The sequence below is a fragment of the Aeromonas sp. s5 genome, assembly GCF_040907865.1.
Lineage (GTDB): Bacteria > Pseudomonadota > Gammaproteobacteria > Enterobacterales > Aeromonadaceae > Aeromonas > Aeromonas dhakensis.
Genome location: NZ_JBFOCO010000007.1, coordinates 1 through 56,439 on the forward strand (window position 1 = coordinate 1; position 56,439 = coordinate 56,439).

Below are 56,439 nucleotides of genomic sequence, written 5' to 3' on the forward strand. Positions count from 1 at the left end.
TTGTTAAAGAGCGTGGCGCTTGTCGCGCTGAGGTGGCGTATAATACCTTCCTCACTTCGAAAGTCAAGCGCTTGTTTTCGCTTTTCTTTCGGCGCTGGCTTCACGAGGAAGCGAGCTCATCAGGTTGGCGTGTTCTGCCGTGCTGGTGAGGGCGCATTATAGGGAGGCGCGTCGCGATGACAAGGCTTTTTTTGAAGAAAGTCACGGAAATCTCAAATTATCCAATTAGAAACAGCTTACTCAGTGTATATATACAATGTTATCCACAACCCAATGATTTCAGACCCCTTTTATCATCATTTAAGTGGGTCTTCCTCCCGCAAGGGATGCCATACTGGAACGGATAATGTGTCCCGAATGGTCCATGGTAGCGCCCGGCTGGAAAGCTGGTTACCATGGAGGTGAATAGAGTGTTGCACCTTTTTTGCTTTCATTTACAAAAGGTCTTTAAAGATGAATTTATCCAAGTTTCCCGTTTATGTGCAGGCAGCCATCCTTGCCCTGGTGTTGGCACTGGTTGGTTATCTGGTTGCCCAGGCACTGCAATTTTCTTTGAAAGCCGAAGTGATTTTTGCTGTGGGTCTGGCCATCGGCGGTTTCGTGGTACCGCTGTTCCTCAACAACCGTGCGCCCGCCGGCGCCACTGAACAGGCCTCCAATCAGGAGACCTGCACCTTATATGTAGGCAACCTGCCATACCGTGCCAATGAGATAGCCGTGCGTGAACTGTTTGCCGAACAGGGCCAGGTTATCTCTGTTCGTCTGATGAAGGACAAGGCCACCGGCAAGCGCCGGGGATTTGGTTTCGTAGAGATGCCTGCTGCGGACGCCGCCAAGGCGATCGCCGCGCTCAACGACAAGGAGTATCAGCAGCGCACTCTCAAGGTGCGCGAAGCCAATGACAAGCGGGATAAAGATGAACGAGAAGGCAACGAGGTTGACGCCTGATCGGCAACCGATCGTTTGTTAGAACCTGACCTCTTCGAGTGATGACAACCCCCAAGCTTGCAAGGGGGTTGTCAGTTTCTGGGTCTGGGCATCCAGCCGGGTACAGTAGGCCTTCCCCCCGACATCTTCCATCCGCGTCGGTGTCGTGACCAAACCAGTCAACAGGTGAGCCACCCGTTTGGCAACCGCACTGCCGGAATCCACCAGTTGGCACGCAGGCATCAGCTGCCGTATCTCTTCATCCAGCAACGGGAAATGGGTACAACCCAACACCAGGGTATCCGGGTGTTCTTCCCCTTCCAGCCAGTCCGCCAGCACTTCCCGCAACAGCGCCATATTGACCGGCAGACCCGCCAGCTTGCGTTCGGCCTCGATGACCAGCTCGGTCGCCCCCTTGAGCAGCACCCGCTTGCCCGGCGCAAACTGGGCGATGAGTTCGTGGGTATATTCACGGCTGACGGTACCCGGTGTCGCCAGCAGACCGATGCAACCGTTGCGGGTGAGCGCGGCCGCGGGCTTGATGGCAGGCACCACCCCTACCACGGGAATAGCCAGAGCCTCGCGCAGGGCAGGCAGCGCTATGGTGCTGGCGGTGTTGCAGGCGATCACCACCAGATCGATATGATGACGAGCCACCATGGTAGTGACCAGTCGGGTGCAGGCTGCAATCAGGGCAGGCTCGCTCAGCTCACCATAGGGGAAGTTGGCGTTGTCGAAGCAATAGAGATAGTTGTGTGCCGGCAATGCGCGGCGGATCTCGCGGTAGATGGTCAGCCCACCCATACCGGAGTCGAACACGAGAATATTGGCCACTTGAGCTCCCCTTTGGTGCAAGGCGGCGATCATACTCCCGCCAACCGCCAATAGAAAAGGCCCCACCAATGGCGGGGCCCCTCATTTATACAATCACGGTCGGGATCAGAGTGAGTAGTCGACCGTCACGTAATAGGCACGCTCGTCGGCCGGGTAACCCACCGCAGTCTGGTACTCCTTGTCCAACAGGTTGTTGATCTTGCCGGAGACCTTCCAGGAAGGAGCGACCTGATAACCCACTGCCAGGTTCCAGACACTGTAGCCACCCAGCTGGGTCGTGTTGGCCGCATCGCCATAGCGCTCGCCCTGATAGATCCAGCTCAGGGAGCCATCGAACTGCTGCCACTGTGCCTGGGTCACCCACTTGGCCCCCTTGCGGGAGATCAGCTGCAGCTGTTTGTCGGTCACCTTGTCCTTGGGATCCTTGTACTCGGCAGAGACCCGGTGGCTCAGCCAGCCGGTGTCAAATTCCCCTTCCAGCTCGATACCTTCGATCCGCGCCTTGCCAACGTTCTGAGGGCTCCAGAAACTGTTGGGATCACTCGGATTAGTGGGCGCCCACTGGATCATCTGCTCGAAGTCGTTGCGATAACCGGTCACACGCCACTCGACGCCGGCAGTCTGGCCATCGAGCATCAGCTCGCGGCTCTTCGACTCTTCCGGCTTCAGGTCAGGGTTGCCTGAGCTCGGGTAGTAGAGGTCATTAAAGGAGGGGGCGCGGAAGCCGGTGCCGTAACGGGCACTGAGGCGATAATCCTCCGCGAAGCGCCAACCAGCCCCGGTCTGCCAGGTGTTGTGACGACCAAACTGCTTGTTATCGTCACTGCGACCGCTTAGCTCGGCCTGCCACGTCTGGTTGTCAAACTGGGCCAGAGCATAGAGCCCGGTGTTGTCGCGCTCGTCGGCATCGCTCGGAAAGGCGGTGCCGGAGGAGCGGGAACTGGCATCCAGCATGTCGCGCTGCCAGTCGGCGCCGCCACCCAGGGTCCAGTTCTCGTCCAGCTTGACGTTGTTGACCCAGTTCAGGGTGTACTGACGGGTATAGAGCCGGTCAGTGGCCTGATCGCGGCCGCTGCTGTCCGGGTAGTCGTAGGCATCCTGTTTGGAGAAGGCACCGCGCAGTTCGCTCAGGTAACGCTCGTCATGATAACGGGCCCCCAGCTGGTAGCTCTGGTTCTCGGTCCAGGTTTCGTTGCGCTGATGGTAGGCCGGGCCCCAGGCAGAAGCGGCGGACGATCGGTCGTACTGGGCAATGTTGCGGAACCAGCGGGTCGTGCCGAACAGATCCCAGTTGCCGGTCAGCGCATGCTGATAGTCCAGCATGGCGTTATAGCCCCGGTGACCGTGCTTGTCGCCATCGTTCACCCCTGCGATGGGGTGGACGTTGTAGCCGGTCTCGTCATCGAAGCCCCCGGCAACCTTGAGCTGGCCAGCTTCACCGATCTGGCTGGCGCTGCTGAAGGCGGCCTGGCGCTGTTTGTGGGAGCCGGCACCGACATTGAATTTGTGCTTGTTGGTCGCGGGATCGGGACGGGTGATGATGTTGATCACCCCGCCGATGGCATCCGAACCATAGATAGTGGCACGCGCGCCGCGGATATATTCGATGCGCTCCACCTGATTGAGCGGCAGGTTGTTGAGCTCCGTCATCCCGGCGGTCAGGGAGGCGCTACGCACCCCGTCCACCAGCACCAGGGTCTGGGAAGAGGTGCCGCCACGCACCCGCAGCGAGCTCAGTTGGCCACGGCCGCCATTGCTCACCACTTCCACGCCGGGCAGGGTCTTGACCACATCGGTCACGGTCTGGGCTTGCAGACGGTCGATCTCGTCACGGGTCACCACGTTGACGGGAGCCAGCACGCTGGAGGCAGGTTGGGCGACACGGGTGGCGGTCACCACCATGGTGGGGTTGACGGGGATGGTCAGTGGCTGGGCAAAGGCCGCCGTTGGCAACAGGGCAGCCGCCAATAATTTCTTGGACATGAGAGATCCTTAAGTTCGCGTAAGCATCTACTTCGTGGCCGGTTTCTCTCGGCCCGAAATACGAACTTTGGCAGGTCTTCGGGCTGGGGGGCTGATGGCCTACGGCGACGGCTTCCCACCCGATGGCAGTGCCCTGATGTCGCTTCGTTCCCCCTTACCGCTGCGCGCCAGCTCCGGATTTTCACCGGATTCCCTATTAAGCATGATGCGCCAAAGCGCAGGGATTATAGGCAGAGCAGAGGTGGATGTATAGCCATCCAGATTTCTATTTCTTGCCACCCAATGCCGCCAATCGCTGCTTCGCCCCTGCCATTACCGCCTGCACACCGGGATGGGAGAGATGACGACCGGCCGACACCAGATAGTAGGAAAGCGTCACTTCGGTCAGGGTTGCAATCCGTTCGACACCATAGAGCCGCGCTATCTCCTCGGCCATGGCCAGCGGCGCCGGGAAGATCCCCATCCCCGCCTTGCCGAACGACTTCATCAGAGTCGAATCATCGAACTGGCCGACCAGATGAGGATGAATGCCCTGCTGACGATACCAGGCCAGCAGGCTGTCATGGGTCGCCGACTTCTCTCCGGGGATCAACAGGGGCAAGCCTTCGAGGGAAGCAGGAAAACCCTGCCGTGCCCGGGCAGCCAGCTCGGGGCTAGCAAACAGCGCCAGAGGGCTGCGTCCCAGCTCGTGGTTGTAGCCGCGCACCCCGCTGTCGGGAGGAAGCGGGCGATCGATCAGCACCATGTCGAGCTTGTGGCTGGCCAGCTCACTGAACAGCTGTTCCGCCCGCTCTTCATGGCACACCAGGCGCAGCGGGGTGGCCAGCGCCATGGCAGGCGCCAGCAGCTCGAACGCCAGGGTACGGGGGACTGAGTCGGCGATCCCCACCTGCATGGTCAGCTCCTGGCTGGCGTGGCGCAGGGTATGCTCGAGATCGGCGCCGAGCGAGAAGATGGCGCCAGCCTGTTCGAGTGCCTGGCGACCGGCAGCGGTCAGGGCAAGCCGCCGCCCCACCCGGTTGAACAGCGCCACCCCGAGGGAGAGCTCCAGCTCGGCCACCTGACCACTGACGGTCTGCGGCGTGAGGTGCAACTGTTCGGCGGCCCGCGTCACACTCCCGCTGCGCGCCACGTGCCAGAAGTAATAGAGCTGTTTATAGTTGAGCATCGGGTCCCTTATCAGTTTCTACCGAACAATCATCAATCAAAATCTGATTTTATCGAAACATCTTGCACTCTAGCATGCAACCACCCTGTGAATTGCCTCCTGCGAACTCCCATGCTGGATGTTGTTGTACTCTTTTTCCTGTTTGGCCTGCTGGCCGGTCTGGTGCGCTCCGAGCTCAAGCTGCCGCCCGCGCTCTACGATACTCTCTCCCTCTTTCTGTTGCTGGCCATCGGCCTCAAGGGCGGCGTCGGCCTGGCGCAACAATCCCTGCAACCCTTATTACCGCAACTGGCGCTGGTGATCCTGCTCGGCATGCTGCAGACCCTGGCCGGGTTCGCCGTGCTGCGCCTCAAGATGAACCGGGTCGATGCCGCCGCCACCGCCGCCCACTACGGCTCGGTCAGCGTGGCAACCTTTGCGGTCGGGGTGAACTGGCTCACCGAGCGCGGCATCAGCTTCGAATCCCAGCTCTCCATCTTCCTGGCGGTGATGGAGATCCCCGCCATCCTGGTCGGCATCGTGCTGGCCCAGGGGATAAGTCGGCAAACCCGCTGGCGCCGGCTGGCCCATGAAACCTTCCTCGGCAAGGGGGTCACCCTGCTGCTGGGCGGCATGGCCATCGGCTATCTGGCCGGTCCCGACGGGATTGCCCCGCTCAAACCCCTGTTCGTCGACCTGTTCAAGGGGGCGCTGGCGTTGTTCCTGCTGGAGATGGGCCTCATCGTCGCCGGCCAGTGCCAGGACCTGCGCCGCCATGGCCTATTCCTGCTCGGCTTCGCCCTGTTGATGCCGCTCGCCTCGGCGGGCCTGGGCCTGGTGATCGGCCAACTGATGGGGCTCTCCCAGGGTGGCCTGACCCTGCTGGCCACCCTGGCAGCCAGCGCCTCCTATATCGCCGTGCCGGCCACCATGCGCATCGCCGTCCCTCAGGCCAATCCGGGCCTGTCGCTCAGCGCCGTATTGGGGGTCACCTTCCCGTTCAACATCATGCTGGGGATCCCGCTCTACCACAGCTGGGCCCGCCACTTCATGGAGTAGCCACATGCAGACCGAGATCCGCACCCTGCTCACCGTCATCACGGAAGCGAACCTGGAACCCACCCTGCTGCGCACCCTCACCCGCGAGGGGCTGCGCGGCTACACCATCACAGATGCCAGAGGGCGCGGCGATCACGGGGAGCGCAACGCCAGCTGGAGCGAGAGCGGCAACATCCGGCTGGAAGCGATCTGCAGCCGCGAACAGGCGGAACGCCTGCTCGCCCACCTGCAGAGTCGCTACTACCCCGACTATGCCATGGTCGCCTTTTTACAACCGGTCGAAATCGTGCGACCCGAAAAATTCTGAGCCGGCTTGCCGGCTCTTTTTGCCACCCAGAGACAAACGTTTGACTACAAGGAGTCATAGCCATGAATACCCCTCCCCTGATCGGCCTGGTAATGGGATCCGACTCCGACTGGCCCGTGATGCAGGCCGCCGCCCGCATCCTCAAGGAGCATGGCGTCCCTTACGAGGCGCGCGTGGTCTCGGCCCACCGTACCCCGGATCTGCTGTTCGAATATGCCGCCAGCGCCCGTGAGCGTGGCCTGCGCGCCATCATCGCCGGGGCCGGCGGCGCCGCCCACCTGCCGGGTATGGTGGCCGCCAAGACCACCCTTCCGGTGCTGGGTGTGCCCATCCCGACCCGCCAGCTCAAGGGGATGGACTCCCTGCTCTCCATCGTGCAGATGCCCAAGGGGGTGCCGGTCGCCACCTTCGCCATCGGCGAGGCGGGCGCCGCCAACGCCGGCCTGTTCGCGGTCTCCCTGCTCTCCGTCGCCCAGGATGGCGATGCCCCCCGCTATCAGCAGCAGCTCGACGGTTTTCGCGCCAACGAGCGCGACCGGGTGCTGGCCCTCACCCTGGAGGACCCGGCATGATACTGCCACCCGCCACCCTCGGTATGCTGGGGGGCGGCCAGCTCGGCCGCTACTTCGTGATGGCCGCCCACCGCCTCGGCTACAAGGTGGTGGTGCTGGATCCCGATCCCGCCAGCATCGCCGGTGCGGCTGCCGATCACCATATTGTCGCCGCCTATGACGACCCGGCGGCGCTGCACGATCTGGCCAGCCGCTGCGCCGCCGTCACCTGCGAGTTCGAGAACGTGCCGGCCACCGCCCTGGCCCTGCTGGAGCAGTACCAGCCGGTACGCCCGGCCGCCGGCGCCGTGCGCATCTGTCAGGATCGCCGCGAAGAGAAGGCCTTCCTGAGCAGAGCCGGCATCCCGGTCGCCCCCAACCAGACCCTGCAGCCGGGTGAGCCGCTGCCCGAACTGCCGGATCACCTCTTCCCCGCCATCCTCAAGACCGCCCGCGAGGGGTACGACGGCAAAGGCCAGTGGACCATTCAGGCCGCCGACCAGCTGCCGGCCGCGCTGGCCGCAAGCGGCGTCCCCTGCGTGCTGGAAAAGCGCCTGCCGCTGGAAGGTGAGTTTTCCCTGACCCTGGCCCGCAGCCCGAGCGGTGCCATCGGTGCCCTGCCGCTGGTGCAGAACTGGCACAGCGGCGGCATTCTGGACCAAACCCGCTCCCCGGCCAACATGCCGGCGCTGGAGGCCGACGCCAGACACATCGCCGAACAGCTGATCGCCGCCCTCGACTACGTCGGCGTGCTGACGGTGGAGTTCTTCCTGGTGGCAGGGAAACTGCTGGTCAACGAGCTGGCACCCCGCCCCCACAACTCGGGCCACCCCAGCCTCGACAACGCCGAGTGCAGCCAGTTCGAGCTGCAGGTGCGCGCCCTGTGCGATCTGCCGCTACCCGCCCGGATCGCCGTGCGCCCCGCCATGTTGCTCAACCTGCTGGGGGATCTCTGGCAAAACGGCACGCCAGACTGGGCCGCCCTGCTGGCACTGCCCGGTGTGCATCTGCACCTCTACGGCAAGGGGGAACCCCGCCCCGGCCGCAAGATGGGTCATGTCACCATCACGGCCGCCGACTGGCCGACGGTGGAAGAGACCTGCCAGCGGGTGCGCCAGCTGCTGGGGCTGCCACCGCGCTGACCCCTGAGCCGCACACAAAAAAAACCCGGGCCAGGCCCGGGTCTTTTCATTGCTTGCTGCGACAGGCGGGTGATCAGGCCTGCTCCACCGATACCGGCGCTGGCAGGCGGATGGTGAGGGAGAGCACCAGCGCCACCACCAGCAACACCAGGATCAGGTTGAAGGTCGCCATGAAGCCGCCGAACAGGGAGGCCACGATGGAGCCGATGATGCTGCCCAGACCAAAGCCCAGATAGATGACGCCGTAGTTCTTGGTCAGGTTGTTGAGACCGAAGAAGTCACTCACCAGCGAGGGGTAGACGGTGATGGTGCCGCCGAAGCTGAACGCCACGCAGGCCACCGCCACGAAGAACAGGTTGGCGTTGAGCGGCACGAACAGCAGCAGCGCCATGCCGGCCAGGGTAATCAGCTGGGCGATGGTGATGACCCGGATACGGGACATCTTGTCGGAGAGGATGCCCAGCACCAGCCGGCCGCCCAGGTTGGCCATGGCGATGATGGCGACGGCGTTGGCGGCGACCACGGCCGGCAGACCCACCATGTTCTCGCCGATGTCCTTGGCCACGCCGATGACGTAGAGACCGCTCATGCAGGCGGTGAGGAACATCAGCGCCAGCATCCAGTACTGCGGCTTGCGCATCGCCTCGGCCAGGGTGAAGTCGCGGCTCTCGCTCTGCTGCACGGCGGCGGCCTGCTTGGGCGCATCCTTCATCAGCATGCCACCCACCAGCACCATGGACATGGCGATCAGCCCCCACAGCTGGAAGGTGGTCTCCAGGCCGTTGCTGGAGAGCAGCAGCAGGTTGATGTACTTGAAGCCCAGGCTACCGAGGCCATAAGCACCGATGGAACAGGCGGAGATCAGTCCCTTGCGCTCCGGGAACCACTTCACGCAGTTGGAGAGGGTCATCAGGTAGCCGGTACCGTCGGCAAAACCGACCAGGATGCCGGCGCAGAGGTAGAGCATCGCCAGGTTGCTGGCGTGGGCGGTGAGGAAGAAGCCGATGCCGAGCAGCACGCCGGCACCCAGGGTGACGTTGCGCACCCCGAACCGCTCCTGCAGCTTGCCCGCCAGGGAGGAGGCCACCGCCAGCGAGAGGCTGAGCAGGCCGAAGGCGAAGGCGACCTGGCTGACCGGCTCGTCCAGCTTGTCGGAGAGCTGGGCGTTGAACAGGCTCCAGGTGTAAACGGATCCCAGCGCGAACTGGGTGATGATGGTCCCCAACAGGGTGAGATAGCGGGTGCGATTCAGATCGATGGTCATGATGCGTCTCGGTCAATGGCCTTAAGGAAACTGGGGCCACTATAGGCAAGACGCCACTCCCGCCGACCGATTAAGGCATGAAATGCAGATCGGCGGGAATGAATGACAATCAGAGCCGCATCAGCTGACGGAACGCCTTGATGTTGCTGCGGCTGACCGGCACCTCAAACGGCAGGTCATGGAGCCGGATGAGATAGGTGCTGTTGAACCAGGGCACTATCTCGCGGATCTTGTTGATGTTGACGCAGTAGGAGCGGTGGCAACGGAAGAACCCCTCGGCGGGCAGCCGGCTGACGAACTCGCTGAGGGTCATGGTCATCACGTAGCGATCATCGCGGGTGTAGACATGAGTCAGCTTCTCGTCGGCTTCCGCGTAATAGATCTGCTCGCAGGGGGTGACGATGATGCGCTCCCCCTTCACCAGGTTGACGGTGCGATTGTGCGGCGTGCCCGGCTCGCTCCCCTGCCCCGCCTGCGACTTGCCCGCCAGCTCGAGCTTTTGCAGCAGGCTGATGAGGCGCGGCTCGTTGTAGGGTTTGAGGATGTAGTCGAACGCCTCCAGCTCGAACGCCTCCACCGCAAACTCCTTGTAGGCGGTGACGAAGACGATGTGGGGCGGGTGGCTGGACTTGTGCAGGTTCTTGGCCAGCAGCAGGCCGTCGATGGAGGGGATCTGGATATCCAGAAACACCACGTCCACCTCGTGATCCTGCAGGTATTTGAACGCCTCCAGCCCGTCCTCGAAGCTCGCCACTATCTCGATCTGGCTGTGCTGATTCACCAGATAGATGAGCTCCTCGCGGGCGAGGTATTCGTCTTCCACTATGATGGCTTTCAGCATGGCATCGACTCCTGATCCGGCAGATAGAAACTCACTTCGGTACCCGGCTCCAGCCGCTTGAGGTGCAGGCCGTCGCCATAGAGCAGCTTTACCCGCTGATGCACGTTCATCAGGCCGATGCTGCGGCTCTCCACCCGCCCGGCGGCGACCCCGTCGATCACCTCCTGGCTGATGCCGTAACCGGTATCGCGCACCGCGACCCGAATGCCGCCCGCCAGCTGTTTCACCTCGATGGTGACCCTGCCCGGCGCACTGCGGGGCTGGATGCCGTGCAGGATGGCGTTTTCCACCAGCGGCTGCAACAGCAGGCTCGGCACCTGAATGTGCACGTCATCCACCTCGAACACCACCTCCAGCTTGTCGCCGAAGCGGGCCTGCTCGATGGCCACGTAGTCGCGCACCTGCTGCAACTCCTCCTGGATGTCGATGAGGGTGTCCCCCTTGTTGAGGTTGTAGCGCAGGTAGTCCGCCAGATTGGCGATGAGCTGGCGCGCCTGCTGGGGCCTAATGCGGATCAGCGACGAGATGGCATTGAGGGCGTTGAACAGGAAGTGCGGGTTGATCTTGCTCTGCAGCGCGGTGAACTCCGCCTTGCGGGTCATCTCTTTCAGTTGCTCGATGCGCGACACCTCCATCTGGGTGGAGATGAGCTGGGAGAGGCCCACCGCCATCTCCTTGAGGGAACTGGTGATGCTGTGGGTGCGGCGGTAGTAGATCTTGAGGGTGCCGCTGACGGCGCCGTTCTCCCGCAGCGGAATAATGATGACCGAGTGGAAATCGGCCAGGTGGTACTGGCGCAGATCGTTGTTGATGATGATCTGATCCAGCAGCACCGCCCGCTGGGTCATGGCGCTGATGGCGTGGTGCTCGTCCAGCTCGTAGTAATCCTTGCCCACCCCCACATAGGCCAGCACGTCGCGAGTGTCGGTGATGGCCACCGCATCGGCGCTGATCTCGCTGCGAATGATGCCGCACACCTGGCTCAGGGAGTGACGATCGATGTTCTGGAAAAACGGCAGCGTCTTGTTGGCGATGTCCAGCGCCAGCTTGGCCTGCTTGGCGGCGATCAGCTCCTTCTCGTCATCCAGGTCCTGCACCAGCTTGATGATGAGACCGATGCAGAGCGCCCCGGCGATCATCGGATAGGCGATGTGGCTGACGATCTCCACCCCCACTGCATGGGGCTCGGTCAGCTGCCAGATAAGCAGCATGGTCAACCCCTCGCAGGCCATCCCCGCCAAGATGCCGTACAGCCAGAGCCGCGACTTGCGGCAGCGCAGGTGCAGCCAGGTCGCCAGCAGGCCGGCGATGATGCTGGCGATGAGACACGGGATCGAGGTGTGGCCATCCATGTCGATGAGGTAGCGGTGCAGGCCGGAGATAACCCCGGCCGGAATGCCGACCCAGGGGCCGAACAGGATGCCGCCCGAGATGATGGCGATGATCCGCACGTTGATGAGGGCCCCCTCCACCGGAATGCCGGTATAGGTGCTGAACACCGCGAACAGGCAGAAGATGGCGGCCACCAGCACCAGTTCGGCCGGGGTGTGGTCCCGCTTCTGGAACAACCGCTGGAACGGCCGGGTACGGGTCAGGAAGAACAGGGTCATCAGCATCAGCGCCGCCCGTTCGAACACCGCCAACAACATCATCTGATTTTCGAGCATGAGACCATCCGACCGATTGCAACCAGGGAACACAACTGAATTATCTCTCGCCATGACACGTGGAAGGCAAGCATGAGGGACTGATCCCCTCATGATAAAGCGCAGTAGTTTACCCCAGCCGACCGGATAGGGAAGGCCGCGACTTCCCCTTGTCGGGGTTCAGGATGACAACGTGGCCAGCCGGGCGGCGAAGCCCATGAAGAAGAGGCCGATGAGGCCGTTGCCGAGTCTGGCGAGGCGTACCTTGCGTGCAAAGAAGCGGGCCATCAGGGTGCCGCCGAAGATCAGCAGGGTCAGATAGACGAAGCTCATGGCCTCCAGCATGCTCGCCAGCACCAGGTAGGAGAGCCAGGTGTGGGCATAGTTGAAGTCGACGAACTGCACGAAGAAGGAGACGTAGAACAGGATCGCCTTGGGGTTGGTGAGGCTTAAGGTAAGCGCCTTGGAGAAGTAGCGCTCGCCGTGCTCGACCACGGACGCCTGCCCTTCCCGCCTGGCGATAAAGTTGGCGTGCAGGATCTTCACCCCGAGATAGAGCAGGTAGATGGCCCCCAGGTAGCGCACCAGGGTAAACAGCAAGGGGGTGGTACGAATGAGGGAGGCGATGCCCAGATAGGCGCAGAAGATCAGGATGGCATCGCCGACGAAGACCCCGAGGGCCGCCTGGTAGCCCGGGCCGACGCCGCGGCTCGCCCCGGTGCGCAGCACATAAATCGAGTTGGGCCCCGGCGCTATGATGATGAAGAAGAGCCCCACCAGATAGGTCCAGACATTGATGACTCCCAGGCTCTCGAACATGATCTCTCCATGGCGGGTGGCGACCCACATAATGCGACGACGAGGTTTCTATACTAATCCTCCGCCCGCCGAGCACAAGCACCGAGCAATGATCCGTTCATATCTGGACTGCACATCCCCGCACTAACCACTTTGTGGTGTCCAGACGCATCGGGATCAGGCATGTTAAGCCATATCCAGATTCACAGAACCCGCCCTCATGGAAAAGAGCCTCAGTACCGATCAACCACTCGCCGCTGCTGCCGCGCACGACGCCCTGAATCGCACCAGCTATCCGGTGATCGCCGCCATCAGTTTCTCGCACCTGCTGAACGACATGATGCAGTCGGTGCTGCTGGCCATCTACCCGCTGCTCAAGCTCGGCCTCAACCTGTCGTTCGCCCAGATCGGCCTCATCACCCTCACCTACCAGTTCACGGGTTCGCTGTTGCAGCCGCTGATCGGCCTCTACACCGACCGCCGGCCCATGCCCTATTCATTGCCGTTCGGCATGGGTTTTACGATGATCGGCTTGCTGTCGTTGTCGCAGGCGGCCAGCTTCGGCGCCGTGCTGTTGTCGGCCATGCTGATCGGTATCGGCTCGTCGGTGTTCCACCCGGAATCGTCCCGGGTCGCCCGTATGGCAGCCGGCAGTCAGCCCGGGCTGGCCCAGTCGCTGTTCCAGATCGGCGGCAATCTGGGGTCGGCCATAGGCCCGCTGCTCGCCGCGCTGATCATAGTGCCACGGGGCCAGGGCAGCGCGGCCTGGTTCTCGCTGTTCGCCCTGGTCGGCGTCATCGTGCTCAGCCTGGTCGGGCGCTGGTCCAGCCACCACGCCGCCAACTTCCATAAACGGATGAAGGCGCACCTCGGTCACGGCCTGAGCCGCCGCCAGATCGGCTGGTCGCTGGCCATCCTCGGCCTGCTGATGTTCTCCAAATTCTTCTACATGGCCAGCCTGAGCAGCTATTACACCTTCTACCTGATGGACAAGTTCAGCCTGTCGCTGGACAGCGCCCAGCTCTATCTGTTCGCCTTCCTGTTTGCGGTCGCGGCGGGTACCGTGCTCGGCGGGCCAATTGGCGATCGCATCGGCCGCAAGCGGGTGATCTGGATCTCCATCCTCGGCGTCGCCCCCTTCACCCTGCTGCTGCCCCATGTCGACCTGTTCTGGACCTCGGTGCTCTCGGTCATCATCGGCCTGATCCTGGCCTCTGCCTTCTCTGCCATCCTGGTCTACGCCCAGGAGCTGGTCCCCGGCAAGGTCGGCACCATCTCAGGCCTGTTCTTCGGTATCGCCTTCGGCATGGGGGGCATAGGGGCGGCTCTGCTCGGTCAGCTCGCCGATGCCACCAGCATCGAGACTGTGTACCAGGTCTGCGCCTATCTGCCGCTCATCGGCCTGCTGACCGTGTTCTTGCCAACCCTTAGAAAGGGATAGCGGGCCACCCCGCGAGGAATGCAACCCATAAAAAACGCGGCCTGAGAGGCCGCGTTTGACGTGGATGAGAGCAAGGGGTGGTCAGCAGTACTGCCCGGCTACCCAGCCGCCGGGGCTACAGCCCCACTGGAAGTTGCCATCGCGAAGGCCGCTATCGCGCTCATCGACGATACAGAAGCAGCCTCTATCAGCAGTACTGGCCGGCTACCCAACCGGAGGACCAGGCCCACTGGAAGTTGTAGCCACCGAGCCAGCCGGTCACGTCCACCACCTCGCCGATGAAGTAGAGGCCGGCCACCTTGCGCGCCTCCATGGTCTTGGAGGAGAGCTCGTTGGTATCAACCCCCCCCAGGGTCACTTCGGCGGTGCGATAACCCTCGGTGCCGTTCGGCAGGATCTGCCAATCCCCCAGCAGGGTGGCCACTGCCTCCAGCTCCCGCTCGTTGTACTGGCGCATCGGCTTGTTGACCAGCTGGCCCAACTCCACCAGCTTGTCGACGAAGCGCTTGGGCAGCTCGCGCCCCAGCACGGTTTTCAGCTCCTGCGCCGGATGGGCCTGGGCCCACTCCCTGAGGGTGGCGACGATGTCGAGCTCCGGCAGCAGGTTGATGTGGATCTTCTCCCCCGCCAGCCAGAAGGAGGAGATCTGCAGGATGGCTGGGCCGGAGAGACCACGATGGGTGAACAGCATGGCCTCCTTGAAGCAGGTGCCATCCTCGGCGGTCACCGCCACCGGCAGGCTGACCCCGGCCAGATCGGCGAAGGCCTCTTTCTCGGCCTGATGCAGGGTGAAGGGCACCAGCCCGGCACGGGTCGGCAGCACCTTGAGGCCGAACTGCTCCGCCAGCTTGAAGCCGTAGGGGGTAGCGCCGAGCTTCGGCATGGAGAGGCCGCCGGTTGCCACCACCAGCGAGTGGCAGGTTATCTCACCCTGACTGGTGGTCAGCACGAAGCCCTCTTCGCCCTTGCTGACAGTGAGGATCTCGGTCTGGAACTGCAGGGCCACGCCCGCCCAGTCGCACTCGGTCAGCAGGATGTCGACGATCTCCTTGGCGCTCTCGTCACAAAAGAGCTGGCCCAGGGTCTTCTCGTGATAGTTCAGGCCGTGCCGGTCCACCAGCTCGATGAAATCCTGCTGGGTGTAGCGCGCCAGCGCCGACTTGCAGAAGTGGGGGTTGGCCGAGAGAAAGGCGTGGGGGCCGGCCTGATGGTTGGTGAAGTTGCAGCGGCCGCCGCCACTGATGAGGATCTTGCGGCCCGGCTTCTTGGCATTGTCGAGCACCAGCACGGAGCGGCCCCGATAACCGGCCTGGGCCGCACACATCAAACCGGCCGCCCCGGCGCCGATCACCACCACATCAAACTGCTTCATCATCACTCACTCATCCAAAGAAAAACGGCCCCTGTTCAAACGAGAGACCGTCATTGTACCCGGCAGACACCAGCCCAGCGGTTGCAGGAGATTTGCAACAGAAAACGGCCCCAGTTAAGAGGGGCCGTCATTGTACTGGCTGAACACTAAGTGTCCACGACTATCAGGCGTTGCCATCCATGATGCTGGCCGGGGCGCCCTTGGCCAGCTCGGCCAGCTCCTTGTCGATGAAGTAGAGGCCTTTGCCGTCTTCACCCACCAGGCTCAGACGATCGACGATGCTCTTGAACAGCTTCTCCTCTTCATGCTGCTCGGCCACGTACCACTGCAGGAAGTTGAAGGTGGAGTAGTCCTGGGTGGTGAACGCCACGTGAGCCAGGCCGTTGATGCACTTGGTGATGTGGTATTCATGCTCGAGGGTGGTGCGGAAGATGTCGCCCAGCGACTTGAACTCGTGGGGAGGGGCATCGATGGCACCCAGCAGTGGCATGGCACCGGTCTCGCTCACGTAGGTGAACAGGCGCTCCATGTGCTGACGCTCCTCAACGGCGTGCTGGCGCAGGAAGGTGGCCGCCCCCTCGAAGCCCTTGTCCTCGCACCAGGCGCTCATCTGCAGGTAGAGGTTGGAGGAATAGAATTCAAGATTAATCTGCTCGTTCAACTTCTCGATCATGGCTTTGGCCAACATGATGATTCTCCACTGTGATTTGGTCACGATTGTCGCCACAGTTGCTGCCCGACGCAACCAGATAGCGCAGCCGAAGATCCCAGTTGTGACAGCTTTTCGCCTCATCCTATCCCCCATACGGTTATAGAGAAGCAAAGAAACATGGTGTAAGCGGATTCAGCCATTATGATGGCGCCAGTGGTCGGGGAAAGGATTCAATGAGATTCATAATGGCACTGGCACTGCTCTGGATGACCCAGTTGCAGGCAGCTCCCTCCTTGCTGAAAGAGGCTGAATTGCAGGCGGCGCGCGATCCCGTCGGCTATCTGCAGCGCCTCGACGCCAGTCACCAGCAGGATATGGGACTGTTCTACGCCAGGTCCCTGGCCCAGGCCGCGCTGGGGCGCTATCCACAAGCCCTGCTCGACAACGCCCGGGCCCGCGGGCTGGCCAGCGCCCAGCAGGAGACCCTGCGCCTGCTCGACTTCCGCTTGCAGCAGATCGCCCTCACCCTGGACACCGAGGCGCCGGATCAGGCGCTCACCCTGCTGGAGCAGCTCAGACCCGCCGTTGCCGGCCATCCGCAACAGACCTCGGAGTGGCACGCCCTGAACGGGCTCGCGCTCTACCGCACCCAGCAACTGAGCCCGGCCATCGCCGAACTCAAGACCGCCTTTCGCCTCAAACAATCGGTACCGGACTCCCCCATCGCCAGCCTGCAGTGTGCCCGCCTGCTGATGACCCTCGGCAACCTCTATGCCGATCTGAACCTGGCGCGGGAAGCCGAAGGCTACTATCTGGAGGCGCTGCAACGCATGGTGCAGCTGGGCGAGCCCAACAGCCAGATCATCATCCGCGCCAACATGGCGCGGCTCTATATCGATACCGATCGCCCCGCCCAGGCCAGGCGGCTGCTGGACAACCTGCTCAGCAACCCGGTGCTGGCGCCGGATTACCGTGCCATCATCCTCGGCTATCAGGCCATGGCGCTCAACGCCCAGCACGACTGGGCCGGCGCCCTGCGTACCCTGGACGAGGCACAGGCGTTGTATCGGCAGCTGGGCTACCCGGAAGCCGGCATGCGCCTGCAGGAGACCCGGGCCCGAGCGCTGCAGGGTAGCGGCGAGAAACAGCTGGCGCTGCAGGTGCTGACCAGCCAGGGGAGTACGGGGGCCGCCAGCAAGGCGCTGCAGGCCAGTCTGCTGGCGGACCAGGGGCGCTACCCGGAGGCCTACCAGGCACTCAGCGAATACGTGAGCGACTACAAGCAGCACTTCAACCAGACCCTGAGCCAGCATGCCGCCGCCTTCCAGGCCGAGATGGATCTGGCCCGCAGCGAGGCCAGCAACCGGGTGCTGCAGCAGGAGAACGAGAACAAGCGCCAGCAGCTGCTGCATCAGCAGAGTGCCCGCCACTACCAGCTGATGCTGGTCGGCCTGCTGGCCGGAGCCCTGCTGCTGCTCGGGCTCACCACCCATCGGCTGCACCGCAGCTCACGCCACCTCTACAAGCTGGCCACCTTCGATCAGCTGACCGAGTTGCCCAATCGCCGTGCCCTGCTGGAGCGGCTGGCCAGCCGCTGGCAGCAGGAGGGGCCGCTCACCCTGATCATCATCGACATCGATCACTTCAAGCAGATCAACGACCGTCACGGCCATCAGGCGGGGGACAGGGCTATTCAGCGGCTGGCGCGGGAGCTGAGATCCTGGGCACCCGACCTGCAGCTGGTGGGGCGCTGGGGTGGCGAGGAGTTTCTGGTAGCGGTGCCGCTGCCGGCGGCGGATTGCTGGTATCTGGCAGAGCAACTGCGCCAACGCATCGGCCAGATCGAACAGCCGCGCATGACCATCAGCATCGGGGTGGCTGGCCGCTCGGCCGCCGATGACGGGCTGGGCCAGCTCATCCACCGGGCCGACATGGCCATGTATCAGGCCAAGCGCCAAGGCCGCAATCAGACCATACAGGCCGCGGAGCCTGGCAGCCCCGAAGAACCGGAGGCACTGGCCAGCAGCGTGGCCTGAGCCGCAGCCTCCCCTGACTCAGGGCTGCAGCTCGGTGAGGGAGGCGACATCCACCGGCTCGCCATAGTCCACCCCCGCCAGCTCGAAGCCGTTGAGCTGCATGAAGTCCTGCCGCAGCCCGGCAAAATCCCCCAGCGCGTGGAAGTTGTCCGGCGTCACCTTGGACCAGAGCGCCGAGACGGCGGCCTGCACGGCCGGGTCGAGCTCGTGGTCATCCATCCGGATCAGCCGGTTGCCGTCAGCCACCACCCCTTGCGGGCCGTACATCTTGCTGGCGAACAGCCGCTGCATCTGCTCGATGCAGCCTTCGTGTACCCCGCGCTCCTTCATCACTCCCATCAGCAAACCCAGATAGACAGGCAGCACCGGAATATAGGCGCTCGCCTTGGTGACCAGCGCCTTGCAGACCGACACCCAGGCGTGGCCGCCAATCTCCGCCAGTTGCAGGTTGATGGTCTCGGCGGTGGCGTGCAGGTGCTCCTTGGCATAGCCGATGGTGCCGTCCCGATAGAGGGGATAGGTCGATTCGGGGCCGATATAGGAGTAGGCCACCGTCTGGGCGCCGGGCGCCAAGCAATCCGCCTGCTGCAGCGCCTGCAACCAGAGCTGCCAATCCTCGCCCCCCATCACGCTGACGGTGTCGCGGATCTCCTCCGGGGTGGCCGGATCCAGCGACTGCTGCACCAGGGTGTCGTGTTCCAGATCCAGCCCCCAGCCGCTGAATGGCAGGCCGGTGGTCTTGAGCACGGAGCGCACTTGCGTGCCGTCCGGCAGCACCCGGATGCCGCTCGCTAGCGAGTAGATCACCAGATCCACCTGTCCGAGCTGCTGGCGGATGACGTCGATGGCCTGCTGACGCATCTGGTCTGAGAAAGCGTCACCGATCAGGTTGATGGCCACGCGGCCAGCCTGTTCCGCCTCCGTGCGAAACCAGATGTTGTTGTACCAGCCGGCGCTGCCCAGCCCCTTGTCGGAGGGGCCGCGCTCGAACGACACGCCAATGGTGTCGGCGCCGGCCCCGAAGGCCAGGGCGATGCGCGACGCCAGCCCGAAGCCGGACGAAGCGCCCAGCACCAGCACCCGTTTCGGCCCGTTGAACGGGCCCGCCGCCCGGATCCGCGCGATCTGCTGCAGCACGGCGGCGCGGCAGCCGATGGGGTGACAGTTGCGGGCGACGCAGCCCTGGATTTGTGGATGAATGATCATCAAGGAGTCTCCGGGAAAGGAACACGACAGCAGGAACGGCCGTGGAACGCAGCGGCGCGCCACGGTTTGCCAAGGGAACTGGCTACAGCATAACCAAGCGGGGCGGGATTACCTTGATGTCGGGCGGAATATCGGCGGGAAGAGGGCAGAAAAACAAAAGGGAGCACGAGGCTCCCCAAAGCGGTATTCAGATGCTTTTTGTTGTTTTGTGTTCATTGCGAAACACGGGCACATCCTATGCCTGTCACCGGCTACGGGCAAGCCGGCGGGTGTGACCTGCTTCAAACTCCTGTTCGATTTATCGCCAGTTTATTGCCCATCATCGACAGCAAGCTCCATAGGAAACTCTTTTAAATCCCAAAACTGTGCCGGGGACACCATTTTAGTTTCAGCAGACATTGGTATAGTGGACTCAGGATCAGTGAGGAGAACTCCCATGAATGGAACCTATTACAAACACATACTGGCCGCGATCGACCTGTCGGAAGACAACCGCAAGGTGATCGAGAAGGCGGTCGACCGGGCCCGCTCCAACGGCGCCAAGCTGTCGGTGATCCATGTCGATGTGGACCTCAAGGATCTCTACACCGAGATGATCGATATCGACATCGACAACGTGCAGGACCAGGTGATCGCCGAGGCGAAAGAGAAGCTGGAAGCCTTCCTGGCGTCGGTGGACTACCCCATCGAGAAGAAGCTGGTGATCTGCGGCGATTTGAGCGAGCGGGTCAACCAGGCGGTCAGGGATTATCAGATAGACCTGCTGGTGTGCGGCCACCGTCAGAGCTTCTGGAGCCTGCTCACGTCGAGCGCGCGTCAGCTGATGAATACCGTGCCCTGCGATCTGCTGGTCGTCCCCTTGCAGAAGTGATCAAACAGACGTAGTTTCATTTGCCATGAATATGACCTCATTCAATCACAACTACTGGTGGTGCTGCTCTTAAACAGGCGGCACTGCTTTTCTATGTAAAATTTCCCAAAGAAAACACCGTGACCGCCGAGAGGCGGTCATTGTTTTCATCCCTTTGTCGCCTCCCGGCTCACCCAACTGGAGAGAGTGACATGCACAACCCCGTTATCCTGACCGGCGACCGCCCCACCGGCAAACTGCACATCGGCCACTACGTCGGCTCGCTGCGCCAGCGCGTGGCCGCCCAGCACCATTACCGCCAGTTCGTGATGATCGCCGATCTGCAGGCGCTCACCGACAACGGCCACAACCCGGCCAAGGTGACCGATCACGTGCTGGAGGTGATGGCCGACTACCTGGCCGCCGGCCTCGACCCGGCCAAGACCACCTTCTGCCTGCAGAGCGCCCTGCCCGCCCTCGCCGAGCTCACGACCTATTACCTCAACCTGGTCAGCGTCGCCCGGCTGGAGCGAAACCCCACCGTCAAGGCGGAGATCCAGCAGAAAGGGTTCGAGCGCAGCCTGCCGGCCGGCTTCCTGATCTATCCAGTCAGCCAGGCCGCCGACATCACCGCCTTTCGTGCCACCCACGTGCCGGTGGGCGAGGATCAGCTGCCGATGCTGGAGCAGACCAACGAGATAGTGCGCCGCTTCAACTCTCTGGTTGGCAAGGAGGTGCTGACCGAGTGCCAGCCCATTCTGAGCGACACCGGCCGCCTGCCCGGCATCGACGGCAAAGCCAAGATGTCCAAGTCCCTCGGCAACACCATAGAGCTCGGCATGTCGAGCGACGAGATCAAGCAGGCGGTGTTCGCCATGTATACCGACCCCAACCACCTCAAGGTGAGCGATCCGGGTCAGGTGGAGGGCAATACGGTGTTCGCCTATCTGGATGCCTTCCACCCCGACAAGGCGCTGGTGGCCGAGATGAAGGCCCACTACCAGCGCGGCGGGCTGGGGGACATGCGCTGCAAGCAGATGCTCAACGACTGCCTGCAGGCCCTGCTCGCCCCGATGCGGGAACGGCGCGAGGCGGCCATCGCCGACAAGCGCCAGCTGCTGCGCCTGTTGCAGCAGGGCACCGAGCAGGCGCGCGCCCTGACCGACGAGGTGCTGGCCGAGGTGAAGGGGGCGATGGGGCTCGACTACTTCGCCGGATTGAACTGATCCGCCCCGCGCTGCGCCGGGCTGCCGAGCGCATCCGCCCCGTAGCGCTCGAACGCCAGCCGGTGCAACAGCCCCTTGAACCAGCCGATCGCCTCGTCATGGGCGGTGAGCGGGTGGCCCGCCATCAGATAGACGATGGGGATGGCGGGGTCCAGCTGGTGCAGGCGCAGCGGGTAGTAACGACAGAAGTGGCGCCCGATCATCTCGGGCACCACCACCAGATAGCGGCCGGTGGCCATCAGCGGCGGCACCGCCATAAAGCTCGGCAGGCGGACACCCAATTCCCGCTCCACCCCGAAGCGGGCCAGCCAGAGATCCACCATGGCCTGGCTGTGACCCCAGCTGGAGGTGTGGATGTGGGGCCGGCTGACCAGATCGTCCGGCCCCAGCACGTCCGGCAGCTCGCTGCCAAGGGGCGACAGACAGACCAGCGGGTTGTTGAACCAGGGTTCGCGCCACAGCCGGGGCGAGAGGTGGTTGGCATCGGCGAAACCGATCACCAGATCCAGCTCCCCCTTCTCCAGCTCCCGCTCGTAGTCGCTGTCCGCCAGCTCGCACACCTCCAGCCGGCAGTGCGGGGCATGCCGGTGTAACCGCTCCACCAGCGCCGGCACCAGGCCGTGTTCCACTGAACCCGGGGTGGCGATGCGAAAGATCCGCCGCGCACTGGCGGGGTCGAACCCCTTGGCCTGCCGCAACCCCTGCTCCAGCATGGCCAGCGCCTGGCGCACCGGGCCGGCCAGCGCCTTGGCGCGCTCGGTCGGCATCATCTCGCGCCGGCTCATCACGAACAGGGGGTCGTCAAGCGCCGTTCGCAGCCGCCCCAGCGCATGACTGACGGTGGACTGGGAGAGGTGCAGCCGCTCGGCGGCACGGGTGACGTTGCGCTCCTGCATCAGCATGTCGAACACGGTGAGCAGGTTGAGGTCGAGGCGGGAAAGGGGCAGTTCCATCGATATTGGCCATGGTTGGATGACGACAATTCATTTTTGGCATAGTAGCAGATTGCATAGAATGCGCAGGCGAATTACATCGGAGATTAAAATGCGTAGCTATCTGTTGTTGCTGGCGATTGGCCTGTTGTGGGGCTCCCAGTTCATTTTCATGCATCAGGCCGTCACCGAATTGCCCCCCATCATGGTGGCAGCGGGTCGCGCCTTGTGTGGCAGCCTGACCCTGGGTCTGCTCTGCCTGTTCATGCGTCTCAAGAGCGAGCACACCCCGTGGCGTACCTACATGTTGATCGCCCTGCTGGATGCCACCCTGCCCTTCATCATGGTGGCCTGGGGTCAACAGTATGTGGATAGCGCCATCGCCGCCGTGGTAATGGGTTGTATCCCGTTTGTCACCATCCTGATGGCACCCTTGTTGGTTTCCGGTGAAAAAATCACCAAGGGTGGTCTCGTCTCCGTGGTCATCGGCTTCGTCGGCGTACTGGTGCTGTTCTGGCCGAAACTGGCCAGCGGCATGAATGCCGGCCTGCTCGGCGCCATGGCCATCCTGTTCGGTGCTAGCTGCTTCGCCATCGGCCTGCTGATGATCAAGCGCTTCGCCAAGGACCATCCGGTGGTCGTGGCACGCAACATCCTGATCTCCTCGGCTATCCAGCTGCTGCTGGCCGCACCGTTCGTCACCGATCTGAGCGCGCTCACCCTGCCGAGCCAGCAGGCCATCGGCGCCGTCGCGGTGCTGGGGGTGTTCTGTACCGGTCTGGTCTACTTCCTCTACATGGCGCTGATCCAGAAGGCGGGCCCGACCTTCGCCTCCTTCAGCAACTACCTGGTGCCGCTGTTCGGCGTCATGCTGGGTGCCATGTTCCTCGGCGAGCAGATCCAGTCCACCACAGGTGTGGCACTGGCCCTGATCTTGGGCTCGGTCGCCCTCAACCAATGGGCCCAGCAGCGCCGCGTCCAGCGGGAGGCTGCCCTATGTCAGGCATCCTGACCACGCTCTGCGGCGGCCTGGTGGTGATCGCCGGCTGGCAGTATCGCCGGCGGCTGGTGGGTCTGCTCGGGCTGTTGATGGTGCTGCTGCCCTGGTTCTTCGACAGCAAGCTGCAAGCCATGCTGAGCTATGCGTTGAGCGCCTGACCTCTGTTTCTGAATGTGTGACGAGAGTGTATCTCTCCTGTTTTTGGGACCGTTTTAAAAAAACCTCCGATTTGTCCCCTCTACCGGCGCTCTGCGCCGGTTTTTTTATGCCCGCCTGGCGGCCTTGCCGTCCCATCACGCCAGATAGCGATAACTGAGCCGCTCGTTCTTGCGCGGACCTGTGATCTGCCAGCCGAGCAGAAAACCGCCCTCGGCCGGCGTCAGCTCGGCGCTGTAGTGATCCTGGCCACACAGATGGGGTTCGGCAGTAAGCCAGCGACCATCGGCCTGGGGCAACAGCTCAAACAGCACCACCGGCTGTTCATAGCGCAGATGAGAGAGGCGGATCCCCTGCTCGCCGCGCTGCCACCAGAAACGGTTGTGCATGGTCAGCACCCGGCCATGGGGCGTGTTGTAGCGACCCGTCTCGACAAACAACCAGCCGCCCTGGTGATCGGTCACCACCACCTCCCCCTCGCCGCTGCCACTCCAGTCGGTGGCGGATCCTGCCCCGTTGCTCGCGCTAAAGGCAAATGCTCCGATCTGTGGCAACTGGCGCCATAAACGCTGGATCACGGCTTCCTTCTCGGCCATCATAGCCCCCTTCAAAATTGACAACTGACGACAAATCAACCACATGAACTACTTGATAGGGGTTACCCTGCTCTGGTCATTCTCCTTCAGCCTGATCGGGGTCTATCTCGCCGGCCAGGTGGATGCCTACTTTTCGGTGCTGACCCGCATCGTGCTCGCCAGCCTGGTGTTCCTGCCCTTCCTGCGCCGCCGCTGGCTGCGGCCCGACCTGGTGGCCAAGCTGATGGCCCTCGGTGCCACCCAGCTCGGCATCATGTATCTGTTCTATTACCACTCCTTCCTGCTGCTGACGGTGCCGGAAGTGCTGGTGTTCACCATCTTCACCCCCATCTACGTCACCCTGATCCACGATCTGCTGGAGCGGCGCTTCAAGCCGATCTATCTGTGGGGAGCACTGCTGGCGGTGGTGGGGGCGGCCGTCATCCGCTTCGACGGGCTGACCGAAAGCTACGTGCTGGGCTTCCTGGTGGTGCAGGGTGCCAACGTCTGCTTCGCCCTGGGTCAGGTGGGCTACAAGGTACTGCTGGCACGGGAGGAACAGCAACCGCCGCAACTGGCGGTGTTCGGCTGCTTCTATCTGGGTGCCCTGGCTGTGGCCCTACCCGCCTGGTGGCTGCTCGGCACGCCGCAATACCCCACCAGCGCCCTGCAGTGGGGCATATTGCTGTGGCTGGGGATCGGTGCCTCTGGCCTTGGTTACTTCCTGTGGAACAAGGGGGCGACCCAGGTCAGCAGCGGCGTGCTGGCGATCATGAACAACGCTCTGATCCCGGCGGGCCTGCTGGTCAACCTAGTGCTATGGGGCAAGGATACCGACCTGCTCAGGCTCAGCCTGGGCGGCCTGCTGATGCTGGCCTCCCTCTGGGTGTGCCAGCGTCATGGGGTAAGTGAGCGCTGACTAAAAATCAGCCAACGACTGTGTTGTGCTCCCGTCTGGCCTGACCGTGACAGGTGGCCAGCCGGGCCAGCAGGTGATCGATCTGCTCGCCGGCCTGACTCTGCACCAGCCCGATGCTGACGGTCACCGGCCGCTGCGGCAACAGGCTGGCATCGGCGATCTCCATCCGCAGCCGCTCGGCAATCTCGAGGCCGCTCAGTCGGTCGGTCTGGGAGAGCATCAGGATGAAGCCGTCTTCGTCCCAGCGGGCGAAGGGGTCTTCCCGCCGCAGTTCATGGCGCACGATGCGGGCCAGCTTGGCCAGCATGGCGTCGCAGGCCGCCTCGCCAAACAGCTGCTGGATCTTGGCCCTGTGATCGACGGTGAATTGCAGCAGGCTGAAGCTGCCGCTGGCGCTGGCCAGCCGCTCATCGAGCAGCTGTTCGAAGCGGCTGCGGCTCTCCAACCCAGTGAGGGGATCGGTACCGTGCCGCTCCTCCACCTGCACCGCCTGCGGTTCGAGCAGACGCACCACCCCCAGCACCTGGCCGTGGACATCGCGCCTGGCCCGCTCTTCCAGCCGAACATAGTGGCCATCGTGATGCAGGATCCGGTATTCGAGCCGGATCTGGGCCACCCGCCCGCTCTGGCAGGCCAGCTGCGCCTCCTGCAAGCTCCCCAGGTCGTCGGGGTGCACCCGCTCCAGCCAGCCGAGATCATCCAGACCGGCTTCGTTCAATCCCAGCAGCCGCAGACAGGAGAGATCCCGCTGCACGCCCTGCTGCGGACTCCAGCTCCAGAGCCCTGCCTCCAGCAAGGCGATGGCATCCGCCATCAGCGCCAGATCAAACCGGGTAATTGCCTCCCTGAGGGGAGCCTTGAGCATGTCCATCGAGCGCCTCGACACCGAATCTGAAGACCTTCTCAATAAGTAACATTGGCTCTCGCGCCGAGCAACAGGGTCAGCTCGCTTTTCCTTGATAGCCGTTCATCAGGGCCTGCCAGTTCTCCGGTACGAAGTGAAAACTGGTATGCAGCTGGGACTCCTTGTTGAAGGAGCGCAGCAAGCGTTCCAGGTTGGCCTGTTGCCAGTTGCCGGGCGAGCGGATGGCCCCTTTGTCGAAGTCGATCACCCACACCTTGCCCTCCTTGTCGAGCAACAGGTTGTGGCTGTTGAGATCGGCGTGATAGACCCCGGCGTCGTGCAACTGGCGCACCGTCTGGCCCACCTTGTGCCACACCTCGCCGGCGATCGGCCCCTGCTTGAGCAGGGCGACCAGATCCTTGGCGCCGCGGATGCGCTCGATCAGGATGTCGGCCCGGTAGAAGGGGCCCTGTTTGGCCATGCGGGCGGCAAACGGGCGCGGCACCGGCAACCCCTGGGCGCTCAACTTGGCCAGCAGGCTGTATTCGGCCATGGCCCGGCTAGACTCCACTCCCTCGAACCAGAAGCGATCCCGCACCACCTTGCCCACCATGCCGCCGCGATAGTAGTGACGCAGCACCAGGTGGCGGGATTCATCCTTCACGAACCAGGTCACACCGCGGCCGATGGAGGTACCCACCACCTGCCGGTTGTTCTGCCACCAGGCCGGATCAAACAGCTCGGGAGAAGGGTCGCGAAACGCCCCTTCGGCATACCAGCAGATCTGGTTGTGTTCGGTCTGAATTTGCATCTTGGTCATTCCGGTCGGTCATCGCTACGGGTTGGCGCTCAGGGCCAGGGCAACAGGGGCCCGGTGGGGCCGGCTGCCAGTCGTGCGCAATTTTACAATCCACAGGGGAGTTTGCATAATGCCATCCATCCATTTTGCCATCGTTGCGCCACATCATGCCGCTGTTCCAAACGCCGCCCTCCTCCATCTGCATCCTGCGGCTCTCCGCCATCGGCGACTGCTGCCACGCGCTGGCGCTGGTGCGCGTCATCCAGCGGGCCTGGCCCCAGACCCGCATCACCTGGATCACCGGCAAGATTGAGGCGACCCTGTTTGCCGATCTGCCCGGGGTCGAGGTCATCCCCTTCGACAAGAGCAAGGGCTGGCGCGGCTATCGCGAGCTCTGGCAGGCACTCAAGGGGCGCAGGTTCGATGCCCTGTTGCACCTGCAGGCGGCCATGCGGGCCAGCATCGCCACCCTCGGCATCAAGGCCAAGGTCAAGCTCGGGTTTGATCGGGAACGGGCCAGCGACGGCCAGTGGTTGTTCACCAATCACAAGGTGCCATCCCCCGCCTCGCCTCACGTGCTGGACGGTTTCCTCGCCTTCGCCAAAGAGCTTGGCATCCAGGATCTGACCCCTGACTGGCAACTGCCCATCAGCGCCGAGCACCAGGCCTGGGCGAAGGAGAAGATCGGCGGCAAGCCGACCCTTCTCATCTGTGCCGCCGCCAGCAAGGCCTTCAAGAACTGGACTGCCGCCGGCTATGCCGCACTGGCGGATCACGCCGCCAGCAAGGGGTTTCAGGTCTATCTGTGTGGCGGGCCGGCCAAGCTGGAACAGGATCTGGCCGCCAATATTCAGCGCTTAAGCCACAGCAAGCCGGTGGATCTGGTGGGGCAGACCAACCTCAAGCAACTGCTGGCGCTGATCAAGGAGGCCAGCCTGGTGCTGGCTCCCGATACCGGCCCGGCTCACATGGCCACCCTGGTGGGTACGCCGGTTCTCGGCCTCTATGCCCATCACAACCCGGATCGTACCGGCCCCTATCTGTGCCGCGACTACGCGGTCAGCGTCTATCAGGAGCTGATTGAGCAGGAGACCGGCAAGCCGCTGGCCGAGCTCGGCTGGCGCACCCGCCTCAAGGATCCGGACGCCATGGGCAAAATCACCAGCGAACGGGTCATCGCCGCCTTCGACCGGCTCTGCGCCGAGCGCCAACTGCCACGCTGATGATGCGCGCAACTCGGAAATCCCGAAGCCAGCGGCAGGGATAATCTGCTGGCCCGACCCCGCAACGGCAGGCAGAATGAGGGCTGATGTGGGTTACGCTCCCGCAGCAAGCTACGAATACTTTGATCGGCTGGAATATGATTCCGGCCGTTTTTTTATCCGCTGCCTTCTGTTAAAATTCGCCGCCTTTACATCCCTCTTCTTCAAGAATTTTCCGCGTTTCGGATTTGGCTGTCTCCCTTTCGGGCACAAGACGGCGGCCTCTGCTACAACCAAAACACGGGTTTAGATTAAAGGTACAGACATGGCGCAACAAGGCACTCTCTATATCATCTCCTCCCCGAGCGGAGCGGGTAAATCCAGCCTGCTCAATGCCTTGCTGACCCAGCACAACAGCGCAGGCAAGATGCAGCTGTCGGTCTCCCACACCACCCGCGCCACCCGTCCCGGTGAAGAGCACGGGGTGCACTACCACTTCGTCAAGGTGGAAGAGTTCAAGGCGCTGATCGAGCGTGGCGACTTTCTGGAGTGGGCCGAGGTGTTCGGCAACTACTACGGCACCTCCCGCGCCGCCATCGAAGCCTGCCTGGCGCAGGGCATCGACGTCTTCCTCGACATCGACTGGCAGGGAGCCCGCCAGATCCGCGAGCAGATGCCGACCAAATCCATCTTCATCCTGCCCCCCAGCCGCGAAGAGCTGGAGCGTCGCCTGATCGGCCGCGGCCAGGACAGTGCAGAGGTGATCAAGGGCCGGATGGATAAAGCCATTGCCGAAATGGTGCACTACGACGAGTATGACTATGTCATCATCAACGAAGACTTTGAGCAGGCGCTGTTCCAGCTCAGGGCCATCATCGAGTGCCAACGGCTGGAATTGCGCCAGCAGCAGCAGGCCCAACAAAACTTGCTGCAACAGCTACTGGCAGAATAGGCCAAAAACAAGTAAACTTTTGCGTCATTTTTAAACACCGCTTTTTTAAACCGAGAAAGCCCAAACACTGGAGTCCTGCATGGCACGCGTTACTGTAGAAGATGCTGTAAAACAGGTAGGTAACCGTTTTGACCTGGTGCTGGTCGCCGCACGCCGCGCCCGTCAAATCGCGGTTCAAGGCAAAGATCCCCTGGTTGACGAAGAGAACGACAAGCCGACCGTGATCGCCCTGCGTGAGATCGAACTGGGTCTGGTGAACAACCAGGTGATGGACACCCAGGACCGTTACGAGCAGCAAGAGCAGGAAGCCGCCGAGCTGGCTGCCGTTGCTGCCATCGCCGAAGGCCGCGGTTAAGTCAGCTGTTTCCTATAGTCGGCGCCCGCCCGGGTGCCGACTGTTATCCCCATTTACAACCGCTCGAAAACCTCGCAAACTCGAGGGCATACCCTCAATTTCACGGATTGCCGTTTAACCGCTGCGGGGACTGTCTTGTATTTATTTGAAAACCTTAAAGAAATAGCCAGTTCCTACCTGCCAGCCGAGCAGGTCGAGAAGCTCAGGCAAGCCTATGTGGTGGCCCGCGATGCTCACCAGGGGCAGATGCGTTCCAGCGGTGAGCCCTACATCACCCATCCTGTTGCCGTGGCCCGCATTCTGGGCGACATGCGCCTCGATCACGAAACCCTGATGGCCGCCGTGCTGCACGACGTCATCGAAGACACCCCGGTCACCAAGGACGACCTGGCCGAGCTGTTCGGCAATGCCGTCGCCGAGCTGGTATCAGGCGTCTCCAAGCTCGACAAGCTGAAGTTTCGCGATCGCAAGGAGGCCCAGGCCGAGAACTTCCGCAAGATGGTGATGGCCATGACCCAGGATATCCGGGTCATTCTGATCAAGCTGGCCGACCGCACCCACAACATGCGCACCCTGGGCTCGCTACGGCCGGACAAGCGCCGCCGCATCGCCCGGGAAACCCTCGAAATCTTCGCCCCCATCGCCAACCGCCTCGGTATTCACACCATGAAGAACGAACTGGAAGAGCTGGGCTTCGAGGCGCTCTACCCCATGCGCTCGCGGGTGTTGCGCGAATCGGTACGGCGCGCCCGCGGCAATCGCCGCGAGATCATCGACTCCATCCAGAGCGAGATTGAAGGCCGGCTGCGGGAAGCAGGCATCGAATCCCAAGTCAGCGGCCGCGAGAAGAACCTGTTCTCCATCTACAACAAGATGGAGAAAAAAGAGCTGCAATTTCATGAGGTAATGGATATCTACGCCTTTCGCGTGAGGGTGAAGGACATAGATACCTGTTACCGGGTGCTGGGCCAGATGCACAGTCTCTACAAGCCCCGCCCCGGCCGCTTCAAGGATTACATCGCCATCCCCAAGACCAACGGCTATCAGTCGCTTCACACCTCACTGGTGGGGCCGCACGGGGTGCCGGTGGAGGTGCAGATCCGCACCGAATTCATGGACCAGATGGCCGACAAGGGCGTCGCCGCCCACTGGGCCTACAAGCAGGATGGCGACAGCTCGGGCACCACGGCCCAGATCCGCGCCCAGCGCTGGATGCAGAGCCTGCTCGAGCTGCAGCAGAGCGCCGGCAGCTCCTTTGAATTCATCGAGGGGGTCAAGACCGACCTCTTCCCTGACGAGATCTACGTGTTCACGCCGGAAGGGCGCATCATGGAGCTGCCCGCCGGGGCCACTCCGGTGGACTTCGCCTACACGGTGCACACCGACATCGGCCACGCCTGTGTCGGCTCGCGGGTCGACCGCCACCCCTATCCGCTGAGCAGCCCGCTGCACTCCGGCCAGACGGTGGAGATCATCACGGCGCCGGGGGCCCGCCCAAACGCGGCCTGGCTCAACTTCGTGGTGACCACCAAGGCCCGTTCCAAGATCCGCCAGTTCCTCAAGAACCTGCGCACCGAAGAGTCGGTAGTGCTGGGTCGCCGCCTGCTCAACCATGCACTCGGCGCCAAAAACATCGAAGACATCCCCGAGCCGCGCATCAAGCAGGTGCTGGCCGACACCAAGCACGAGAACCTGCAGGGCCTGCTGGCCGACGTGGGCCTTGGCAACGCCATGAGCGTGATGGTGGCGCGCCGCATGCTGGGGGATGAGCTGCCGCCGGAAGAACAGCCCAAGTCCAGCAGCAAGAAGATGCCGATCAAGGGTGCCGACGGCATGCTGGTCACCTTCGCCAACTGCTGCCGCCCGATCCCGGGGGACGCCATCATCGCCCACATCAGCCCGGGCAAGGGGCTGGTGATCCACCAGGAAGCCTGCCGCAACATCAAGGGCTACAGCAAGGAACCGGACAAGTACCTGCCGGTACAGTGGGAAGTCGACAAGGAGCAGGAACAGGAGTTCCGCACCGGCATCAGCATCGAGATCGTCAACCACCAGGGTGCCCTGGCGGAGCTGGCCAACGTGATTGCCGCCACCGGAGCCAACATTCACGCCATCAGCACCGAAGAGAAGGATGGCCGGGTCTACCTGGTCACCCTGCTCATCACCACCAAGAGCCGGATCCACCTCGCCAACATCATGCGCAAGATCCGGGTGATGCCGAACGTGCTCAAGGTGAGCCGGCAGAAAAACTGAACACAGGCGGCGCAAGCCGCCTGCTGCTTTTCAAGAGACATGCTGGCCCGGCGCCGGCCCGATTTGACCCTGTGCATGCAAGCGATGCGCACACCGGCCTCACCCGATAGAAACTGACATGACACCTGAACGCTTCAAACGAATTTCCGACATGCTGGCCCAGCGCCAGCTCGATCTGACCGTCTGCATGGAAGAGGTCCACAAGCCACACAACCTGGCCGCCATCGTGCGCACCGCCGATGCCATCGGCATCCACCGGGTACACGCGGTCTGGCCCAAGAGCTGGATCCACAAGCGCAAGGGTACCGCTCGCGGCAGCCAGAACTGGGTGGACGTGAAGCTGCACCCGGACATCGGCAGCGCGGTGGCCGAGCTCAAGGCCTCCGGCATGCAGATCCTGGCGACTCACCTCTCCGACAGCTCGGTGGATTTTCGCGCCATCGACTACACCAAGCCCACCGCCATCTTGGTGGGCCAGGAGAAGCACGGCATCGGCGAAGAGGCGCTGGCCCTGGCTGATCACCATATCGTCATCCCCATGGTGGGCATGGTGCAGTCCCTCAACGTCTCGGTGGCCGCCGCCGCCATCCTCTACGAGGCCCAGCGCCAACGCGAGCTGGCCGACTGTTATCAACGCGGCTGCCCCTTAAGCCTGGAAGAGCAGAACAGCATACTGTTCGAGGGGGGCTACCCCGTCTATGCCCAGCTCTGCAAGGAGAAGGAGATGCCCTATCCCCAGCTCGGCCCGGCCGGTGAGATCCTGGCTGACGAGCAGTGGTGGCAGCAGATGCAGCTGACCCGCAAAGGCTGGGCAGCACAGCAAGATGAGCAATTACAGGAGCAATAATAATGAATAGTCCCTTTGGCAGCTGGCTGGAGTCCCAGGTAATACGGGAGCATCTCAGCAACCCCAATATCGAGGCGGGCGACTACAGCTACTACTCCGGCTACTACCATGGCAAGACGTTCGAGGATCACTGCGTACGCTATCTGCTGGGTGACGGCTCGACCCGGGAGACCTGGGAGAGCGGCATCTGGGGCGAGGTGGATCGCCTGCTCATCGGCAAGTTCTGCTCCATCGGCTCGGGTGCCACCTTCCTGCTGGCCGGCAATCAGGGCCATCGCATGGAGTGGGTATCCACCTTCCCGTTCGATCCGGCCACCTTTGGCGACGGGGTGCAGAGCGGCTTTCAGCGCAAGGGGGATACCCGGGTCGGCAATGATGTCTGGATCGGCTCGGAAGCCATGATCATGCCCGGCATCACCATAGGCGATGGCGCCGTTATCGCCACCCGCGCCGTGGTCACCCGGGATGTGGAGCCCTACACCATAGTCGGCGGCAACCCGGCCAAGCCGATCCGTCGCCGCTTCGGCGATGAGCAGATTGCCCTGCTGCAAGAGATGCGGTGGTGGGACTGGCCGCTGCCGCGCCTGCAGGCGGCCATGCCGCTGCTCTGCTCGGGCGACATCGAGGGGCTTTACCAGCACTGGCAGCAAGAGTCGGCATCATGAAGCTGATGTCGCCCGCCCTGCTGGCCCTGACCCTGTTTTCTGCCGGAGCCCTCGCCGTGAACAATCCCTACCAGCTGACGCCGGAAGCCGACGTCGCCACCCTCCATCAGCATACGCTCCCCGACTTCTGGCGCCAGCACGCCGTCGAGAGCGCCTTCAAGGGCAAGGATGGCGTCACCATCCGCTATGCCGCCCTGCGCCAGGCCAAGGTCGATCGCGCCATCCTCATCGTCAACGGCCGGGTCGAAAGCTACCTCAAGTATCAGGAGCTGGCCTGGGATCTGTGGCGTCAGGGTTACAGCCTCTACCTCATCGACCACCGCGGCCAGGGCTTGTCCGATCGGCTGCTGGCCGACCCGGAGAAGGGATATGTCGACCAGTTCGACGATTATGTGCTCGATCTCAAGCAGTTTCATGACGAGGTGATCGCCCAGGATCAGCCCGCCAAGCTGTTCCTGCTGGCCCACTCCATGGGCGGCGCCATCTCGGCCCGCTATCTGGAGCGCTGGCCCGGTGACATCGAGGCGGCCGTGCTCTCCTCCCCCATGATGGGCATCAACCTGGGCGGCCTGCCCAAGTGGCTGGCCAAGGGGCTGGCGGCCACCATAGGCACGGTCGGCGGCTGGCTGGGCGAGCCTCCTTACGGCCCGAGCCAGGGCCCGTACGAGAGCCACGACTTTGCCGACAACGGTCTGAGCCACAGCGAAGCCCGCTATCAGGCCTTCCGCGAGCTCTATGAGCAGCGCCCGCAGATCAAGCTGGGGGGCGCCACCGCCCACTGGATCTATCAGGGGCTGACGGGGGCGGACGCCGCCGTGGCCGAGGCCGGAGCCATCAAGACGCCGCTGCTGCTGCTGCAGGCTGGCGACGACGGCGTGGTGGACAACGCGGCGCAGGACGCCTTCTGCGCGCTCGCCCGCTGCGAAGGGGGCAAGCCGCTGCGCATCGAAGGGGCCTGGCACGAGCTGTTCATGGAGGCCGATCCCCAGCGCCAGGCCGCGCTCAACGCTACCCTGGCCTTCTTCGCGCGCTACTGACGTCTGGTTATTTTTTGTATCCCTAAATAAATGGGGTCGCGGGAGCGGTTGCTGTACACTGCTCCCGCTTTCATTCGTAACCCCGAGGTGATGATGTATAAGGTCGTTGTATCTGATCTCGATGGCACCCTGCTCAACGGGCAGCACCAGATCTCCCCCCGCACCCGCGATACCCTGCACCGTCTGGTGGATCAGGGAGTCAAGTTCGTGGTGGCCACCGGCCGTCACCATGTGGATGTGCGCAGCATCCGCGACACGCTCGGGCTCGACATCTATCTCATCACCTCCAACGGCGCCGTGGTGCACGACAAGCAGGATCAGCTGATCTTCAACCAGGCCCTGCCGGACAGCGTGGCGGCCGAGCTGATCGCGCTGGAGCGCGACCCCTCCATCCACATCAACCTCTACTACGGCGACGAGTGGCTGGTAGAAGAGGAGATGCCCTGGCTGCTGCAGTTCCATCATGAATCCGGCTTCAGCTATCGCCTGACCGATCTCGCCAGCCACCCGCTGGACAAGGTCAACAAGGTGTTTTACATCGGCGAGCACGAGAAGCTGCTGCAGATCGAGGCAGAGCTGAACCAGCGTTATGGTGATCGGCTCAACGTCACCTTCTCCCTGCCGGACTGTCTCGAGGTGATGCACGCCGGGGTGCACAAGGGCAATGCGGTGCGCGCCGTGCTGGAGCAGCACGGGCTGGAGATGTCCCAGGCGGTGGCCTTCGGCGATGGCATGAACGACTTCGAGATGCTGAGCATGGTCGGCCGCGGCGTGGTGATGGGCAATGCCCACGACCGGCTCAAGCTGGCGCTGGCCAACCACGAGCAGACCCTGAGCTCCGACGAGGACGGCGTCGCCGTCTATCTGGAGCAGCTGTTCGCCCTGCAGGGCGTCGACGTCGCCTGAGACAAGGCGCCATGAGCCACGCTGCGGCTCATGGCGTGCTCCCGCCCGGATAATCCTCCGAACGAGCAGGCCGGCAACCCCTCAGGTGGCCGGCTTGAACTGCTCCTTGTCGAGCTGGTGCTTCTTCATGCGCAGGTAAAGCTTCTTGCGCGGAATGCCGAGGTACTGGGCGGCGTCGGTCACCCGGCCGGAGAAGAGGAACAGGGTATCCTCGATCACCCGCCGCTCGAACTCCTCCACCAGATCGTCCAGCGGCTCCTTGCCGCTGGCCAGCGGCATGGCCCGCTCCGCACCGGCCAGCTTGACGATCCCCACCGCATAGAGCTCGGCCACGTTGCGCAGTTCACGCAGATTGCCGGGCCACTGATGCCGCTTGAGCGTCTCCAGATAGGCGCGATCCACCGCCGGCACCGGCCGGCCGATACGCTTGCAGCCCTGTCGCAGAAAGGCCCGGAACAGGGGAATGATGTCGCAGCTGCGCTCCACCAGCCGCGGCAGCCTGAGCCGCACCTGAGAGAGGAAGTAGTAGAGCTCAGGCATCAGCTGCTGGCGCTCCACCAGCGCCTCCGGCGACTCCTCGAACAGCGCTATGGTGCGCAGCGACTTGCCTCCCTTGCGCTCCTGATCCAGCAGGTGGTTGCCGAGCCAGCGCTGGCAGTCGGCACTCAGGCGGGCCGGGGATTGCAGCACCAGGGTGCCCTGCTCGGCCTGCGCCAGGCTGGCCTGCACCTCGGCCAGACTAGGAGCCGACCCGCAGTCGTGCAGCTGGAAGGCCTGCTCTCGCCGGGCACTGATCCTGTGCAGCAGCCGGGCCAGGGTGTGGCGGCCAGAGCCGGCCGGCCCCTCCAGCAGCAGATCCTTGTCGGTCTGCGCCAGCTGGTTGAGCTGGCCGCGGATCGCCACTATCTGCGGGCTGGTGCCGATCAGTTCGTCATCCACCGTCGCCTGGATCTCGCTGCGGCGCGCCAGCACGGCGCTGCGCTGCTGGCAGGCCCGCTCCAGCAGGCCCAGCAGATCCTGGGGATGGAGCGGTTTCTCCAGAAAGTCGAACGCCCCCTGCTTCACCGCCTTCACCGCCAGCGGGATGTCGCCATGGCCGGTGATCATGATCACCGGGATCTCGGCATCTATCTCGTGCACCCGAGTCAGCAGCTCCATGCCGTTCATGGCGGGCATGTAGATGTCAGAGACCAGCACCCCGGGCCACTGGCCGGCCAGTAGTTCCAGCGCCTCGTGGGGGGAGGTGGTCGCCCTCGGCTGGTAGCCGGAGAGCCGCAACAGGTGGCAATAGGACTCCAGCACGTCCTCGTCATCGTCCACCAGCAGCACGTTGGCGGGACGGTTAGCGGGCAACAGCATAGATGGCACTCTCCTCGTTCTGATGGGCGTTCGACCCGGCAGGGTCGACCGCCGTCAATTCCACTATCACCATGGCGCCGCCAGTCAGCGCCGAGCCCAGCATGATCTCGCCGCCGCAGCGGGTCAGCAGGGAGCGGCAGATGGTCAGCCCCAACCCCAGTCCAACCTCCTTGGAGGTAGTGAAGGGGGTGAACAGCCTGGGCAGGATCGCCTCGCCAAAGCCGGCACCGCTGTCGACCACCGCCAGTCGCAGCCGGGCCTCGCTTCGTTCCAACAGCTGCAGCCGGATCTCCCGCCGCGCCAGCCCAGCCACCGCGTCCAGTCCGTTTACCAGCAGGTTGACCAGCACCTGCTCCAGCAGCACGGGGTCGGTCTCGAGCCAGAGCCCCTCCGGCAACTCGTTGCAGAGGGTGCAGCCATCGCGTTTCGCCCGCGTCTCCAGCAGCAACATGGCCTGTTCGGCCAGCGCCCCCAGCTCGAGCCGGACCCGCACCTCCTCGGCCGGCGACTTGCGAGCGAAATGGCGCAGCGCATTGATGATGCGGCTCATGCGCCGCCCCAGCTTGTCGAGCTTGCCCAGATCCTGGTCCAGCGCCTGCAGCTGACCGGCGGCGAGGGCCGCCCGGCTGGTGTAGAGGTAGGTCATCATCGCCGACAGCGGCTGGTTCAGCTCGTGGGCCAGGCTGGTCATCGCCTGCCCCACCACCGCCATCTTGGCCGCCTGGATCAGCTCATCCTGGGTCTGCAACAGGGTGCGCTCCGCCTGCTGGCGCTGTACCACCTCCTCCGCCAGCAGCCGGTTGTTCTCGGTCAACTCGCGGGTACGCTCCGCCACCCGCAGGCTGAGCTCCCTGGCCGTCAGCTCCTGGCGGGTGACATCCGTGATGGTGATGATGAATCTGTACCCGCGCCCCTGTTCGAAGCGGCGCAGGTTGAGATGCAGGAAACGGGGCGTCTCGTCCTGATCGCAGGCCAGGGTGCACTCGCTGTGGCCGAGCCGGTGCAGCGGCTGGTCCGCCCCGAACTGATCCGCCAGCATCGCCCTCGCCGCTGGCGGAAAGGCCTGCCACAACGGCCGGCCCGGCTCGATGCCGGTCTGCCGGAACAGGGTGAGCGCGCTCGGGTTGACCGACTCTATGGTGCCATCAGGATGGCAGGTGATGAGGCAGGCCTGGGTGTTGTTGATGAGGTTGAGGGCGTTGGCCCGCTCCATCTGCTGCAACTGCTGGCTGAAGTGGCGCAAACTGTCGCCCAGTCGGCCGATCTCGTCCCGGCCGCTGGTGCTGACCGGCACGTCCAGCCGGCCCGCCGCGACCCTGTCCAGCTCCTGCCCCAGCAGGTCGAGCCGCTTGATCAGCCGGCGGCCGATCAGCACCACCAGCACGAAGATGCTGAGCAGCAGGGTGAGCACCAGCACCACCAGGATCACCAGCTTGCCGGTCGCCACCTGCTGGCTGCTGTCCTCCCCCAGCGCGCTGAGGGAGCGGTTGGCGTCGCTCACCATCAGACTGACCTTCTGGTGATAGCGCGACACGGCGTCGTCCAGCCGGGGGCGCAGGGCCGTCAGCTGCTGATGGGTCTGCACATCCGCCAGCAGCAGCCGGTGCAGCGGGCCGTCCGGCTTCACCAGGGTGATGATGTCCTGCAGGATCTGGCGGTAGCTCACGGTCGAGGGGTACTCCGCTAGCCGCGAGGTCAGCTCGTCTATCTCGTCGATCTTGTAGCCGATGAACAGGAAGGCGCTCTCCAGATCCTGCTGATAACGCTGGGCGATCACCTCGCCGACCAGGGACTGCAGCTCGTTCTCCTTGAAGGTGAGATCCTGCAGGGCGGAGAACTCCTTGATGACGTTGCCAAACTCGCTCATGTCGTCCGGGCTGGCCACCATGCCGGTCAGGTGCCACTCCACCTCCTGCAGCAGAGGGGCGGCATCGTCCACCAGATCCTGATGCAGCCAGTTGCTGCGCTTTTGCAGTTGCTGCAGGGTTTCGGCGTGCTCGATCTGCTGCTTGAGGTAGCGCCCGTGATCCGCCACCAGCGCGCTCAGCTCCTCGAACGCCTGGCGTTGCGAGGGTGTCTCCTGATCCCCCGGGGTGCCCAGCCGGTAGGCACGCTGGATGTCCCCCAGGGTGGTCGACACCGAGTGGGAGAGGCGCTGATACTGCACCGGATCCCGGGTATCGCGCAGCTGGGCCAGCAACAACAACAGGCGGGAACTGGCCCGCTCCAGCTGATAGGCGTTGTCGATGGCGGGCAGGCTCTCCTCCACGATGAGGTGGATCTGCCGGCCCAGCCGATCCCACATCACATAGGCGGCCATGCCCATGGCGCCGGTCAGGGCGGTGATGGCCACGAAGGCGAGGATGAGCCGCCGCCCCAGGCTGCGCGGCATGGCCAGCAGGTGCCCCAGCCGGCTCATGGCCTGGCCGCCTGTTCGACCAGCCGCTGCGCCTCGTTCAGCCGCGCCTCGGTCGCCTGGCGCCACTGGTGCATCACCCGCTCCGCCTGCGGATTGCCCTGCTCCCGGTCATAGAGGCCGTCAAACAGCGCCAGCAGGGCCGGATCCTGCGCCTCCTGCTCGCTCAGCGGCGGCATGCTCGCCTTGGCGACGGCCTGCTCCAGCAGTGCAACCCGCCAGGGCTCGCCATGGGTATTCAACCCGTTGATCCCCTGCCAGGTCATCTTCAGCCTGGGCAGCTGCTGGGTGATGGTCTGCTCGAACAGGGCCTTGAGCAGGCCTGCCCGTCGATAGAGCAGCGTCTTGTCGGTGACGTAGCGGGTCTGCCTGGCCAGCCCGGGCTGGCTCAGCGTGGCCTTGGCCATGCCGGGTGTGGCGAGGATCCCCTGCCCCTTGTCGGAGAGCAGGTACTGGATGAAGAGGGCGCCACTGTGCGGATTGTCCGAGCGACGGGGTACCCCCAGGTAGGTCGGCAGGATCACCGAGTCCGGCATGATGTTGAAGCCGACATGATCGAAGCGGGCCTGGCTGGTGAGGGCGTAGCTGTCGATCACCGGGCCGGCCCCCGCCAGACCGCGGCTGATGCCGTCGCTCACCCCGAAGCTGCGCGCCGTGATGGCCGACAGGTTGCCACCCAGGCGCATCAGCAGGGCCCAGCCCTGCTGCCAGCCATATTGCTGCAGCACGCTCTCCACCATCATGTGGGTGGTGCCGGACTGAGAGGGCGAGCTCATCATCACGTGCCCCATGAAGAGCGGGGACGCCAGTTGCTGCCAGCTGGTGGGCTGCGGCAGCTGATATTTGGCCAGATAATGGCGGTTATACATGATGCCACTGCTGGAATAACCGACCACGGCCACTTTATTGCCCAGCCCCAGGGTATGGGGAGCGAGCCATTTGGGCGGCATAGTTTCATTTGGCAAAGCCGCCAACAAACCGGCTTTGTCCAGCGTGTTAAAAAAAGTCGGCGAAGAGGACATGATAATATCGACTTGCGGTGCATCGGCCTCCGTTAATAAGCGCAGGGAGGGAATGGTGCGCCGATAAATAACTTCGACCCGGATCCCGGGATATTGTTCGGCAAAGCCCTCGATCACCGCCTTGACCGGCGCCTCCGAAAACGAGGTGAGCACCGTCAGTGAAGCGGCCTGCAGGGTGCTGAATGGCAACAAAACGCTGCCCATGAACAGGGCCAGCCGGCGGCAAAAGAGGTGCATGACTATCGGTCGACTCGCGCGTTAATTCAGGAATATGTGCAGTACATCTAATATTCGGCACATGCCGTAATTTTTATTTTCACGAGGATGAGCCAGTTCTGACTCATTATGCCTCGGCACGCGGCTATTGTTATTCATCGAATATCAATAGGACAGTTCAAATATGTCATTTTTGACTCATGGTTTTCCCATGATTGAGTCAGAGTTGACCCATATCCGGCTTTTTGCCGGCTGAATTTCTCCCTTCATATGATGGCAGCCGCTATCAGAGCTCCCTCTGAAACCATGCTGCCAAAATAGAAACGGAGAACCCCATGTTCAACTTCTTCAAGACGCGAGCCGACCTGCCGGTCATGGATGCCTCGCCCGATAAAATCCGCTCGATTTACCGCAAGTACCAGTGGCAGGTCTTCCTGGGGCTGGTACTGGGCTATGCCATGTTCTATGTCGTGCGCATGAGCCTCAACGTGGTCAAGAAACCCATGCTCGACTCCGGCGTGGTGACCCTGGAGGAGCTGGGGGTCATCGGCTCCGCCTTCCTGTTCACCTACGCCGTCGGCAAGTTCTCCAACGGCTTCCTCTCCGACTACGCCAACATAGGCCGCTTCATGTCGGTCTCGCTGGGGCTCTCGTCCATCTGCACCATCCTGATGGGCATGAACACCGCCACCTTCTTCCTGGTGCTGATGTGGGGCCTGAACGGCTGGTTCCAGTCCGTCGGCTCCGCCCCCTCCTGCGTCTCCATCTTCCAGTGGTTCTCCCCCAAGCAACGGGGCTCGGTCTACTCGGTCTGGGGTGGCTCGCGCAACATAGGGGAAGGCATCTCCTGGATCCTGACCGCCACCATCGTCAGCTACTTCGGCTGGAAGGCCGGCTTCATCGGCGCCGGCATCGCCTCCCTGATCGCCGCCCTGTGCATGTATCTGGTGCTGAAGGATCGGCCGCAGACCTACGCCCTGCCGGAGCCGGCCGTCGCCTTTGGTGAAGCCCCCGAGATCGCCAAGAAAGTGGATCCGGCCGAAATCCGCCGCGCCCAGCTGTTCGTGCTCAAGCAGCCCGTCGTCTGGCTCATCGCCGCCGCCTGCGCCTGCATGTACATGTCCCGCTACGCCATGAGCTCCTGGGCCGTGCTCTACCTGCAGGAGCAGAAGGGTTACAGCCTGATCGACGCCGGTTTTGCCATGTCGGCCTACCCCATCGCCGGCTTCCTCGGCGCCATCCTGGCCGGGATCATCTCCGACAAGCTGTTCAACGCCAACCGCCACATCCCTACCCTGCTGTACGGATTGGCCAACGTGGCCGGAATGTGCCTGATGTTCTGGGGCCCGCAGAGCCGCATGATGGATGCCGTCGCGCTGGCCCTGATCGGCTACGCCATCGGTGGTCTGGTGGTGTTCCTGGCCGGCCTGACCGCCTGCGACCTGATGCCCAAGACGGCGGTCGGTGCCGTGAAAGGCTTCATCGGCCTCTGCTCCTACATCGCCGCCTCCATCCAGGAGCTGGTCTCCGCGGCCCTCATCAAGACCAGCGAGATCGACGGCGTGACCCACTATGACTTCAGCAGTGCCCAGTACTTCTGGCTCGGAGCCTCCGTGGTCTCCATGCTGCTCGCCATGACGGTGTGGAACGCCAAAAAAGTCGTCAACTACTGATCCCCGTTCACCGGGACACGCCAAAAAACAATGCCAGTCAGTTGATGCTGACTGGCATTGGCAATCCGGGGTTACTTTCTTCGAAAGCGCTGGTTGTCGCCCCCATGGCACTGCCAGAGGATCAGGGGAGTACCATTGGCACTGCCATCCTTGGATACGTCCAGACAGAGGTGACTGCTGCGGCTGACCAGCCGATCCCGCTCCCAGCGCCACTGCTGATTGCTGCCGCCATGGCAATCCCAGGCGATCACCCTGGCCCCGGTGTCGCGATCGCCGCCGGCCACATCCAGGCACTTGCCGCCGACCTTCACCGCCTTGCCATCCAGACGAAAGCGCTGGTTCTCTCCGCCGTTGCAGTCCCAAAGCTGCAACTGGTTGCCATTGCGCACGCCACCGGCAATGTCGAGGCATTTGCCATTGGCTGCCAGCAACTGCCCCCCCGACTCTTCTCGCTTGCGGGCTTCCTTCTTCTCCTGCTTGTGGTCGTAGTAGGCGGCAGCACCTATGGCACCGATCACCACGGCCCCCAGCAGAAAATCCGAAGAGTCCAGACTCTGGCACCCTCCCAGCGAAAGCGAGAGACAGGCGGCAATCAAAGGAGATGGACGCATCACTCAATCCCCCCGACCAGGAAGCTCTGATTGGCACCGCCATAGCACTCTGCCAAACGCAAGGGCGTATTCGGGGTATGACGCCTCCCCGCGACATCCAGACAACGGGAGGCCTTGTTGTTGAACAGCTTGTCCTCCCGCCACACCCACTGGGCATGACCATCGCAGGGAGCCAGGATCAGCTCATTGCCGCTTCTGGCCTGCAGGCATGTCTCCTGCATCTTCAGCTCCCCCAGCGCCCACTCAAACGACCTGGTGTCTTTGCCACCGCACACCTGGGTGACGGCCTGCTGCCCGGCAACACCGACACAGAAGCCGTTGTAGGTCAGCAAGAGGGAGGAGGCAGACTCGCTCTGCGATTGGGAGACCATGGAGTTCATCACCTCATCCATCGGCGGCTTGAGGGTACAACCGCCCAGCAGCAGGGCGGCCATGACTGCGGGTCTGCAGGAGAAAATCGAGATTTTGTTATGCATAAAAAAGCCTGAAAGAGGTCTGTGACATCCGGTCACCAAGGACTCCAGCTGGCAGGATAACTGAAGGGGGGACAAGACTGCCCGGATAGAGTGTAAACAAACGTTACAGCGGCGCGGCAAGCCGGGATGATAGGCAAGGCAGAAAGCAAAAAACCCCGCCGAAGCGAGGTTTTTCAGAATGTGGTCGGTGATAAAGGATTCGAACCTTTGACCCTCTGGTCCCAAACCAGATGCGCTACCGGGCTGCGCTAATCACCGAGAATATTTTGATTCTACAAAAAACAAAGACGACCATGCGGTCATCCTCGTTATACAGCAAGTATGGTGCGAAGAGAGGGACTCGAACCCTCACACCCGGGGGGCACTAACACCTGAAGCTAGCGCGTCTACCAATTCCGCCACCTTCGCGTACCTGACAAGCTGTAAAATGGGGTGGCTGATGGGGCTCGAACCCACGACAACCGGAATCACAATCCGGGACTCTACCAACTGAGCTACAGCCACCACAGCTGTTTTCGTTCTTCAACTCGCCCGTTTAACCGGCGCACTTTTGATGGTGCGCCCGACAGGATTCGAACCTGTGACCTCTGCCTCCGGAGGGCAGCGCTCTATCCAGCTGAGCTACGGGCGCTACGCTGTCGAACGGGGCGCAATATTAATGATGAGGACCCACCTTGTCTACCCTTTTTTTATCAAGCCGAATCAACCGCTTGTTTTTCCATCGTTTATGGCTTTTTTTAAGCGATTTTGTGTTATTCAGGCCGGTTCCGGCCCCTCCCCGCTACTTTTCCCCCCACCCCATTTTGCTGACAGCGATGGGCAAAACTTGACTTGCCTCAAAGCCTCCCTAGAATGAATGAACGTTCATTCAGTCGTTGTGATCATCCAATCATGAACAAGAAAGAACGCATTTTCGATGCGGCTCATGAAGTACTCGGCGAACAGGGTTTCCACGGCCTCTCCATTGCCGTGGTGGCCAAGAAAGCCAGGGTGGCGGCAGGCACCATCTATCGCTATTTCAGCGACAAGGATGACCTGATCCGTCAACTCTATCGGCACACCATCCTCCAGTGTCATCCCCTGGTCATGGAAGGCGTGCAGACAGAGGAGGTATCGTTCGAACAATTTCGGCGGCTGTGGCTCAACATCCACGCCATCTTTGTCGACGAACCGAACGCGCTCAAATGCAAATTGCAGTATGAAACATCCCCGCTGGGAGCGGAGCTGGAGCAGGACCCGGTCATCCAGGCCGCCTGGGCCCCGCTGGATCGCTTCTACGAACGGGGGATAGAACAGGGCCTGTTTATCGACCTGCCCGTTCGGGTACTGCAGGTGCTGAGCCTGGACTGTGTGGCGAACCTGGCGTTGCAAAGCCAGGTGCACCAATTCGAACTGACGCAAGAGCAGCTGGAAGCCGTGATCCGGGCCAGCTGGCGAGCCATTTTGACCCCTTAAACATTGCACTCATATCTCAGGAGCGAGAGTTCATGAAAAAGTGGATGAGCATCATGTTGCTCATCGCGCTGGCCCTGTTCGGCAGCGTGATTGGCTTCAACCTGTTCAAGCAAAAGATGATAGCCAACTACATGGCCAACATGCCGGAGCCCGAGTTCCCGGTCACCACCCACAAGGTGGAGACCCGTGACTGGGTACCGACCATCGAGGCGATCGGCTTCATCGAACCCAATCAGGGGGTGACCCTGTCGACCGAGCAGTCCGGTACCATCGACAGCATCTCCTTCGAATCCGGCGCCACCGTCAAGCTGGACCAGCTGCTGCTGAGCCTGGACGCCAGCGTCGAGAAGGCCAACCTGCGCGCCTCCATGGCCAAGCTGCCGGCGGCCAAGGCCAAGTACGAACGCTACCAGAACCTGTTTACCAAGGGTTCCATCTCCCGCGACCAGCTGGATGATGCCGAGGCGACCTATCGTTCCCTCGAGGCCGACATTGAGAGCCTGAAATCGACCATCGCCCGCCGCGAAGTGCGCGCACCGTTTGCCGGCGTGGTCGGCCTGCGCAACGTCTTCCTCGGCCAGTACCTGCAACCGGGCACCGACATAGTGCGGCTGGAAGACACCAGCGTGATGCGCCTGCGCTTCACCGTGCCGCAGACCGACATCTCCCGCATCAGCCTGAATCAGGAGATCCGGATCAACGTGGATGCCTACCCGAACCGCCAGTTCAAGGGTCACATCAGCGCCATCGAGCCGGCCGTCAACTACCAGAGCGGCCTGATCCAGGTGCAGGCGAACATCCCCAACAACGACGGCCTGCTGCGCTCCGGCATGTTTGCCCGCGCCAGCATCCTGCTGCCGGCCCAGAAGGACCAGATAGTGCTGCCGCAGACCGCCATCACCTTCACCCTGTACGGCGAGAACGTCTACCTGGTCAAGGAGCAGGACGGCGTGAAGCGCGTCGAGCAGGTGGTGGTCAAGGTGAGCGAGCGCAAGGGCAACGATGCCCACGTGGTCTCCGGCATCAAGGCGGGTGACGAAGTGGTCATGTCCGGCCAGGTACGCCTGAGCAACGGCGCCAAGGTAAAAATCGTGCAGGACCAGGGTCTGAAGGTTCCTGACCAGGCTCCCATGCTCTAAAACGCGGAGAGACAGATGCGCTTTACCGACATATTCATCAAACGGCCCATCCTGGCCATCTCGATCAGCTTCCTGATCGCGTTGCTGGGTTTGCAGGCCGTGTTCAAGATGCAGGTGAGGGAATACCCCGAGATGACCAACACGGTCGTCACGGTCAGCACCAGCTATTACGGCGCGAGTGCCGACCTGATCCAGGGCTTCATCACCCAGCCACTGGAACAGGCCATCGCCCAGGCGGACAACATCGACTTCATGACGTCGTCCACCCAGCTCGGCAGCTCCACCATCACCGCTTACATGAAGCTCAACACCGATCCCAACGCCGCCCTGTCCGACATTCTGGCCAAGGTCAACTCGGTGCGATCCCAGCTGCCCAAGGAGTCGGAAGACCCCTCGGTCACCATGTCCACCGGCTCCACCACGGCGGTGCTCTACATCGGCTTCACCAGCCCAGAGCTCAACGCCAGCCAGATCACCGACTACCTGGAGCGGGTCATCAAACCCCAGCTCTTCACCGTCGGCGGCGTCTCCAAGGTCGACATGTACGGCGGTACCAAGTACGCCCTGCGGGTATGGCTGGATCCGGCCAAGATGGCGGCGTTCAACCTGACTGCCGCGGACGTGATGAACGTGCTCAACAGCAACAACTATCAGTCCGCCACCGGCCAGGCCACCGGCTACTTCACCCTCTACAACGGCAACGCCGAGACCCAGGTCAACACCACCGAGGAGCTCGAGCGCCTGGTGGTCTCCACCCGTGACGGCAAGGTGATCCGCCTGGCCGACATCGCCAAGGTGACCCTGGAGAAGAGCCACGACACCTATCGCGCCACCGCCAACGGCCGCGAGGCCGTGGTACTGGCCATCAACGCGGCGCCGACCGCCAACCCGATCAACATCGCCCACGACGTGCTGGCGATGCTGCCGAGCCTGAAGAGCAACATGCCGAGCACCATGGAGGCCAACGTCCTCTATGACTCCACCGTGGCCATCAACGAATCGATCCACGAGGTGATCAAGACCATCGCCGAGGCAGCCGCCATCGTGCTGGTGGTGATCACCCTGTTCCTCGGCTCGTTCCGCGCGGTCATCATCCCGATTATCACCATCCCGCTCAGTCTGATCGGCGTGGTGATGGTGATGCAGATGTTCGGCTTCTCCATCAACCTGATGACCCTGCTGGCCATGGTGCTGGCCATCGGCCTGGTGGTGGATGACGCCATCGTGGTGCTGGAGAACGTGGATCGTCACGTCAAAGAGGGGGAAGATCCGTTCCGTGCCGCCATCATAGGCACCCGCGAGATCGCCGTGCCGGTCATCGCCATGACGGTCACCCTGGCCGCCGTGTACGCGCCGATCGCCCTGATGGGGGGCATCACCGGCTCCCTGTTCAAGGAGTTCGCGCTGACCCTGGCGGGCGCCGTGTTCGTCTCCGGCATCATAGCCCTGACTCTGTCGCCCATGATGTGCGCCAAGATGCTCAAGGCCAACGAGGAGCCGGGCAAGTTCGAAAGCACGGTACACCACCTGCTCGAACGCATGACGGTGCGTTACGACGCCATGCTGCACGCCGTGATGCAAAAGCGCATCGTGGTGGTGCTGTTCGCCGTTATCGTGTTCGCCAGCCTGCCGATGCTGTTCAAGTTCATCCCGAGCGAGCTCGCGCCGAACGAGGACAAGGGCGTCATGGCCGTGCTGGGGACCGCCCCCTCCAACGTCAACCTGGACTATATCCAGGGGACCATGGAGCAAGTGAACAAGGTGCTGGACTCCCAGCCGGAAGTGGCCTTCTCCCAGGTCTTCTCCGGGGTGTTCAACGCCAACCAGGCGTTCGGTATCGCCTCCATGGTGCCGTGGAGCCAGCGTGAAGCGAGCCAGAAAGAGGTGCTGGACCGGGTGGCCGGGCTGGTGAAAGACGTGCCCGGCATGTCCATCACCACCTTCCAGTTCCCGGAACTGCCAGGCGCCTCGAGCGGCCTGCCGGTACAGTTCGTCATCACCACGCCGAACAACTTCGAGAGCCTCTATCAGGTGGCCAGCGAGATCCTGACCGCAGCCCAGGGGAGTGGACGCTTCGTCTACTCCGAGCTGGACCTGCAGTACGACTCCGCCACCATGAAGATCAAGATCGACAAGGACAAGGCGGGTGCCTACGGCATCACCATGCAGGACATCGGCATCACCCTGGGCACCATGATGTCGGACGGTTACGTCAACCGTATCGACCTTGATGGCCGCTCCTACGAGGTGATCCCGCAGGTCGAGCGCAAATACCGCCTCAACCCCGAGTCGATCAAGGGCTACTACGTGCGGGCGGCCGATGGCAAATCCATCCCGCTCGGCAGCCTGATCAGCATCGAGGTGATCGGTGAGCCGCGCTCCCTGCCCCACTTCAACCAGCTCAACTCCGCCACCATAGGTGCCGTGCTGATGCCTGGCACCACCATGGGTGACGCCATCAGCTGGCTCAACACCACGGCGGACGAGAAGCTGCCGCAGGGCTACCGTTACGACTTCATGGGCGAGGCCCGCCAGTTCGTGACCGAGGGCAGCGCCCTGTACGCCACCTTCGGTCTGGCGCTGGCCATCATCTTCCTGGTGCTGGCGATCCAGTTCGAATCGGCTCGTGACCCGCTGGTGATCATGGTCTCCGTGCCGCTGGCCATCAGCGGGGCATTGATCGCCCTGGCCTGGGGTGCCGCCACCATGAACATCTACTCCCAGGTGGGTCTGATCACCCTGGTCGGCCTGATTACCAAGCACGGCATCCTGATCTGTGAAGTGGCGAAGGAGGAGCAGCTGCTGCACGGACGCAACCGGATAGAAGCCGTCATGACCGCCGCCAAGGTGCGTCTGCGGCCCATCCTGATGACCACGGCCGCCATGATCGCCGGTCTCATCCCGCTGCTCTATGCCACGGGGGCCGGGGCTGCCCAGCGCTTCAGCATCGGCATCGTGATCGTGGCCGGTCTGGCCATAGGTACCGTGTTCACCCTGTTCGTACTGCCGGTGATCTACACCTACCTGGCCTCCGAACACAAACCGCTGCCGGTATTTGATGAATCCATTCCGCCCAAGGCGAAAGGGAGTCATTAAAAACCTTTTTGAATCAACAAGGCCCCGTTTTGGGGCCTTGTTTTTATCACGCGAACGAAACACGACATAAGTGCATGAAGCAGTTAAACTAAATGGCAATATATCCAGACCGCAAGGACGCCATGTCAGGACTCTTCTCCAAGACCGCTAGGGCCGTCGGCCGTAACGGACTCTCATACCGCCTGCTCTCCTACATTCTGGTGTGCAGTACCGTATTGGCGATGATCATTACGGTGTTGCAGCTTGCCTGGGATTACCGTAAGGACGTGGCCGTCATCGAGGACAGCATCGGCCAGATCGAGGCCTCCTTCCTGCAGCCCATCGCCGCCAGCCTGTGGAACCTGGATGAAGAGCAGGTGAAGGTGCAGATCGAGGGCATCATGAACCTGCCCAACATGCAGTTCGTGATGGTGAAGGAGATGCTCGGCAACTCGGAAGTGCCGCTGCTGACCCAGGGGGTGGAGCGGGAAAGTTACGACATCTCCCGCGAGTTCAACCTCACCTATCAGGGCGAGGTGGTGGGCAAGCTGTTCGTCGCCGCTTCGCTGGAGCAGATCTACCAGCGCCTCATCGAAAAATCCGTGCTCATCATGGTCAGCCAGACCATCAAGACCCTGGTGGTCTCGTTTTGCATCCTGATCATCATTTATTACCTGGTGGTGCGTCACCTCAACCGCATCGCCCACTACGCCCAGAAGTTGAATCTGGACCGGCTCACCAACGAGCTGACTCTGGAGGGGCGCACACTGCCCCGCAAGAAACCCGACGAGCTCGACACCCTGGTCGCCACCCTCAACCAGATGCGCACCCGGCTGCTCGACGAATTTGCGGCGCGCCATCAGGCCGCCGAACAGCTGCAGCAGGAGCGGGACTTCTCCGCCACCCTGATCAACTCAGCCAACATGGTCATCTGCTGCATGGAGCCGGACCTCAACATCGCCAGCATCAACCCGGCGGCCATACTGCTGACCGGCTACCACCAGCAGGAGATACTGCAGCACAACTGGCTGGATCTGTTCGTCAGCAAGGAGCAGCGCGACCAGCTGGCGGCCACCCTGGCCGATCACGGCTCCATCGAAGACAAAGAAGTCATGATGCATGACCAGCAGGGCCACGAGCTGGTGCTGCAGTGGACCTTCGCCCCCTTCTATGAAGGGCCCAACCTCAAATACCTGATCGGCTTCGGCTACGACATCACCCGCCTCAAGAAGGTGGAGCGGGAGATCATCCAGCTCAACGAACAGCTGGAGGGCAAGGTGGTGGAGCGTACCCGCAGCCTGAGCGATGCCAACGACCAGCTGGGCAAGGCCTACGACGATCTGAAACAGGCCCAGCAGACCCTGGTGGAGTCGGAGAAGATGGCTTCCCTCGGTTCCCTAGTGGCCGGCGTGGCCCACGAGATCAACACCCCCATCGGCATCAGCGTGACCGCCTCCTCCTACCTGCAGGAGCGGGTGGCTGACTTCAAGCAACACATCGAATCCAAGCAGCTGTCGCGCTCCTATCTCACCGAATTCACCGTCAATCTGGATGAATCCATGCAGCTGCTGCAGGGCAACCTGCGCCGCGCCTCCGAGCTCATCGCCAGCTTCAAGCAGGTGGCGGTGGACCAGTCGTCCGAGGCACGCTACAACTTCAGCCTCGCCGACAACCTGCATCAGGTGGTGGTCTCCCTCGGTCACAAGCTGAAGAAGGCCCAGTGCGAGGTGGATATCCAGTGCGATCCCAAGCTGTCGATCTTCTCCTTCCCCGGCAGCTTCACCCAGATCTATTCGAACCTGATCCTCAACTCCATCAACCACGGTTTCGACAACTGGGACAAACCCAAGAAGATCACCATCAAGGTAGAGCAACAGGGTGAAGAGCTGCTGATCGACTACAGCGACAACGGCCGCGGCATCCCGCCCGAAATCTTGCCGCGCATCTTCGATCCCTTTGTCACCTCCAAGCGGGGTCAGGGCGGCAGCGGGCTCGGCACCCACATCATCTACAACCTGGTGGTGCAGCTGCTGCGTGGTCGCATCAACTGCATCAGCGAACCGGAGCAAGGCGCCCAGTTCCATATTCGCCTGCCGATCCAACATAACTGAGTGCTGGCTCTTGTGAGCCAGCCGCTTTATCCCCATCATGCTGTGATTGCATTCTTAATGAGCGGAGAACCTCGCAATGGCACAGCATTTTGACTATATCGCCATCGGCGGCGGCAGCGGCGGCATCGCCTCGGCCAACCGGGCTGCCATGTACGGTAAGAAAGTTGCCCTGATTGAAGCCAAAGAGTTGGGTGGAACCTGCGTCAACGTCGGCTGCGTGCCGAAGAAGGCCATGTGGTATGCCGGCCAGATCGCCGATGCCCTGAAATATGGCGCCGACTACGGCTTCGACACCACTCTCAACCACTTCAGCTGGGCCAAGCTGGTCGAGTCCCGCCAGGCCTATATCGGCCGCATTCATCAGTCCTACCAGAACGTGCTGGGCAAGAACCAGATCACTGTCATCAAGGGCTTCGCCCGCTTCGTCAGCAGCAACACCATCGAGGTGAACGGCGAGCAGTACAGCGCCGATCACATACTGATCGCCACCGGCGGTCGCCCCGAAGTGCCGGCCATTCCGGGTGCCGAGCTGGGCATCGACTCCGACGGTTTCTTCGAGTTGCAAGAACAGCCCAAGCGGGTTGCGGTGGTGGGTGCCGGTTATATCGCGGTGGAGATCGCCGGCGTGATGCAGGCGCTCGGCTCCGAAACCCACCTGGTGGTGCGCAAGCACGCGCCGCTGCGCAACTTCGATCCCATGATCCACGAGACTCTGGTGGAAATCATGGCGCAGGAAGGACCCAAGCTGCACACCCACGCCATTCCGAAAGCCGTGGTCAAGAACGCCGATGAGAGCCTGACTCTGCAGCTGGAAGATGGTCGCCACCTCACCGTCGACTGCCTGATCTGGGCCATCGGCCGCGTCCCAGCCACCGACAACCTCAACCTGGCCGCCACCGGTATCACGCTCGACGAGAAGGGCTTTATCCCGACCGACAAGTTCCAGAATACCACCATCGCCAACCTCTATGCCGTCGGTGACAACACCGGCCGCATCCAGCTCACCCCGGTAGCCGTCGCGGCGGGCCGCCGTCTCTCCGAGCGGCTGTTCAACAACAAGCCCAATGAGCACCTCAACTACGATCTGGTGCCGACCGTGGTATTCAGCCACCCACCCATCGGCACCATAGGGCTGACCGAGCCGGAAGCCGTCGCCGAATACGGTGAAGATCAGGTCAAGGTCTACCGCAGCCAGTTCACCGCCATGTACTCGGCGCTGACCCAGCATCGCCAGCCCACCCGGATGAAGCTGGTCTGTGTCGGCCCCGAGGAGAAGGTGGTCGGCCTGCACGGCATCGGCTTCGCCATGGACGAAATCCTGCAGGGCTTCGGCGTCGCCATGAAGATGGGTGCCACCAAGGCGGACTTCGACAACTGCGTTGCCATTCACCCCACCAGCGCGGAAGAGTTTGTCACCATGCGCTGAGGGAGCTAGGGCATAGAGGTCAAACCGGCCACTGCGTTCCCACTCCCCATCCCACCAGCGCGGAAGAGTTTGTGACAATGCGCTAACCGCATCTCAAGGTCTCAGCGACTTGCTACCAAACCCGGCTCAGGCCGGGTTTTTCGATCTTTCCCCTCCCCCAAATCGCGCCCACACCTGCTTTTTTACGCCGATTTTACGCCTGCCAAATCCGGCTTTATGGCGCCTTTACGCCGGTTATTCCTACCATTTGGTCGTCAATTACACCAATGGAGTCGATATGAATTGGCTATATCTGCTGCTGGTCCTCGCCCTCGCGGGCTATCTGCTGCGCGCCCTCGCGCGCACCCATGAGTGAGGAACCGGATATGTGGCAAGAGATCATCTATCCCGTCGCGTTCGTACTGCTGGTGCTGCTGCCGGCGCCTCTGCTTGGCAACTACCTGTATCGGGTATTTGAGGGCAGGAGTCGCTGGCTGGCTCCCGTCGAGCGCGCCACCCTGGCCTGCTGCGGCACGGACGGGCGCGAGCAGGACTGGAAGTCCTACGCCCTCAGCCTGCTGGCCTTCAATGGCGCCGGCTTTGGCCTGCTGTTTCTGATCCTGATGGCTCAGGGGCTGCTGCCCCTCAACCCGCAACAGCTGCCCGGGCTGAACTGGCAACTCGCCTTCAACACCGCGGTCAGCTTCATGACCAATACCAACTGGCAGGCCTACTCCGGCGAGGCCAGCCTCTCCTACTTCAGCCAGATGGTGGGGCTGACCACCCAGAACTTCGTCTCGGCCGCCACCGGCGCCGCCGTCGCCATCGCCCTGTTCCGCGGCATCGCCCGCCAGCAGACCACCCACCTCGGCAACTTCTGGCAGGATCTGGTGCGCTTCTGTCTCTACGTGCTGCTGCCGATGGCGCTGATCCTGGCGCTGCTGCTGGTCTGGCAGGGGGTACCCCAGAGCCTGTCGGCCTACCTGCCGTTCCACGCGCTGGAAGGCCAGGAGCAGCTGTTGCCGCTCGGCCCGGCGGCCTCACAGATCGCCATCAAGCAGCTCGGTTCCAACGGCGGTGGCTTCTTCGGCGTCAACTCGGCCCATCCGTTCGAGAACCCGACCGCCCTCTCCAACTGGCTGGAGATGGTCGCCCTGCTGACGCTGGCCGCCGCCATGGTCTGCACCCTGGGTCGCTACGTGAAGGACCTGGCCCACAGCCGCGCCATCCTTGTCGCCATGACCCTGATGATGGTGATCGGGCTCTTCGTCTCCATCACCCAGGAGCTGAAACCGGACCCAGCCCTCGCCCAGCTCACCACTGACGCCAGCAGCATGGCAGGAAACTGGGAAGGCAAGGAGAGCCGCTTCGGCCCCCTGCTCTCCAGCATCTGGGAAGTGGCGACCACCAGCGCCTCCAACGGCTCGGTCAACGCCATGCACGACAGCTTCACACCTCTCGGCGGCATGGTCGGCATGATCAACATGCTGCTCGGCGAGGTCATCTTCGGCGGGGTCGGCTCCGGCATCTACGGCATGATGCTGTTCGTGTTGCTGACCGTGTTCCTGTGCGGCCTGATGGTGGGGCGTACCCCGACCTATCTGGGCAAGCGGCTCGGCATCACCGAGATGAAATGGGTGGTCGCCAGCATGCTGGTGATGCCGGTCGGGGTATTGGTGATCGGCGGCATTACCCTGCTGATGCCGGACTCCGCCACCGTCATCGGTCACGACGGCCCCCACGGCCTGTCCCGACTGATCTATGCCTACGCCTCGGCCGCCGGCAACAACGGCTCCGCCTTCGCCGGCCTGGCCGCCGCCGACAGCTGGCAGTGCATCGCCATCGGGCTGGCCATGCTGCTCGGCCGCTTCGGCTACATCATTCCGGTGCTGGCCATCGCCGGCCAGCTGGCCCGCGCCCCGCGCCAGGAGCGAAGCGAAGGGGACTTCCCCGTCAGCGGCCCGCTCTTCATAACCCTGCTGATCGTCACCGTGCTGCTGATGGGGGGCCTCTCCTTCCTGCCGGTGCTGGCGCTGGGTCCGGTGGCGGAACACCTGAGCCTGCTGGGAGGTGCCTTCTGATGCTGCACACCTCACTGATCGCCGTGGTCAACTATTCGATGCTGGGAGCTTTCCAATGAGCAAGTCCGCTTCAATGAGCACCGACACCCTCAAGGTGAAGGGCAAGAAACAGAAATCACAGATCATGCAGGCCATGGTGGAAGCCCTCTATCGCTTCAACCCCAGGGCGCTGCTCGGCAGCCCCATCCTGTTCACCCTCTGGCTGGCGGCCGTGATGGCCAGCGTGGAATCCCTGCTGGGACAACCTGTCTCCGGCGTTGCCCCTTCGCTGGCCTGGCAGCTGACCGCCTGGCTCTGGCTCACCCTCTGGTTTGCCAACTTCGCCGAGACCCTGGCCGAGGGGCGCGGCAAGGCGCGGGCTGACAGCCTGAAGGCGGGCATGAGCCAGCTCAGGGCGCGTCGGGTCACCCATCCGCAGGATGACAAGGGGGAATGGGTGCCGGCCACCAGCCTGCGCAAGGGCGATCTGGTGCTGGTGCGCAGCGGCGAGATGATCCCCGCCGACGGCGAAGTGGTCGCCGGCATCGCTTCGGTCAACGAGGCCGCCATCACGGGGGAATCTGCTCCCGTCATCCGCGAGTCGGGCACCGATCGCAGCGGCGTGACCGGCAACACCACCGTCGTCTCCGACGAGATCTGGGTGCGCATCAGCAACAATCCGGGCGAAAGCACCCTGGATCGCATGATTGCGCTGGTGGAAGGGGCCAAGCGCCAGAAGACCCCCAACGAGATGGCGCTGGACGCCCTGCTGGTGGGGCTGACCCTGATCTTCCTGCTGGTGGTGGCCACCCTGCCCTGGTTCCTCGACTACAACGGCACCCAGGTGCCCCGACTCTACCTGCTGGCGCTGTTCATCACCCTGATCCCGACCACCATCGGTGGTCTGCTCTCCGCCATCGGCATCGCCGGCATGGACCGGCTGGTGAAGCTCAACGTGATAGCCAAGTCCGGCCGGGCGGTGGAGGCCGCCGGCGACGTGCGCACCCTGCTGCTGGACAAGACCGGCACCATCACCTTCGGCAACCGGATGGCGGATGAACTGATCCCGGCCCCCGGTATCGATCCGGCCCTGCTGGCCCAGGCCGCCATGCTGGCCTCGCTCGGTGACAACACGCCGGAGGGCAAATCCATCCTGACCCTGGCTGGCAAGAGCCACACCAGACCGAGCCAGCTGGAGAGCGACATCCTGATCCCCTTCAGCGCCGAGACCCGGCTGAGCGGGCTGGATCGCAACGGTCATCAATATCGCAAGGGGGCGGTGGATGCGGTGCTGCGCTACCTCTCCCTCGATCGCAAGGCGGTGCCCGAGCCCATTCTCAAGTCGGTGGACAGCATAGCTCGCCAGGGCGGCACCCCGCTGCTGGTCTGCACCCACGAGAAGCTGCTGGGGGTGGTGTTCCTCAAGGACATCATCAAGCCGGGCATCAAGGCCCGCTTCCAGATCCTGCGCCACATGGGGATCCGCACCGTGATGATCACCGGCGACAACCCGCTGACCGCCGCCGCCATCGCCGCCGAGGCCGGGGTGGACGACTTCATCGCCGAGGCGACACCGGAGAAGAAGCTGGCCTACATCCGCCAAGAGCAGGCCGACGGCCGGCTGGTGGCCATGTGCGGGGACGGCGCCAACGACGCCCCGGCGCTGGCTCAGGCCGACGTAGGGCTGGCCATGAACGAGGGCACCCAGGCCGCCAAGGAGGCGGGCAACCTGGTGGATCTCGACTCCAACCCCACCAAGCTGCTGGACGTGGTGCTGGTAGGCAAGCAGCTGCTGGTGACCCGTGGCGCCCTGACCACCTTCTCCATCGCCAACGACGTGGCCAAGTACTTCGCCATCCTGCCGGCCCTGTTCATCGCCGCCTATCCACAGCTGGGGGCGCTGAACCTGATGCAGCTGGGCAGCCCCGAGAGTGCCATCCTGTCGGCCATCATCTTCAACGCCCTGATCATCGTCGCGCTGGTGCCGTTGGCCCTGCGCGGGGTCAGCCTGCAGGGCACGGCGGCCAGCCTGCTGCGCCGCAACCTGCTGCTCTACGGTGTCGGTGGTCTGATAGTGCCCTTCATCGGTATCAAGTTGATCGACCTGGTTATCACCGGCCTGGGGCTGGTGTGATGAAAACGCCGCACGATTGTATCCACGGCCAGATCGTGCCCCCATGCATGGGCATCAAGTTGATCGACCTGGTCATCACCGGCCTGGGGCTGGTGTAACGGCATCACCGGATGCGGGGCAGACCCGCATCCACCCAACGCATTTGGAGCAAGAAAATCATGATAGCAATCAGAACCCTGCTGACCCTGACCCTGCTGCTGGGAGTGGCTTATCCGCTGGCCGTCACCGGGCTGGCCCAACTTATTTTCCCCTGGCAGGCCAACGGCAGCCTGCTCACCAATGACAAGCAGCAGGTGGTCGGCAGCGCCCTGCTGGCCCAGAAGTTCGAGCGGGCCGACTACTTCCACTCCCGCCCCTCCGCCAGCGACTTCGCCACCATAGGTGGCGGCGCCAGCAACCTGGGGATGAGCTCGCCGCTGCGGGCCGAGTTTGCCGCAGCGGCAGCCAGGGCGCAGCCGGAAGCCAGGGTCCCCGCCCTGCTGACCCGCTCCGCCTCCGGCCTCGATCCCCATCTGCCGCTCGATGCGGTGCTGGCTCAGGTGGATCGGGTCGCCGGGCAACGG

General features: G+C 62.8%; 49 protein-coding genes, 4 tRNA genes and 1 riboswitch (1 of these 54 only partly in view). Of the genes, 30 read left to right on the forward strand and 23 right to left on the reverse strand.

The window, feature by feature from the left end; genetic code table 11:
* The first annotated feature begins 453 nt into the window (after positions 1-453).
* Entirely contained in the window at positions 454-948 is a 495-nt protein-coding gene (locus AB5Y94_RS05390; RefSeq protein ID WP_005306971.1) for an RNA-binding protein, read from the forward strand.
* 18 nt (positions 949-966) lie between these two features.
* Here AB5Y94_RS05390 and murI read toward each other — a convergent pair whose 3' ends face one another.
* The 3 genes from murI to AB5Y94_RS05405 form a co-directional block, all read right to left on the reverse strand.
* Positions 967-1,761: a glutamate racemase gene (gene murI, locus AB5Y94_RS05395; RefSeq protein ID WP_267996282.1), complete on the reverse strand. Its 795-nt coding sequence runs from the start codon at positions 1,759-1,761 to the stop codon at positions 967-969.
* A 105-nt stretch (positions 1,762-1,866) separates the two neighbouring features.
* On the reverse strand, positions 1,867-3,744 hold the full coding sequence (locus AB5Y94_RS05400; protein WP_267996283.1) for a TonB-dependent receptor: 1,878 nt from the start codon (positions 3,742-3,744) through the stop codon (positions 1,867-1,869).
* A gap of 51 nt (positions 3,745-3,795) precedes the next feature.
* A riboswitch (cobalamin riboswitch) is annotated at positions 3,796-3,974 on the reverse strand.
* Between the two features lie 35 nt (positions 3,975-4,009).
* Positions 4,010-4,912 carry a LysR family transcriptional regulator gene (locus tag AB5Y94_RS05405; RefSeq protein WP_010635666.1) on the reverse strand — a complete coding sequence of 301 codons (903 nt, stop codon included), beginning with the start codon at positions 4,910-4,912 and terminating at the stop codon, positions 4,010-4,012.
* A 111-nt stretch (positions 4,913-5,023) separates the two neighbouring features.
* Between AB5Y94_RS05405 and AB5Y94_RS05410 the strand changes: the two genes are divergently transcribed.
* The 4 genes from AB5Y94_RS05410 to AB5Y94_RS05425 all read left to right on the forward strand — a co-directional run bounded on the left by AB5Y94_RS05410 (position 5,024) and on the right by AB5Y94_RS05425 (position 7,950).
* Positions 5,024-5,950, forward strand: coding sequence for a sodium-dependent bicarbonate transport family permease (locus tag AB5Y94_RS05410; protein WP_368205147.1), 927 nt, complete (start codon positions 5,024-5,026; stop codon positions 5,948-5,950).
* A gap of 4 nt (positions 5,951-5,954) precedes the next feature.
* Positions 5,955-6,257, forward strand: a complete 303-nt coding sequence (locus AB5Y94_RS05415) for a hypothetical protein (RefSeq protein WP_005306985.1) — start codon at positions 5,955-5,957, stop codon at positions 6,255-6,257.
* Between the two features lie 62 nt (positions 6,258-6,319).
* The gene (purE, locus tag AB5Y94_RS05420) at positions 6,320-6,829 is read left to right on the forward strand and encodes a 5-(carboxyamino)imidazole ribonucleotide mutase (RefSeq protein WP_005306988.1); all 510 of its coding nucleotides are present in this window, start codon (positions 6,320-6,322) and stop codon (positions 6,827-6,829) included.
* Positions 6,826-7,950, forward strand: a complete 1,125-nt coding sequence (locus AB5Y94_RS05425) for a 5-(carboxyamino)imidazole ribonucleotide synthase (protein ID WP_368205148.1) — start codon at positions 6,826-6,828, stop codon at positions 7,948-7,950. Before purE ends, AB5Y94_RS05425 begins: the two co-directional genes overlap by 4 nt.
* A 73-nt stretch (positions 7,951-8,023) precedes the next feature.
* Here the strand turns inward: AB5Y94_RS05425 and AB5Y94_RS05430 are convergent, their stop codons facing one another.
* From AB5Y94_RS05430 to leuE, 4 genes are all read right to left on the reverse strand, one after another.
* Positions 8,024-9,214, reverse strand: coding sequence for an MFS transporter (locus tag AB5Y94_RS05430; RefSeq protein ID WP_017787871.1), 1,191 nt, complete (start codon positions 9,212-9,214; stop codon positions 8,024-8,026).
* A 109-nt stretch (positions 9,215-9,323) separates the two neighbouring features.
* Entirely contained in the window at positions 9,324-10,055 is a 732-nt protein-coding gene (locus AB5Y94_RS05435) for a LytR/AlgR family response regulator transcription factor (RefSeq protein WP_368205149.1), read from the reverse strand.
* The gene (locus AB5Y94_RS05440) at positions 10,049-11,722 is read right to left on the reverse strand and encodes a sensor histidine kinase (protein ID WP_005306998.1); all 1,674 of its coding nucleotides are present in this window, start codon (positions 11,720-11,722) and stop codon (positions 10,049-10,051) included. The genes AB5Y94_RS05435 and AB5Y94_RS05440 overlap by 7 nt, the downstream gene beginning before the upstream one ends.
* A gap of 159 nt (positions 11,723-11,881) precedes the next feature.
* On the reverse strand, positions 11,882-12,520 hold the full coding sequence (leuE, locus tag AB5Y94_RS05445; protein WP_025202475.1) for a leucine efflux protein LeuE: 639 nt from the start codon (positions 12,518-12,520) through the stop codon (positions 11,882-11,884).
* Between the two features lie 199 nt (positions 12,521-12,719).
* Between leuE and AB5Y94_RS05450 the strand changes: the two genes are divergently transcribed.
* A complete protein-coding gene (locus tag AB5Y94_RS05450) occupies positions 12,720-13,940 on the forward strand; it encodes an MFS transporter (protein WP_042051586.1) in 1,221 nt (406 codons plus the stop codon).
* A 187-nt stretch (positions 13,941-14,127) separates the two neighbouring features.
* Here the strand turns inward: AB5Y94_RS05450 and AB5Y94_RS05455 are convergent, their stop codons facing one another.
* Positions 14,128-15,312 carry an NAD(P)/FAD-dependent oxidoreductase gene (locus AB5Y94_RS05455; protein WP_368205150.1) on the reverse strand — a complete coding sequence of 395 codons (1,185 nt, stop codon included), beginning with the start codon at positions 15,310-15,312 and terminating at the stop codon, positions 14,128-14,130.
* A 163-nt stretch (positions 15,313-15,475) separates the two neighbouring features.
* Complete coding sequence (ftnA, locus tag AB5Y94_RS05460) at positions 15,476-16,000, reverse strand: non-heme ferritin (protein WP_005307011.1); 525 nt, start codon at positions 15,998-16,000, stop codon at positions 15,476-15,478.
* A 209-nt stretch (positions 16,001-16,209) separates the two neighbouring features.
* On the opposite strand from ftnA, the gene AB5Y94_RS05465 reads away from it, so the two are divergent.
* Positions 16,210-18,000, forward strand: a complete 1,791-nt coding sequence (locus tag AB5Y94_RS05465) for a GGDEF domain-containing protein (RefSeq protein WP_010635650.1) — start codon at positions 16,210-16,212, stop codon at positions 17,998-18,000.
* Between the two features lie 18 nt (positions 18,001-18,018).
* Here the strand turns inward: AB5Y94_RS05465 and fabV are convergent, their stop codons facing one another.
* Positions 18,019-19,206 carry an enoyl-ACP reductase FabV gene (fabV, locus tag AB5Y94_RS05470; protein WP_010635649.1) on the reverse strand — a complete coding sequence of 396 codons (1,188 nt, stop codon included), beginning with the start codon at positions 19,204-19,206 and terminating at the stop codon, positions 18,019-18,021.
* Positions 19,207-19,642: 436 nt separating this feature from the next.
* Here fabV and AB5Y94_RS05475 point away from each other — a divergent pair, with 436 nt between their 5' ends.
* Positions 19,643-20,077 (forward strand): universal stress protein, encoded by a 435-nt coding sequence (locus AB5Y94_RS05475; protein ID WP_010635648.1) that lies wholly within the window; start codon positions 19,643-19,645, stop codon positions 20,075-20,077.
* A gap of 191 nt (positions 20,078-20,268) precedes the next feature.
* Positions 20,269-21,282 carry a tryptophan--tRNA ligase gene (gene trpS, locus AB5Y94_RS05480; RefSeq protein ID WP_368205151.1) on the forward strand — a complete coding sequence of 338 codons (1,014 nt, stop codon included), beginning with the start codon at positions 20,269-20,271 and terminating at the stop codon, positions 21,280-21,282.
* Here trpS and AB5Y94_RS05485 read toward each other — a convergent pair.
* Positions 21,261-22,235 (reverse strand): LysR family transcriptional regulator, encoded by a 975-nt coding sequence (locus AB5Y94_RS05485; protein WP_017785115.1) that lies wholly within the window; start codon positions 22,233-22,235, stop codon positions 21,261-21,263. The genes trpS and AB5Y94_RS05485 overlap by 22 nt on opposite strands.
* Positions 22,236-22,326: 91 nt before the next feature.
* Between AB5Y94_RS05485 and AB5Y94_RS05490 the strand changes: the two genes are divergently transcribed.
* The gene (locus AB5Y94_RS05490; protein ID WP_368205152.1) at positions 22,327-23,226 is read left to right on the forward strand and encodes a DMT family transporter; all 900 of its coding nucleotides are present in this window, start codon (positions 22,327-22,329) and stop codon (positions 23,224-23,226) included.
* Positions 23,211-23,372 (forward strand): hypothetical protein, encoded by a 162-nt coding sequence (locus AB5Y94_RS05495; RefSeq protein WP_017780345.1) that lies wholly within the window; start codon positions 23,211-23,213, stop codon positions 23,370-23,372. The genes AB5Y94_RS05490 and AB5Y94_RS05495 overlap by 16 nt, the downstream gene beginning before the upstream one ends.
* 135 nt (positions 23,373-23,507) lie before the next feature.
* On the opposite strand, the gene AB5Y94_RS05500 is transcribed toward AB5Y94_RS05495, so the two are convergent.
* Positions 23,508-23,966 carry a DUF6314 family protein gene (locus AB5Y94_RS05500; RefSeq protein ID WP_368205153.1) on the reverse strand — a complete coding sequence of 153 codons (459 nt, stop codon included), beginning with the start codon at positions 23,964-23,966 and terminating at the stop codon, positions 23,508-23,510.
* Positions 23,967-24,009: 43 nt separating this feature from the next.
* Here AB5Y94_RS05500 and AB5Y94_RS05505 point away from each other — a divergent pair, with 43 nt between their 5' ends.
* Positions 24,010-24,864: a carboxylate/amino acid/amine transporter gene (locus AB5Y94_RS05505; protein WP_216988852.1), complete on the forward strand. Its 855-nt coding sequence runs from the start codon at positions 24,010-24,012 to the stop codon at positions 24,862-24,864.
* Between the two features lie 7 nt (positions 24,865-24,871).
* Here the strand turns inward: AB5Y94_RS05505 and AB5Y94_RS05510 are convergent, their stop codons facing one another.
* Positions 24,872-25,735: a sensor domain-containing diguanylate cyclase gene (locus tag AB5Y94_RS05510; protein ID WP_010635641.1), complete on the reverse strand. Its 864-nt coding sequence runs from the start codon at positions 25,733-25,735 to the stop codon at positions 24,872-24,874.
* A gap of 70 nt (positions 25,736-25,805) precedes the next feature.
* Positions 25,806-26,519: a 3-deoxy-D-manno-octulosonic acid kinase gene (locus AB5Y94_RS05515; RefSeq protein ID WP_026141425.1), complete on the reverse strand. Its 714-nt coding sequence runs from the start codon at positions 26,517-26,519 to the stop codon at positions 25,806-25,808.
* A gap of 155 nt (positions 26,520-26,674) precedes the next feature.
* On the opposite strand from AB5Y94_RS05515, the gene AB5Y94_RS05520 reads away from it, so the two are divergent.
* The 8 genes from AB5Y94_RS05520 to AB5Y94_RS05555 all read left to right on the forward strand — a co-directional run bounded on the left by AB5Y94_RS05520 (position 26,675) and on the right by AB5Y94_RS05555 (position 34,724).
* Entirely contained in the window at positions 26,675-27,730 is a 1,056-nt protein-coding gene (locus tag AB5Y94_RS05520) for a glycosyltransferase family 9 protein (protein WP_206866196.1), read from the forward strand.
* 304 nt (positions 27,731-28,034) lie between these two features.
* Complete coding sequence (gmk, locus tag AB5Y94_RS05525) at positions 28,035-28,661, forward strand: guanylate kinase (RefSeq protein ID WP_017766485.1); 627 nt, start codon at positions 28,035-28,037, stop codon at positions 28,659-28,661.
* A 79-nt stretch (positions 28,662-28,740) separates the two neighbouring features.
* On the forward strand, positions 28,741-29,016 hold the full coding sequence (rpoZ, locus tag AB5Y94_RS05530; protein ID WP_005307060.1) for a DNA-directed RNA polymerase subunit omega: 276 nt from the start codon (positions 28,741-28,743) through the stop codon (positions 29,014-29,016).
* Between the two features lie 135 nt (positions 29,017-29,151).
* Positions 29,152-31,269 (forward strand): bifunctional GTP diphosphokinase/guanosine-3',5'-bis pyrophosphate 3'-pyrophosphohydrolase, encoded by a 2,118-nt coding sequence (gene spoT, locus AB5Y94_RS05535; protein WP_117405689.1) that lies wholly within the window; start codon positions 29,152-29,154, stop codon positions 31,267-31,269.
* 118 nt (positions 31,270-31,387) lie between these two features.
* Positions 31,388-32,116: a tRNA (guanosine(18)-2'-O)-methyltransferase TrmH gene (trmH, locus tag AB5Y94_RS05540; RefSeq protein WP_368205154.1), complete on the forward strand. Its 729-nt coding sequence runs from the start codon at positions 31,388-31,390 to the stop codon at positions 32,114-32,116.
* A gap of 2 nt (positions 32,117-32,118) precedes the next feature.
* Entirely contained in the window at positions 32,119-32,781 is a 663-nt protein-coding gene (locus AB5Y94_RS05545) for a CatB-related O-acetyltransferase (protein ID WP_019839357.1), read from the forward strand.
* Positions 32,778-33,818, forward strand: coding sequence for an alpha/beta fold hydrolase (locus AB5Y94_RS05550; protein WP_368205155.1), 1,041 nt, complete (start codon positions 32,778-32,780; stop codon positions 33,816-33,818). The genes AB5Y94_RS05545 and AB5Y94_RS05550 overlap by 4 nt, the downstream gene beginning before the upstream one ends.
* A gap of 93 nt (positions 33,819-33,911) precedes the next feature.
* Positions 33,912-34,724 (forward strand): Cof-type HAD-IIB family hydrolase, encoded by an 813-nt coding sequence (locus AB5Y94_RS05555; RefSeq protein WP_017783517.1) that lies wholly within the window; start codon positions 33,912-33,914, stop codon positions 34,722-34,724.
* 81 nt (positions 34,725-34,805) lie between these two features.
* On the opposite strand, the gene AB5Y94_RS05560 is transcribed toward AB5Y94_RS05555, so the two are convergent.
* Genes AB5Y94_RS05560 through AB5Y94_RS05570 form a run of 3 tightly spaced genes read right to left on the reverse strand, consistent with a single transcriptional unit; the run spans position 34,806 to position 39,758 of the window.
* The gene (locus AB5Y94_RS05560) at positions 34,806-36,083 is read right to left on the reverse strand and encodes a sigma-54 dependent transcriptional regulator (RefSeq protein WP_017780336.1); all 1,278 of its coding nucleotides are present in this window, start codon (positions 36,081-36,083) and stop codon (positions 34,806-34,808) included.
* Positions 36,067-38,502 (reverse strand): ATP-binding protein, encoded by a 2,436-nt coding sequence (locus tag AB5Y94_RS05565; protein ID WP_324040031.1) that lies wholly within the window; start codon positions 38,500-38,502, stop codon positions 36,067-36,069. Before AB5Y94_RS05565 ends, AB5Y94_RS05560 begins: the two co-directional genes overlap by 17 nt.
* A complete protein-coding gene (locus tag AB5Y94_RS05570; protein WP_195879602.1) occupies positions 38,499-39,758 on the reverse strand; it encodes an ABC transporter substrate-binding protein in 1,260 nt (419 codons plus the stop codon). Before AB5Y94_RS05570 ends, AB5Y94_RS05565 begins: the two co-directional genes overlap by 4 nt.
* A 314-nt stretch (positions 39,759-40,072) precedes the next feature.
* On the opposite strand from AB5Y94_RS05570, the gene AB5Y94_RS05575 reads away from it, so the two are divergent.
* A complete protein-coding gene (locus AB5Y94_RS05575; protein ID WP_054543771.1) occupies positions 40,073-41,410 on the forward strand; it encodes an MFS transporter in 1,338 nt (445 codons plus the stop codon).
* A gap of 71 nt (positions 41,411-41,481) precedes the next feature.
* Here the strand turns inward: AB5Y94_RS05575 and AB5Y94_RS05580 are convergent, their stop codons facing one another.
* The 6 genes from AB5Y94_RS05580 to AB5Y94_RS05605 all read right to left on the reverse strand — a co-directional run bounded on the left by AB5Y94_RS05580 (position 41,482) and on the right by AB5Y94_RS05605 (position 43,128).
* Positions 41,482-42,021, reverse strand: coding sequence for a lectin (locus tag AB5Y94_RS05580; protein ID WP_005307089.1), 540 nt, complete (start codon positions 42,019-42,021; stop codon positions 41,482-41,484).
* Positions 42,021-42,455, reverse strand: a complete 435-nt coding sequence (locus tag AB5Y94_RS05585) for a ricin-type beta-trefoil lectin domain protein (RefSeq protein ID WP_010635629.1) — start codon at positions 42,453-42,455, stop codon at positions 42,021-42,023. The genes AB5Y94_RS05580 and AB5Y94_RS05585 overlap by 1 nt, the downstream gene beginning before the upstream one ends.
* 223 nt (positions 42,456-42,678) lie before the next feature.
* Positions 42,679-42,755, reverse strand: a tRNA-Pro gene (locus AB5Y94_RS05590).
* A gap of 64 nt (positions 42,756-42,819) precedes the next feature.
* Positions 42,820-42,905 (reverse strand) — tRNA-Leu (locus tag AB5Y94_RS05595).
* A gap of 20 nt (positions 42,906-42,925) precedes the next feature.
* A tRNA-His gene (locus AB5Y94_RS05600) sits at positions 42,926-43,001 on the reverse strand.
* A gap of 50 nt (positions 43,002-43,051) precedes the next feature.
* A tRNA-Arg gene (locus AB5Y94_RS05605) sits at positions 43,052-43,128 on the reverse strand.
* 260 nt (positions 43,129-43,388) lie between these two features.
* On the opposite strand from AB5Y94_RS05605, the gene AB5Y94_RS05610 reads away from it, so the two are divergent.
* The 9 genes from AB5Y94_RS05610 to AB5Y94_RS05650 all read left to right on the forward strand — a co-directional run.
* Entirely contained in the window at positions 43,389-43,952 is a 564-nt protein-coding gene (locus AB5Y94_RS05610) for a TetR/AcrR family transcriptional regulator (protein WP_019839352.1), read from the forward strand.
* A 32-nt stretch (positions 43,953-43,984) separates the two neighbouring features.
* Positions 43,985-45,091 (forward strand): efflux RND transporter periplasmic adaptor subunit, encoded by a 1,107-nt coding sequence (locus tag AB5Y94_RS05615; protein ID WP_005307097.1) that lies wholly within the window; start codon positions 43,985-43,987, stop codon positions 45,089-45,091.
* A 15-nt stretch (positions 45,092-45,106) separates the two neighbouring features.
* Positions 45,107-48,187, forward strand: coding sequence for a multidrug efflux RND transporter permease subunit (locus tag AB5Y94_RS05620; protein ID WP_368205156.1), 3,081 nt, complete (start codon positions 45,107-45,109; stop codon positions 48,185-48,187).
* A gap of 122 nt (positions 48,188-48,309) precedes the next feature.
* Positions 48,310-50,277, forward strand: a complete 1,968-nt coding sequence (locus AB5Y94_RS05625) for an ATP-binding protein (protein ID WP_368161125.1) — start codon at positions 48,310-48,312, stop codon at positions 50,275-50,277.
* Between the two features lie 76 nt (positions 50,278-50,353).
* On the forward strand, positions 50,354-51,703 hold the full coding sequence (gorA, locus tag AB5Y94_RS05630) for a glutathione-disulfide reductase (RefSeq protein ID WP_368161123.1): 1,350 nt from the start codon (positions 50,354-50,356) through the stop codon (positions 51,701-51,703).
* Between the two features lie 109 nt (positions 51,704-51,812).
* On the forward strand, positions 51,813-52,058 hold the full coding sequence (locus AB5Y94_RS05635; RefSeq protein ID WP_368161121.1) for a hypothetical protein: 246 nt from the start codon (positions 51,813-51,815) through the stop codon (positions 52,056-52,058).
* A gap of 10 nt (positions 52,059-52,068) precedes the next feature.
* Positions 52,069-53,763, forward strand: a complete 1,695-nt coding sequence (gene kdpA / locus AB5Y94_RS05640) for a potassium-transporting ATPase subunit KdpA (protein ID WP_368205157.1) — start codon at positions 52,069-52,071, stop codon at positions 53,761-53,763.
* Positions 53,764-53,818: 55 nt separating this feature from the next.
* Positions 53,819-55,876 carry a potassium-transporting ATPase subunit KdpB gene (gene kdpB / locus AB5Y94_RS05645; RefSeq protein WP_017787854.1) on the forward strand — a complete coding sequence of 686 codons (2,058 nt, stop codon included), beginning with the start codon at positions 53,819-53,821 and terminating at the stop codon, positions 55,874-55,876.
* Positions 55,877-56,034: 158 nt separating this feature from the next.
* Positions 56,035-56,439: the 5' portion of a potassium-transporting ATPase subunit C gene (locus AB5Y94_RS05650; protein WP_019839346.1), read on the forward strand. Its footprint extends 123 nt past the window's final position; only the first 405 of its 528 coding nucleotides appear in the window; it begins with the start codon at positions 56,035-56,037; its stop codon lies off the right edge, out of view.

What these genes read in the sequence shown, in the direction of transcription:
- AB5Y94_RS05390 (WP_005306971.1), top strand. Translation starts at nt 454, where the DNA reads ATGAATTTATCCAAGTTTCCCGTTTATGTGCAGGCAGCCATCCTTGCC.
- AB5Y94_RS05400 (WP_267996283.1), bottom strand. Translation starts at nt 3,744, where the DNA reads ATGTCCAAGAAATTATTGGCGGCTGCCCTGTTGCCAACGGCGGCCTTT.
- AB5Y94_RS05405 (WP_010635666.1), bottom strand. Translation starts at nt 4,912, where the DNA reads ATGCTCAACTATAAACAGCTCTATTACTTCTGGCACGTGGCGCGCAGC.
- AB5Y94_RS05410 (WP_368205147.1), top strand. Translation starts at nt 5,024, where the DNA reads ATGCTGGATGTTGTTGTACTCTTTTTCCTGTTTGGCCTGCTGGCCGGT.
- AB5Y94_RS05415 (WP_005306985.1), top strand. Translation starts at nt 5,955, where the DNA reads ATGCAGACCGAGATCCGCACCCTGCTCACCGTCATCACGGAAGCGAAC.
- purE (WP_005306988.1), top strand. Translation starts at nt 6,320, where the DNA reads ATGAATACCCCTCCCCTGATCGGCCTGGTAATGGGATCCGACTCCGAC.
- AB5Y94_RS05425 (WP_368205148.1), top strand. Translation starts at nt 6,826, where the DNA reads ATGATACTGCCACCCGCCACCCTCGGTATGCTGGGGGGCGGCCAGCTC.
- AB5Y94_RS05430 (WP_017787871.1), bottom strand. Translation starts at nt 9,214, where the DNA reads ATGACCATCGATCTGAATCGCACCCGCTATCTCACCCTGTTGGGGACC.
- AB5Y94_RS05435 (WP_368205149.1), bottom strand. Translation starts at nt 10,055, where the DNA reads ATGCTGAAAGCCATCATAGTGGAAGACGAATACCTCGCCCGCGAGGAG.
- AB5Y94_RS05440 (WP_005306998.1), bottom strand. Translation starts at nt 11,722, where the DNA reads ATGCTCGAAAATCAGATGATGTTGTTGGCGGTGTTCGAACGGGCGGCG.
- leuE (WP_025202475.1), bottom strand. Translation starts at nt 12,520, where the DNA reads ATGTTCGAGAGCCTGGGAGTCATCAATGTCTGGACCTATCTGGTGGGG.
- AB5Y94_RS05450 (WP_042051586.1), top strand. Translation starts at nt 12,720, where the DNA reads ATGGAAAAGAGCCTCAGTACCGATCAACCACTCGCCGCTGCTGCCGCG.
- AB5Y94_RS05455 (WP_368205150.1), bottom strand. Translation starts at nt 15,312, where the DNA reads ATGAAGCAGTTTGATGTGGTGGTGATCGGCGCCGGGGCGGCCGGTTTG.
- ftnA (WP_005307011.1), bottom strand. Translation starts at nt 16,000, where the DNA reads ATGTTGGCCAAAGCCATGATCGAGAAGTTGAACGAGCAGATTAATCTT.
- AB5Y94_RS05465 (WP_010635650.1), top strand. Translation starts at nt 16,210, where the DNA reads ATGGCACTGGCACTGCTCTGGATGACCCAGTTGCAGGCAGCTCCCTCC.
- fabV (WP_010635649.1), bottom strand. Translation starts at nt 19,206, where the DNA reads ATGATCATTCATCCACAAATCCAGGGCTGCGTCGCCCGCAACTGTCAC.
- AB5Y94_RS05475 (WP_010635648.1), top strand. Translation starts at nt 19,643, where the DNA reads ATGAATGGAACCTATTACAAACACATACTGGCCGCGATCGACCTGTCG.
- trpS (WP_368205151.1), top strand. Translation starts at nt 20,269, where the DNA reads ATGCACAACCCCGTTATCCTGACCGGCGACCGCCCCACCGGCAAACTG.
- AB5Y94_RS05485 (WP_017785115.1), bottom strand. Translation starts at nt 22,235, where the DNA reads ATGGAACTGCCCCTTTCCCGCCTCGACCTCAACCTGCTCACCGTGTTC.
- AB5Y94_RS05490 (WP_368205152.1), top strand. Translation starts at nt 22,327, where the DNA reads ATGCGTAGCTATCTGTTGTTGCTGGCGATTGGCCTGTTGTGGGGCTCC.
- AB5Y94_RS05495 (WP_017780345.1), top strand. Translation starts at nt 23,211, where the DNA reads ATGTCAGGCATCCTGACCACGCTCTGCGGCGGCCTGGTGGTGATCGCC.
- AB5Y94_RS05500 (WP_368205153.1), bottom strand. Translation starts at nt 23,966, where the DNA reads ATGGCCGAGAAGGAAGCCGTGATCCAGCGTTTATGGCGCCAGTTGCCA.
- AB5Y94_RS05505 (WP_216988852.1), top strand. Translation starts at nt 24,010, where the DNA reads ATGAACTACTTGATAGGGGTTACCCTGCTCTGGTCATTCTCCTTCAGC.
- AB5Y94_RS05510 (WP_010635641.1), bottom strand. Translation starts at nt 25,735, where the DNA reads ATGGACATGCTCAAGGCTCCCCTCAGGGAGGCAATTACCCGGTTTGAT.
- AB5Y94_RS05515 (WP_026141425.1), bottom strand. Translation starts at nt 26,519, where the DNA reads ATGCAAATTCAGACCGAACACAACCAGATCTGCTGGTATGCCGAAGGG.
- AB5Y94_RS05520 (WP_206866196.1), top strand. Translation starts at nt 26,675, where the DNA reads ATGCCGCTGTTCCAAACGCCGCCCTCCTCCATCTGCATCCTGCGGCTC.
- gmk (WP_017766485.1), top strand. Translation starts at nt 28,035, where the DNA reads ATGGCGCAACAAGGCACTCTCTATATCATCTCCTCCCCGAGCGGAGCG.
- rpoZ (WP_005307060.1), top strand. Translation starts at nt 28,741, where the DNA reads ATGGCACGCGTTACTGTAGAAGATGCTGTAAAACAGGTAGGTAACCGT.
- trmH (WP_368205154.1), top strand. Translation starts at nt 31,388, where the DNA reads ATGACACCTGAACGCTTCAAACGAATTTCCGACATGCTGGCCCAGCGC.
- AB5Y94_RS05545 (WP_019839357.1), top strand. Translation starts at nt 32,119, where the DNA reads ATGAATAGTCCCTTTGGCAGCTGGCTGGAGTCCCAGGTAATACGGGAG.
- AB5Y94_RS05550 (WP_368205155.1), top strand. Translation starts at nt 32,778, where the DNA reads ATGAAGCTGATGTCGCCCGCCCTGCTGGCCCTGACCCTGTTTTCTGCC.
- AB5Y94_RS05555 (WP_017783517.1), top strand. Translation starts at nt 33,912, where the DNA reads ATGTATAAGGTCGTTGTATCTGATCTCGATGGCACCCTGCTCAACGGG.
- AB5Y94_RS05560 (WP_017780336.1), bottom strand. Translation starts at nt 36,083, where the DNA reads ATGCTGTTGCCCGCTAACCGTCCCGCCAACGTGCTGCTGGTGGACGAT.
- AB5Y94_RS05565 (WP_324040031.1), bottom strand. Translation starts at nt 38,502, where the DNA reads ATGAGCCGGCTGGGGCACCTGCTGGCCATGCCGCGCAGCCTGGGGCGG.
- AB5Y94_RS05570 (WP_195879602.1), bottom strand. Translation starts at nt 39,758, where the DNA reads ATGCACCTCTTTTGCCGCCGGCTGGCCCTGTTCATGGGCAGCGTTTTG.
- AB5Y94_RS05575 (WP_054543771.1), top strand. Translation starts at nt 40,073, where the DNA reads ATGTTCAACTTCTTCAAGACGCGAGCCGACCTGCCGGTCATGGATGCC.
- AB5Y94_RS05580 (WP_005307089.1), bottom strand. Translation starts at nt 42,021, where the DNA reads ATGCGTCCATCTCCTTTGATTGCCGCCTGTCTCTCGCTTTCGCTGGGA.
- AB5Y94_RS05585 (WP_010635629.1), bottom strand. Translation starts at nt 42,455, where the DNA reads ATGGCCGCCCTGCTGCTGGGCGGTTGTACCCTCAAGCCGCCGATGGAT.
- AB5Y94_RS05610 (WP_019839352.1), top strand. Translation starts at nt 43,389, where the DNA reads ATGAACAAGAAAGAACGCATTTTCGATGCGGCTCATGAAGTACTCGGC.
- AB5Y94_RS05615 (WP_005307097.1), top strand. Translation starts at nt 43,985, where the DNA reads ATGAAAAAGTGGATGAGCATCATGTTGCTCATCGCGCTGGCCCTGTTC.
- AB5Y94_RS05620 (WP_368205156.1), top strand. Translation starts at nt 45,107, where the DNA reads ATGCGCTTTACCGACATATTCATCAAACGGCCCATCCTGGCCATCTCG.
- AB5Y94_RS05625 (WP_368161125.1), top strand. Translation starts at nt 48,310, where the DNA reads ATGTCAGGACTCTTCTCCAAGACCGCTAGGGCCGTCGGCCGTAACGGA.
- gorA (WP_368161123.1), top strand. Translation starts at nt 50,354, where the DNA reads ATGGCACAGCATTTTGACTATATCGCCATCGGCGGCGGCAGCGGCGGC.
- kdpA (WP_368205157.1), top strand. Translation starts at nt 52,069, where the DNA reads ATGTGGCAAGAGATCATCTATCCCGTCGCGTTCGTACTGCTGGTGCTG.
- kdpB (WP_017787854.1), top strand. Translation starts at nt 53,819, where the DNA reads ATGAGCAAGTCCGCTTCAATGAGCACCGACACCCTCAAGGTGAAGGGC.